The following is a 57,671-nucleotide window of genomic DNA, read 5'->3' on the forward strand; positions in this document are numbered from 1 at the left end:
AAAGCGCAAAATAATATTGAAAATTTACCTTTTGCAAAGTTTATTCAGTTAAAAAAAGCAGATGCCAATAAACTCACTGCTGTAGCAAAACAACCTGGGGTGGTGCTATCTAACTTACCGTATGGTGAGCGTTTAGGTGAAAAAGCAGAACTTGTTAACTTATATCGTCACTTAGGCGATGCGTTTAAAAAACATTTTAAATTTTGGCATTTGGCGCTATTTGCAACCGACGTTAGTTTGTTAGCCCTCTTAAAACTTGCTAAGAAAAAGCAGTACAAACTGAAAAATGGTCCGTTAGATTGTGTGCTTAATCTTTATGATTTAGACGAGAAAAACACTGAGCAATCAAGCCAAACTAAACTTAACTACGATGGCTCGATGGCGTTTGCTAATCGCCTTAAGAAAAACCGTCAAGGCCTTAAATCATGGCTTAAAAAAGAAGGCGTTAGCTGTTACCGTTTATACGATGCGGATATTCCAGAGTACAACGTTGCCGTTGATGTTTATAACGAGTACTTGGTGATTTATGAATATGCGCCACCAAAAACCATTGATGAAGCCACCGCAGAAAAGCGCTTACAAGATATTATTTATTTATCCGCGCAAACCCTCGATATCGCACCAAGCAACATTGTTGTAAAACAGCGTAAGCAGCAAAAGGGCACATCGCAGTATCAAAAAGCTCAGCGTACCGACAAGTCAAAAAATAATATGACGGTAGAAGAATACGGTGTGAAGTTTAAAGTTAATCTACACGACTATTTAGACACAGGACTATTTTTAGACCATCGTTTAGCACGTCGTTATATGCAGCAAAATTGCAAAGATTTACGTGTTCTTAACTTGTTTGCGTATACCTGTAGCGCATCAACGCACGCAGCGGTAGGTGGTGCAAAATCGGTGACCAGTGTTGATATGAGTAACACGTACTTAAAATGGGGCCGTGAAAACTTTGCGTTAAATAACCTTAACAGCCCACGCTATCACTTCGAGCAAGCCGATTGCCTTGCATGGTTAGAGCAAGCAACAGGTCAGTTTGATTTTATCTTTTTAGATCCGCCGACATTTTCAAACTCAAAGCGCATGAAAAAAGAGTTTGATGTTCAGCGTGACCACATTAAGTTGTTTACCTGGGTAAAACGTATTTTGGCACCAAACGGTACCTTGTTGTTTTCAAATAACAAGCGCGGTTTTACGATGAACGAAGAAGGCTTACTTGACCTTGGCTTGATAGCAGAAAATATCAGCGATAAAACACTTTCGCCTGATTTTAAACGCAACAAGCAAATTCACAACGCGTGGCTTATCCGTAATGCCTAAGATAACGCTGTATCACACAGAGGGTTGTCACTTATGTGAGCAAGCGCATGCATTATTTGTGCAAGCCGGCTTAGCTGCAGAGCTAGATTTAGTCGACATTGTTGACGATGAAACGTTAATGGCTGAGTACCAGACGACGATTCCGGTAGCTGAGTTTAGCACTGGCACAAAACTATTTTGGCCATTTGATCTTGAAGACATTTTAAAAAATAAATAATCATGGATTTAATTAGAATTACAGGAGCGCAGTTAGCGTTCGGCACACACCCATTGCTTGATAATGCAGAAATGCTGATTGAAAATGGCGAGCGGGTATGTATTGTAGGTCGTAACGGCGCTGGTAAATCAAGCTTGCTTAAAGTGCTTGATAGTCAAATTCAGCTGGATGATGGTGAAATTAACCGTCTGAGTGGATTAAAAGTCGCGCGCCTTGAGCAAGACCCACCAAAAGGTGCAAATGGCACCGTATTTGACTATGTTGCCAATGGCTTACCGCACATTGCGACACTGTTGATTGAATATCACGAAGTGAGCGCGAGATTAAGTCAAGATAACAGTGAAAAAACACTTAAACAGTTCGAGCGCTTATCGTCTCAGTTAGAGGCAAGCGACGGTTGGCGTTTCGAAACGCAAATAAACCAAGTGTTAAGTCAGTTAGAACTCGATCCAAACAGTGATTTAACCTCACTTTCGGGCGGTTGGCTTAGAAAAGTAGCGCTAGCGAAAGCATTGGTAGGTGAGCCAGATCTGTTATTACTGGATGAACCAACTAACCACTTGGACGTTGCCAGCATTGAGTGGTTGGAAAAATTCTTAAAAGAATTTAATGGTGCGATCGTATTTATTTCTCACGACCGTGCATTTATTCGTTCAATGGCAACACGTATTCTTGATTTAGACCGAGGTAAGCTGGTCTCTTACCCTGGTAATTATGAAAAATACCTAGAGCAAAAAGAGCACGCATTAAAAGTTGAAGAAAGCCAAAATGCCTTGTTTGATAAAAAACTCGCGGAAGAAGAAGCATGGATCCGTCAGGGCATTAAAGCGCGCCGTACGCGCAACGAAGGTCGTGTTCGTGCACTTAAACAATTGCGTGTGGAACGAAAAGCCCGTGTTGAAAAACAAGGTAAGGCCGATTTCAACATAGAAAGTGCTCAGCGTTCTGGCAAGTTAGTATTTGAAGCTAAAGGCATTAGCCAAGGCTTTACAAATAAGCCAATAGTGAAAGACTTCTCTACCTTAGTTATGCGTGGTGATCGTATTGGGTTAGTAGGGCCAAATGGTGTTGGTAAGACAACGTTACTGAAAATTTTATTTGGCGAATTAGCGCTGGAATCAGGCAAAGTAAAGCAAGGTGTTAATTTAGAAGTTGCTTATTTTGATCAGTATCGCTCGGTACTCGACGAAGAAGCCAGCGTGCAAGATAATGTTGCGGACGGTAAACAAGAGGTCAACATCGGTGGCCGCAGTCGTCATGTGCTTGGTTATTTACAAGACTTTTTATTCCCACCAGCACGAGCGCGTTCACCTGTTAAGTCGTTATCTGGTGGAGAGAAAAACCGCTTATTACTGGCAAAATTATTTGTTAAACCAAGTAATGTATTGGTACTCGACGAGCCAACCAATGATCTAGATGTTGAAACACTTGAATTACTTGAAGAAATTCTCGCTAATTATCAAGGTACTGTGTTGGTTGTAAGTCACGACCGTGAATTTATCGACAATACCTGTAGTATGGTATGGGGCTTTTTAGGTGATGGCAAAGTAGTGGAAGTGGTTGGTGGATACCAAGATTTCCAAAATTATGCGCAGTCACTTGCTGAAAAAACAGTAATTGAACAAAAACAAAAAGACACAGAAAAGGACAAAAAAGTCGCAGATAAGCCTTTAGCTAAAAAAGCAGGCAAGTTATCATACAAATTAAAACGAGAACTCGAAGAGCTACCCGCTTTATTAGAATCGCTTGAACAAGAAGTTGAAGAACTTCAAGAAGTTGTTAACTCCCCCGATTTTTTCAAGCAAGATAGCGAGCAAACTCAGAAAACCTTGAACCAATTACAGCAAGCAGAGTCGAAGCTTGAAACCGCTTTTATGCGCTGGGAAGAATTGGAACAATTACAGGATCAGTAGTAGGAATAAAAATGAAATATAAATTACTTGCAGCGGCAGTTTTTGCTGCAATCACGCCACAGGTTCAAGGCGCTACTCCATATGTTTTAGAAGAGCTTGGCAATCTAGATTACGCTAAACACGCGTATGTAACTGATGCAAACGAAGCGGGTCAAGCCGTTGGTATGGCGCAAGGCGTATTCAATATTGTTATTGATATTGCGGAATTAGATTTTGAAAGCTCTGCTATGACGACAGCTTATAGAAATCGTGAACGTGTTTTTGAAAATCGTGATGAAGAAATTACCTTCACATTAGACGATATCGAAAATGGCAATATTAATGGCGATGCGCAACAATTCCTACAAGATTTCTTACGTGAATATTACGCAAGCAGCTTATACCAAAAAATATCAGGTGGCAGAGTTAGCGAATTCAATATTGCCGTTGAGTATAATGATTCAACGCAAGAACGCGTTATTTATGATGTTGAACACCCTGATTATGATGGTGGTTTAACACGCTCAGTTGAGAACATTTTAACATCAATTGCAGAAGATGGTGTTAAAGCTGGTTGGGGTTCTGCGCCTTATACTAAGATTCAATTTACTGAAGACGGCGAAACTGAATCGGAAACACATTATATTCGTGATTTTACACGTCGTGGTTTTGTAATGACCAATACCGGTGAACGAGTTGATTTAATGCCAACAGAAGCAACTTATGGTGGTATTTCTGGTGCGTATAACATCGTTCAGGTAAGTGATGGTTATTTAGTAGTGGGTGAAACGTCAGTAAGTATTGCTTCTGATTCACAAGAGTCTCTAGATGAAAGTTGTGATGGCGAAAAAGTACCTGTTGAAGTATGTCATGAAAGTTATGTCACGTCTGGAAGCCGTCCTCTTTATAACCGCCATGCAACAATGTGGCGTTTAGATAATGCATTAAATGTGATTGAAACCGTTGATCTTGGGTTAGGTATTGTACCTGATGAAGATGAGCAAAAGAGAGCGTGGCGTAGTACTGCATTAGCGGTTAATGAAAACGAAATTGCGGTAGGTTATTCTGTTGTAAGATACCGTGATGGTGACAGCATTAGACAATATCCAGTGTATTACAAAGATGGAGATGTTGTAGAGTTTATTAACGAATACGACTACCTTTCTGGTGGTCGAGCAGTAGCTATCAATAACAGTAATATTATCACAGGTTATGCCTCTAAAAATATTGAGAACACTGCGCGCAATAAGTTCTTTTATCATAATGTTGCAACCGGCGAGACAACTTTCCCAACAGACTTTTTTAAAAGCAGCTCTGTGGTTGCGACAGACATAAATGATAATGGCCTGATTATTGGTCAAGGCGAAGTCGAAACAAGTTCATCAGCAAGCCGTCGTCAAGAAGCGTTTATTTACGATATTAATAAAGACACGTTCACTAATCTAAATGACTTATTACCGTGTTTTGCAAACGATGGTGAATCATCATTCCCATATGTGGTTGCGGAAGCAATCAGCATTTCAAATGATGGTACTGTATATGGCACTGCGACCAAAACAGTAGATAAGCGTGATGCTCAAGGTAATGTTGTGGTTGATGCTAACGGCAAAGTAGAGCAAGAAAGTGTGGTTGTTTCAGTGAAGCTGAAATATAACGCTGAGGGTGTAGCTGAGAAGTGTCCTGAGAAAGCGCAAGAAACATATGAACGCCAAGGTGCATCGTTTGGTGCATTAGGGCTATTATTATTGCCACTTGTAGCAATTAGACGACGCTTTTTTAAATAGTAAGTGTTTTATACCCTAATGTTTTGATGGGTTTATTAAAAGATAAGCTATAAACTCATATTCATAACATATTGATAAAATTATGATTGAAGGCCAACTGCAGAAACAGTTGGCCTTTTTTATTGCGGATCCATTGATCCTCAACACCAAAGGATTATACTGTATATAAATACAGTATAATCCTTTGGTGTATTCATGAATTCACTGATCAAGCAATTACATCATCGCAACCTGCTTTGGTATGCATCCAATCGTAATCAAACAGAGCAGATAGAAAAGCATCAAACGGGCTTTGCGGTTTTAGATGAAAAGCTCGCTGGCGGTATGCCCACTAATGGCGTGATAGAACTATTGAGTAGTCCTGGCATTGGTGAACTTCGATTGATTGCACCCAGTTTTAAAATGCGGCAAAGCCGTTTTATTGTGTTTATTTCACCGCCTGCGTTAGTTAACAGTGCAGCTTTGCATCATTTAGGGGTTGATGTTAGTCAAGTGTTAGTATTGTATCCTGAGCAACATAAAGATGCGCTTTGGGCAGTAGAACAATGTTTACAAAGTGGCAGTTGCAGCGATGTTATTTACTGGCCGCAGCAAGATTTAACGATTTCCCATATCCAGCGCTTTCAGCAAGCAAGTAAATCGGGTAAAAACCGTTTGTTTTACTTAAATAGCTATAAAACCAGTCAAGCGAGTTTGCCTGTCACTTTAAGCTTAACATTACAAGCACATCCACAAGGACTGAAAGTAAAGATAAACCGTCGAAAAGGCGGTTGGCCAAGTGATTATTTTATTGTTGATATGCAAACGACATGGCCTTATTGCACCATTGCATCTTCGCCTATCAGCAATGTTATTGCATTTCCGGTTGATAAGGCTGGTTAATGTTAAATTGGCTTTACCTTTACTTTCCACAGTTACAACTCGATACGCAATTTGCAATGTCGAGCACCGAGGTAATTGCCTTGGCCAATCACCAAGGTAATTTAGTACAACTTTCAACGGCGGCTAAAAAAAAAGGATTAACGCAAGGGCAAGGGTTAGGGCAAGCTAGTTTATTAGTTTCTGATCTTGCGGTTTACCCTTATCAAGAAGAAGTGGAAGTAGCAGAGCTTAAGCGCATAGCCAGTGTACTTTATAACTACACTGCAGATATTTGTATTATGCCGCCAAAAGGTTTACTGATAGCGTGTGATGGTATGCAGTCCTTATATAACAACAGTGATCAGTATTGGCATGTGCTTGAAACACAGTTAAAAACATTGGGGATTAAGTATTATTTCGCAAGCGGGTCTTCACCATTGTTGGCAAAAGCATTAGCACAAGCGGGTACTAATGTGATTTTTACAAACCAGCAAAATGCGCGTAATCAGCTTGCGTTATTGTCATTACAATTTGCTGATATCACTACAAAAGAAATTGCTTTGCTAACCCGCGTAGGGATTACGCACTTTAAGCAGTTGTTGAGTGTATCGCTTGATGAGTTAGCTAAACGCTACTCACGTGAATTAGTAATGTATGTAGGTAAATTAACAGGCCAATATCCGCATCGAGTAACGTTTTACATACCTGATACTCATTTTGAAAAACAACTAACCTTACATTATGAAGTATCGCTTACTAAGCACCTTGAAAAACCACTTTTTCTTGTATTAAAGCAACAACAAGCTTTTTTACTCTCTACTTGTAAGTTAGCAAAGCAAGTGACCCTTATTTTGCATTTTAGAGAAGTAGCCAATTTGGTATTTGAACTATCGTCAGCGCATGCTGAATATCGCGCTGAGCACTGGTTAACGCTTTTTTTATTACGTTTAGAAAATACCGAGTTACCAGCACCAGTTATCGCATTAACTATAAAAAGTGATTACCTTGTATCTAATTTAGGTGAAGAAGGTGATTTTTTTTCACAGCATAAATCAGGCTTAGATACTGCAATGTTAACTGCAATATTACAGGCAAAACTAGGGCAGGAGCAGGTTAAAACCTTAACTGTTTATAATGATCTAAGGCCAGAAATAGCCAGCCAAGAGAATACATTCCACACGTTATCAAATGTGCCACAAATGAAGTTAATCCGGCCAAGCTTTATGTTGCGCTCACCTGTAGAACTCACTCAGCCGATCACAATATCGCACGGCCCTGAACGTATCGTAACGGGTTGGTGGGATAATAATAATGTTGCTCGTGATTATTTCATTGCACGAGATGAGAGTGGACGGTGGCTGTGGGTTTTTCGTACGCCAAAAAAACAATGGTTTATTCATGGGTTTTTTAGCTAATGAATTATGCAGAATTAGTTTGCCAATCAAATTTTTCTTTTTTACATGGGGCATCACATCCCGAAGAGCTGGTTGCCACTGCCGATAACCTTGGTTACTCCCATATTGCGATTACAGATGAATGCTCTGTTGCTGGAGTTGTACGTGCATACCGGGAGATTAAAAATCACAAACGGGCAATTAAGTTAATTGTTGGTAGCTTATTTACGCTTGAAGATAGTTTAACAGTTGTCTTGTTATGTCCAACAAGAAAAGCTTATGCAGAGTTATGTCGAATAATCACCAATGCACGGCGACGCAGTGAAAAAGGTAACTATCTGCTGACTCGGTGGGATTTAATGTCAATCAAACACTGTCTTTTTATTTGGTTACCAAAGGGCGAAAATATCGATCATCATTGGGCTAATTGGCTTAAAAAACACCATGAAGATCGTTTATGGCTGGGGTTAACACGCTTTTTATTAGCGCACGAGTCAGAGTATATGGAGCACTGCCAACGCTTGATGGCGCAATATGATATAACGCCTGTGGCATGTGGTCATGCGCTGATGCATCAAGCCTATAGGTTACCGTTACAGCACGTATTAAGTGCCATTAAAGCACGTAAAACCGTCGCTCAATTAGGACAACAACTACTTTCCAATGAAGAATATGCATTACGTGAAAAACAAAAGTTGTCACGTTTATTCTCACCTGATGCTCTGGCACAAACGACGGCTATTGCAAACCGGTGTCATTTCAACCTTGATGAATTGAGGTATGAGTATCCAAGTGAATTAGTGCCAAAAGGCGTTAGTGCAATAGCTTATTTAAGGCAATTAGTGAAACAGGGCATTGCGCATCGTTTTCCTGAAGGGATCACTGCGGATATACAGGCGACCATTGATAAAGAACTCGCATTAATTGAAGAGTTGGATTATCCATTTTATTTTTTAACTATTCATGACATTGTGATGTTTGCTAAAAACAATGGCATTTTGTACCAAGGCCGGGGATCTGCTGCTAACTCAGTAGTATGTTATTGCCTTGAAATTACCGCAGTTGACCCGCGACAAATAGCCGTATTGTTTGAGCGTTTTATTAGTAAAGAGCGAAATGAACCGCCTGATATTGATGTCGATTTTGAACATCAAAGACGTGAGGAAGTGATCCAATATATTTATCAAAAATATGGTAGAGAACGCACCGCATTAGCCGCTACTGTGGTGAGTTTTCGTTTTAAAAGTGCCATTCGTGAGGTTGGTAAAGTTCTGGATATTGAAAGCAGCAAGCTTGAATATTTTATTAAAAATATCAATCGTCGAGATAAAACAACGCACTGGCAAACGCAGTTACAGCAGCTGGGTTTAGATCCGCAATCAAATAAAGCCCAGCACTTTGTATCGCTCACGGAGCAAATTTTAGGATTTCCAAGGCATTTATCGCAACATGTTGGGGGCTTTGTTATTTCATCAGGCCCGTTATATGAACTGGTTGCTGTTGAAAATGCCGCGATGAAAGAACGTACGGTGATCCAATGGGATAAAGATGATTTAGAAACCCTTGGTTTATTAAAAGTCGATATTTTAGCCTTGGGCATGCTCAATGCGATACGTAAATGTTTTCAAGAAATTAAAATGCGTCATCAAAGGCAGCTGTCTATCGCTGATATTACCCGGGTAAGCGATGATGCAGCGGTTTATCAGATGATCCAAAAAGCCGATACGGTTGGGGTATTTCAAATCGAATCGCGAGCGCAAATGAGCATGCTACCGAGGCTAAAACCGGCAAGCTATTACGACTTAGTAATCCAAATTGCCATAGTGCGGCCTGGGCCTATTCAAGGTGATATGGTGCATCCGTTTTTAAAGCGACGTAATGGCATTGAGGCCATTTCATATCCCTCAAATGAGGTTAAAGAAGTGTTGGCGCGTACGTTAGGCGTACCTATTTTTCAAGAGCAAGTTATCAAAATAGCCATGGTCGCCGCGGGTTTTACTGGTGGTGAAGCCGATCAGTTAAGGCGTGCGATGGCCAGTTGGAAAAAGTCAGGGGAATTACAAAAGTTTAAGCAAAAACTGATAAATGGCATGTTGTCTCGAGGTTACCAAATGCAGTTTGCAGAACGTCTTTATCAGCAAATATGTGGCTTTGGCGAGTATGGTTTTCCTGAATCGCATTCGGCGTCGTTTGCCGTGCTTGCATATGTATCGGCTTGGCTTAAACACTATTATCCTGTCGAATTTTATACGTCCTTACTAAATAGCATGCCTCTTGGTTTTTATAGTGTGTCGCAGTTACTGCAAGATGCAAAACGACACAATATTGAAATTGCTCCGGTATGTGTTAATCACTCATATTATCAACATACAATTACTAAAAAAGATGTATTACAAATCGGTTTTTGTATTATTAAAGGTGTTACTGCATCTGATATTGAACAACTTATCAGCCTGCGACCTAAAACAGGCTATGAAAGTATTGAGCAGCTTAAACAACAAGGCATTAAAGCTCGATTATTAGCACAACTTGCTAGTGCCAACGCGTTATCTGTGCTTGCAGGAAACCGCTTTGCAACACGTTGGCAGATCATGAACAGTGAAAGTGATTTACCACTTTTTAGCGGCTGTAACACTAATCAGGCAACAGAGCAAAAGCCAGTAGTGCCGTTTCATCAAGCACCCAGTGAATTAGATAATGTCGTTGAAGATTATCAATCAACCGGGTTTTCCCTTGGTTTACACCCAATTGACTTATTAGAAGCTGAGGGAGTATTACCATCGTTTTGTAAGGCAAATGAGTTAACAGAAAAAACACATAAATCATTAGTGACAGTGATTGGCGTTGTGACAGGAAAACAAGCGCCGGGCACTGCAGCTGGCGTGACGTTTATTACGCTTGAAGATGCGACAGGAAATATCAATGTGGTCGTGTGGCAGGGCACATCACACGCACAGAAAAAAGCATTTCTTGGCGCGAAAATTTTACAAGTTAAAGGAATATTAGAACGAGAAGGCGATGTTATTCATATTATTGCAGGCAAACTTATCGACCTAACTGATAAGTTAGATAAATTAGCCGCGAAATCTAGGGAGTTTCATTAGTGCTTAAATGAGAATATGCAGTTAGTGCTTATCTTATACCAAGTTAAATGGCGTTAGCCTCTGTGTTTACGTGCTTTCCATTGTTTTAGTACTGAATAACGCCATAAATAATCAATACCAAAATAACCAATAGCAGAGGCTGCTGCTGCACACACTAAACTGCCTACCATAAACGCAGGACCAATGCTTGATAAGCTGTCAACAAACCACTGCCAACTTGCTTGGAAGGTAAAATCTTGCTTTTGTTGCCCTAACACCAAATAGCCAACAAGGTAGTTAAAATAAAAAATCGGTGCCATAGTTAAAGGGTTGGTGATCCAAACCAATGCTACAGATAGCGGGAGATTTACGCGAAATGGAATCGCGATTGCTGCGCTTAGCAGCATTTGAAAAGGAACTGGAATAAATGCCCAAAATAACCCAACTGCAAATGCACCACGCGCTGAGCGTCGATTTAAATGCCATAAATTTGCATCGTGTAACATATCGCCAAAAATACTAAGCGTTTTGTTTTGCTTAATCTTATTATGATCAGGTAACAGCTTTTGGATCGTCTTTTTTGGCATGGCGGTTTACATCTTCCTTTTTGGCAAAGCATAGTGTGCTTTGTTGTTGGCTGCATATTGTCACTATTTTTCTTCAATACGCTAGTCTTTTTTTCGACAATTATACTGGTTGTACTAGTCATCGTCGCTATTACAACAAAAAACACCGCCAAATTTTACTCGATAATCACGCTACTAGTCGGTGCTAGTTACCCCATTTTATATTATCACTGTGTTTATAGTAGCAACCTAAGCTACGACGAGTTACAACAAAAACAAGTACTGCACGGGGTTATAGAACAAATAGATAACTATCAATTTAATGACCGTCTAATTGTTAAAACAACAAAAATTGCCCATACGAATTTAAAGCCTTATGCGTTAATGCGAGCACAAGTTTATATATCTCGTGCAATCAATACTCAGTATAGCCCCAAAGTAGGCGACACCATATCAATACGTGCCAAGTTCAAACCAATTAAACCCAGGTTAAATGAGGGATTGTTTGACAGGCGCTTACATAATTTTTATGTGGGATTAAAGTACAAAGGCAGCGTTTCGAAAACTGATGATTTTGCTGTGTTAACACGCGCTGCGCCGTCGCACATTACTAATCTGGGGAGTTTATCTAACTTTAGTTGGCTATATCGAGGTGTATTATTTGGTGATACAAGTGCAATGCCTGCAAATATTAAAAGCGCAGTTCGAAACTTAGGAATTGCACATTTATTTGCAGTTTCTGGCCTACATATGGCAATTGTATTTGGCTTTTCATTTTGGTTAGGGAAATTAGCGCTATTACTTGTGAGCAAATTTGCATCTCACAATACACTGAGAATTACACCTTATTTATTGCCATAGCGGCGTGCGCAACTTATCTTCACGCTGCTGATTATGCCACCTCAGCAATACGTGCATTTATTATGATTGCATTAGTGTGTTTATGCTTATTAGTAAATCGCAGCTATACCAGTAAACGGGCATTGTTGTGCGCGCTATTGCTGGTTATATTAGTTAACCCATTTGTATTGTTAAGTGCGGGTTTTTATTTTTCATTTATCGCAGTTGCCAGCATTCTGGCTGCCCTTGATTTGACAAATAAGCGGCGTATCTCCAGTCCTCTGTATCAACTCGCATTTATTCAATTGGTAATTAGCATTACGTTAGCGCCGTTGACTGTGTTGTTTTTTAACGGCACCAGTGTATTGAGTGTTTTTGTAAATCTTATAGCAATTCCGCTGTTTTCGTTCTTTGTAATGCCATTAATGCTTTGTGTGGTGTTAGTTGATTATGCGTTTTCTTTTTCAACTCCGTATCGTTGGCTGGATGCGCTATTGAAATTACTTATCAAGTATATCGAGCGTATTGGTGAACATATAACATGGCATTATGTGCCTCAAATTAGTTGGCAGTTAATAATGCTAACAATCGCTGCTGTTTTATTGCTGCTTTATTATTATCGAAGCGCGTTGCTGACATTACCTATTCTAGTATTTTATTATGCCAATGCTCTTAATAAAGAGCCGAACCTGACAATACGTATATTGGATGTAGGTCATGGCTTATCGGTGATCATAAGTAAACAAGGTGAAGCGGTGCTCTATGATTTAGGTGCGCGATATCAAAACTTCAGCTATTTTAATCATCTGGTGTTACCCACCTTAGCGATTAACCGTTTGAACTTAATCAAAACAGTGATAAGTCATGATGATAATGATCACAGTGGAGGGTTAACCGATTTACGACATGCTGGTTATTTTTCCACGATAAGTGGGTTTGAAAAAGCCTGTAATATAAATGCAAATTGGTTAGAAAATGTAAGGTTTAAGTCGTTTGCAGCACCTCATACAGCACACAGTGATAATAACAGTTCCTGTGTTCTACTTATCACAAGTGGCAAATTTAAACTGTTATTAACAGGAGATATTGAAGCTGAGCGGGAGAATATGTTGTTATCAGAGCCGAGCATTCAGAATATCGATGTGCTTATTTCACCTCACCATGGCAGTAATAGTTCATCAACCGAAGGCTTTATTAATAAAACGCAACCACGTTGGGTAGTTCATTCTGTGAATGCATATAATCGTTGGCGATTACCAAGTTTAGCGGTTGTTACGCGTTATGCCGAATATGACACCAAGCAGGTGGCAACCTCGCGCGGCGCAGTCAAAATAGTGGTTACATCAAGCGGATATACACTTAGTTATGCAAAACAGCAAAATTACTGGTTTCTCGTTGATTAACACTGCGAAATTCTTGGGTTTTGCATCATAGCGCTATACAATAGGCGCAAATAAATTCAAGTTAGCACCATGACAACCTCATCTGATTACTACAAGCGTTTATTAACCTACGTCAAACCGCATAAACTCGCAGCCACATTCGCCATTATTGGTATGTTAGGCTATGCCGCAATGGACGGATTATTTGTTTATTTAATGGATCCGTTTATTGAACAAGGTTTGACGGCGAAAAATCAAGAGGTGATGAAGTGGGCACCGGTTGTGGTGATTTTATTGGTGCTATTTCGCGGTGTGTTTAATTTCGTTTCAAGTTACTGCTTAGCCAATGTGGGCTCACACGTGGTGATGGCAATTCGCAAAGAATTGTTTGCTAAATTACTTCATTTACCGGTGTCATTTCACGATCAGCATTCAACCGGTGAGTTAATTTCAAAAATTACCTTTGATGCAGAACAAGTACAAACAGCGATAACAAAAGCCTTGATCACCATAGTGCGAGAAGGGGCGTTTGTTGTTTTCTTAGTGATCAATATGTTGATTGCCAGTTGGCAATTATCATTGTTATTTATTTTAGTCGTGCCCATTGTTGCAGGCATTGTATCAATCGTGTCTAAACGCTTTCGCGTTATTGCAAAACGTATTCAAGATGCCATGGGGGGCGTAACACGTGCCTCAGAACAAATGGTAAAAGGACATAAAGTAATTCATTCATTTGGTGGTCAAGAGATTGAACAGCAGCGTTTTGCTGATGTGAATAACCGTAATCGCCAACAACGCGTAAAAATGGATGCGACGAAAGCGCTGAGCGTTGCCAGTATTCAAATTATTGCTGCATCTGCCATCGCCATGGTGTTGGCCGCAATTGGCTTTAAACTTGTTGAGCCTATCTCTACAGGTGCATTCGTTAGCTTATTAACCGCAATGATGATGATGCTACGCCCGTTAAAACAGTTATCAAATGTGAATGTTGAACTGCAGCGTGGTATTGCCGCGGCAAAAAGTATTTTTGATATCTTAGATTTGGAAAATGAAAAAGACACCGGCTCAAAAACGCTGGAAAAATGTCAGGGCCATATCACAATCGAGAGTTTGTCGTTTGCCTACCCAAATACCGAGCGCAATATTTTAAACGAACTAACCATGGATATTAAACCTGGGCAATCAGTAGCCTTAGTTGGCCGTTCAGGCTCAGGCAAATCAACACTCTCTAACTTGTTGCCACGTTTTTACGATACCTATACTAATGGCGATATCAAACTCGACGGGCTATCGGTTAATACCTTTGATTTAACTTGGTTACGCGAACAATTTGCCATCGTGTCGCAACAAGTTGTGTTATTCAACGATACTATCGAGAACAATATCACTTACGGCTTTAAAGGTGATATCACCTCTGAAAAACTGCAAACAATTGTTGAGCAATCGCACGTTTGGGAATTTGTAAAAGACTTACCAGAAGGCTTACAAACCATTGTCGGTGAAGATGGCGTAATGCTTTCTGGTGGACAGCGTCAACGCATTGCTATCGCGCGAGCATTGCTTAAAAACGCGCCAATTTTGATTTTGGATGAAGCCACGTCAGCACTCGATACTGAGTCCGAAAAATTAATTCAACATGCGTTAAACGATTTAATGAAAGGGCGCACGTCGATCGTTATAGCGCACCGCTTATCAACGATTGAAAACTCTGATGTCATTTATGTATTGGATAAAGGGCAAATAATCGAGTCGGGTTCGCATGCTGAGCTAATTGAAAAGCAAGGTGCCTATTTAGCACTGCAAAAAATGCAGGCTAACGACTAATGAATGTGATTGAGAAAAGCTGGTATCAAAAATTTGGTATTACTTGGCTTTTATTACCGCTAAGTGCGCTGTTTTACCTAATTACGCTATATCGCTTCTATCGCAAGCGAAGATTACAATTGGCGACTGACACACCAAAAGTCATTGTTGTGGGTAATATTTCGGTAGGCGGCACAGGCAAAACACCATTTACCTTGTTTCTTGTCGATTATTTGAAGCAAAAAGGTTTATCGGTTGCGGTTATTTCACGTGGCTATGGTGGTCAAACTCAAAACCAACCTTTATTAGTGACAGATGGCATATCGCCAGAGGTCTGTGGTGATGAACCTAAGTTGATAGCCGTTCGCACAGGCGCACCTGTTGTAGTGTGCCCAAATCGAAATTTAAGTATCGATTATTTAAAGAAGCACATTAACCCTGATGTGATTATTGCTGATGATGGATTGCAACATTACCAAATGGCGCGCGCTATAGAGCTTTGCATTGTTGATGGGAAACGTCAATTTGGCAATGGCTTTGTTATGCCAGCAGGTCCTCTTCGCGAAGCGAAAAGCAGACTAAAGCATGTTGATTTAACCATTACTAATGGCACTGTAGAGGATAACGGGTACCAGCTAACGGTAGATGGTGTATATCGCATAATTGATGGGCAAAAAGTTTCCAATTTAGACAGCCCAGTTCACTTAGTGAGTGCAATAGGTAATCCCAGCCGCTTTGAGCAAAGTGTAAATGAGCAGAATATTCTGGTGCACGGACATACTATTTTTAAAGATCATCACACATACAGTGAAAGTGACTTTGCCGCACTAGACGGTGCAATCTTAATGACTGAAAAAGATGCGGTAAAATGCCAGTCATTCGCGAAAGCAAATTGGTATTATTTAAAAGTTACCGCTAAACCGACTAAACAACTGGTCGACAAACTCGACCAGTTATTAATTGAAAAAGGGATCCATAATCATGGCATTTGACACAAAACTACTCGAAATCATTGCTTGCCCTGTAACAAAAGGTCATCTTAAATTTGACCGCGAGAATTTAGAGCTTATTAGCACTCAAGCAAAACTGGCTTACCCAGTAAGAGATGATATTCCGGTATTGCTTGAAGAAGAGGCACGCGAATTATCACTTGAAGAGGTTGAAAAGTGGAATTCGTAGTCATTATTCCAGCGCGCTATGCGTCGAGCCGCTTACCGGCTAAACCACTGGCTGATATACAAGGCAAGCCAATGGTGCAGCACGTATATGAAAAATCGCTGGTATCTGGTGCAAAACGGGTAATTGTCGCGACGGATCATATTGAGATAGAAGCGGCTGTTAAACGCTTTGATGGTGAAGTTTTAATGACTCGTGAAGATCATGAGTCGGGCACAGAACGCCTTGCTGAAGTAGTAACAAAACTTAACTTACCAGATGACACAATCGTAGTGAATGTACAAGGTGATGAACCGTTAATTCCACCGCAAAACATCGCGCAAGTAGCCAGTTTGTTAGCATCTGATTCGGCGCCTATGGCAACGTTAAGCGTGGCAATCGACGATATTGAAGAAGCCCTGAACCCGAATGCGGTAAAAGTTGTGGCTGATAATCACAATAATGCATTGTATTTTTCGCGTGCAACGATTCCTTATGATCGAAACCGCTTTTTAGGCAAAGATGAAATTTCTGAAATTGGCGATTTCTATCAACGCCATATTGGTATTTATGCGTATCGTGCGAGTTTTATTAAAGAATATATTACTCTTGAGGTATCACCGCTTGAGCAAATCGAATCATTAGAGCAGCTACGTGTGTTATATCATGGCAAAAAGATAAAAGTACAAACGGCAATCGAAGCGCCGCAGCCAGGTGTTGATACGCCTGAAGATCTCGCTAAGGTGAATGCTTTTTTAAGCAAGTAAGTTGATGAGTTATCCAATAGTATTCGCATGCGATGAATTTTATGTGGTGAATAAACCCCATGACGTAAGCTTCCATAGCGAAGATGGAGAGGGGTTTTTTGTACTGTTTGAAAAGCAGGTGAATGAAAAGCTCTATCCAGTACATCGCTTAGATAAAATGACATCGGGCTTAGTTATTGTTGCGAGGACCAAACAAGCTGCTGCAGAATTTGGTGATTTGTTTAGTCAAAAGCACAAAAACACACTGGAAAAATACTATTTAGCCGTTGCGCAAGGTAAACCTACAAAAAAGCAGGGTTGGGTAAAAGGCGACTTGGTTAAGGCGCGCCGTGGGTGCTATAAACTACAAAAAACCATGGAAAACCCCTCTGTAACGCGGTTTCAATCGCAATTAATTGAGCCCAGTTTACGTCTTTATTTGCTGCAACCAATTACTGGTAAAACGCATCAGCTGCGGGTTGTGCTTAAAAGCCTATCGGTGCCTATTTTAGGCGATGAACGCTATGGCGGTGAGCATAGCGAACGTGGTCATTTGCATGCATATGCGATTAAATTCACGTTTGGTAATACACCATATTATTTTAGTGTTAAGCCATGCGGTGGCTTATTTGAGCACGGTGAAACAAAAAAGCTTATCGAACAATGGCACACGCCTTGGCACGAATTTAATTAAGGTTAAAAATTACATGACAGAGTCTTATCAAAATCGTTTTGGCGGCATTGCACGACTTTACGGAATTGAACAACAAAAACAGCTTAATAATGCCCATTTTTGTGTTGTTGGCATTGGCGGTGTGGGTAGTTGGGTCGCTGAAAGTTTAGCGCGTACGGGCCTTGGTAACATTACCTTAATTGATTTAGATGATATTTGCGTTACCAACGTTAACCGTCAAATCCACGCGTTGACATCGACTATTGGCGAGGCGAAAGTTGACGCCATGGCAAGTCGAATTAACGAGATAAACCCTGATTGTAATGTGTCAGTTATCGATGATTTTTTAACACTTGAGAATATCAGAGAACATATTGAAAAATTTGATTATGTTATTGATTGTATTGATCAAGTAAAAGTTAAAGCGGCACTTATTGCCCATTGTAAGCGCAACAAATTACCGATTATCACAATAGGCGGCGCAGGCGGGCAAATCGATCCAAGCCAAATCAGAATAGGGGATGTGGCTAAAACCAAGCAAGACCCGTTGCTTGCGAAAGTACGCTATTTACTGCGTAAGCAATACAACTTTTCAAGTAATCCAAAACGTAAATTTGGTGTGGATTGTATTTATTCAGAAGAGCAATTGGTGTACCCATCAAGTGACGGCAGTGCGTGTCATGCGAAAGCCGGTGCTGATGGCAATATGAATATGGACTGTCAAACAGGTTTTGGCTCGTTAACCATGGTGACAGGTAGTTTTGCGTTTTTTGCAGCGGCAAAAAGTGTGAAAAAATACTTAGAAAAATGTGAGCGTAACAATCAAAGTTAGTTACTTTGATTGTTACCTATGAAACTTTGTTATAAAAGCTGTATACAATATAATCTTGCAGGCTGGTTTTAATCATCACTTTGTATTGCAAATTGTGTAATCGCATCGGCAATTGCTAAAATTCCGTTACCGCGACTTGGACTCAAGTGCTGTAAAAGCCCCAATTCATTGAACTCATGTTGAATATTTATGCGCTTAACTTCATCCACAGTTAAGCCGTTAACCAGTGTAGAAATAATATAAATGAGTCCTTTCACGATGCGTGTATCAGAGTCTGCTGTCACCACGATATGCTTTTCGCTTTCGTCAAAGTCGACATAAAGCCAAACATTGCTTTCGCAGCCATTCACTTTTGCGTGGTCAACTTTGAGTTCAGCTGGTAATTTTGGTAACTGTTTACCAAGCAACATAATTTCACGGTACTTATCTTGCCATGCTTTTTTGGCGATAAAGTGCTGTTTTAATCTTTGATATTGTTCTGTCATAGTTAATCTAGTAATTCTATAGCTTGTTTTAATGCAACAATAAAGCGGTCAATATCATCAAAGCTGTTATAGCAACTTAAACTGACACGAATGGTACCCGCAACACCGAGTAGATTTATCAATGGCTGAGTACAGTGGTTACCTGAACGTACAATAATGCCGGCTTGGTCGAGTAGGGTTGCAACGTCTAGGTTATGCTCATCTTTGTAGTTAAAACTAATTGTGCCGATATTATTGTTTAAATCGCCGTAAATTTTTATTCCATCAATCTGTTTAAGTGCGTTTAGCGTGTATTGATAGAGTTCTTTTTCAACAGCTAGTTGCGTTGCCATCTCGCTTGAGCCCATAAAATCAAGTGCAGCGGCAAAACCAATCACGCCACCGATATTCGGCGTGCCTGCTTCGAAACGGGCGTTACCGTGGCGAAAGCTTGTTTCATTAAAGCTAACGCGTTCTATCATTTCGCCGCCAGTTTGGTAAGTTGATAGTAAAGATAGGCTGTGTGGTTTAGCGATTAATGCGCCAACGCCTGTTGGTCCGAACATCTTGTGTGCAGAAAGCACATAAAAATCGCAGCTTAGCGCACTAATATTTGGCCTTAAATGTTGCATCGCTTGTGCACCATCAACCAAAGTAATGGCGTTAATGGCGTGTGCGGCATCAAGCAAGTCTTGTATTGGTAAAATATTTCCTAAGGTATTTGATGCGTGACTAATCGCCATCAGTTTCGGCTTTAGTGTGTTAATCATGGCTAAACTAACATCTAAATTTAGTACGCCATTTGCATCGACTGGTAGAATGTGAAGTTTTGCACCTGTGCGTTTACACAGCGTTTGCCAAGGCACAATATTGGCGTGGTGTTCAAGCCCCGAAATAATAATAACATCATCTTTTTCGATATGTGCATCAATCGAGCTGGCAACCAGATTTATCGCTTCGGTAGCGCCTTTGGTCCAAACAATTTGTTCCGCTGTTACCTGACAATAATGTGCTAATTTTGTGCGCGCTTGCTCATATAAAGCGGTAGTGTTTGACGCAAACTCACTGACGCCTCGATGCACATTGGCATTGTGGTATGTATAAAAATCGGTAATTGCATCAATCACGTTCTGAGGTTTTTGTGTAGTTGCACCATTATCTAAATAAACTAATTCAGTGTGTTTAAAAAATGGAAAATGAGAACGAATTTTTTGATTATCTAACATAGTGCCACCTGAGAATGCGAGCGGCGATTTTAATGAAATACACTAATTTTCGCAATTATTGACGGGATTTAGACATTAAAAAAGCCGCAAGTAGCGGCTTTTTTAAACTCAAAGAGGATTAACGAGACGTTACGTCTTTATAATCACGCTTTGTTTCACCAGTGTATAACTGACGAGGACGACCGATCTTCTGACCAGGTTGAGATAACATCTCATCCCAGTGAGAGATCCAACCAACGGTACGTGACATTGCAAAGATTACAGTGAACATGCTTGTTGGAATACCAATCGCTTTAAGAATAATACCTGAGTAGAAATCTACGTTAGGGTACAGTTTCTTCTCGATGAAGTATGGGTCTTCTAATGCGATTTGCTCTAAACGCATTGCTACGTCTAGTAGTGGATCTTCAATGTTAAGCTCTTTAAGTACTTCGTGACACGTTTCACGCATTACTGTTGCACGTGGGTCGAAGTTCTTGTAAACACGGTGACCAAAGCCCATTAGACGGAACGGGTCGTTCTTATCTTTCGCTTTCGCAACGTACTCATCGATACGGTCTACTGAACCGATTTCTTCTAGCATTGTTAAACAAGCTTCGTTTGCACCGCCGTGCGCAGGGCCCCAAAGTGATGCAATACCAGCTGAGATACATGCATACGGGTTAGCGCCTGATGAACCAGCTAAACGTACTGTCGATGTTGACGCGTTTTGTTCGTGATCCGCGTGAAGCATGAAGATGCGGTCCATTGCTTTTGCAAGAACAGGGCTTACTTCGTATTTTTCAGCAGGTACAGAGAACATCATGTGTAAGAAGTTTTCTGCATAGCTTAAATCGTTGCGTGGGTATACGAACGGCTGACCGATGTTGTACTTGTAACACATCGCCGCAATTGTTGGTAACTTAGCAATTAGACGAACAGCACTACGGTGACGTTGAGCTGGATCTGTGATGTCTAAATCTTTGTGGTAGAAAGAAGAAAGTGCACCAACAACACCACATAGCATTGCCATTGGGTGTGAATCTACACGGAAACCTTGGAAGAAAGCACCAATTTTTTCGTGAAGCATCGTGTTAGTTGTGATTTCGTTTTCAAAACCAGCTAACTGCTCGGCATTTGGTAACTCACCATTTAATAGTAAGTAACATAGTTCGATATAGTTTGATTGTTCAGCTAAATCGTCAATTGCGTAGCCACGGTGTAGTAAAACACCTTTAGCGCCGTCAATGTACGTGATAGCTGATTCACATGAACCAGTAGACATGAAACCCGGGTCGAACGTGAAGTAACCATGGCTGCCTAGGGTACGAACGTCGATAACGTCCTGACCAGCTGTGCCAGAGTAAATAGGAAGTTCGATAGGATCTAGCCCATCAATATGGACCGTGGCTTTTTTGTCTGCCATCTAATTATCTCCTTTAAATATAACAAACCAGTTTGTTATTTTTGATACGGATGTTAAGCAAATTCTATCTATTCTAACTTATAAATAGGGAAGAAAGTCAATTTAAATGCATCAATTGATGATAACTATTCTTCGATCGAATAAATATTATACCAATGGCTACTTCGCAAGCACCTCTTATTAAACAAGAATTGTAATAGGCCATATGGTCTTATATACTGTGGTAGGCATTCTAAAACGTGAATGCCTTTCGTCTGGAGCGAATGCTGTTTTTTCATACTGCGACTCGTCATCGCTGTGTGGCAAATTTCGCTTTGATGGTTCCACCAATATTTTGGTGGGTTATAACAACAATAGTTGGACTCCTTAGAGTCAATGGGCAAGTAACAGTGAAAAAGCAAAGACCTGTAAATCTAGATTTATCTACTATCTCGATGCCAGCAACTGCTAAAGCTTCAATTCTGCACCGTATTTCTGGTGTGGCGTTGTTCTTCGCTTTATCTTTTGTAATTTGGGCATGGTCTGAATCACTTTCTTCTCCTCAAGGTTTTGAATTCGTCAAGAGCCTGTTTACCGGGTTCATTGCCAAATTCATTGCATGGGGTGCGGTAATCGCGCTTCTATATCACTTAGTTGCAGGTGTACGTCACCTTCTAATGGATATGGGTCGTTTTGAAGAATTAGGTTCAGGTAACGCAAGTGCTAAGTTTGTAATGGCACTATGGGTTGTATTAGCCGTGTTAGCAGGAGTATGGATATGGTAGTTAATCAAGCATCTCTAAAACGCGACGGTGTACAAGATTTTGTATCATTACGTGCAACAGCACTTGTATTAGCGTCATATGCTCTGTTTATCTTAGGGTATTTTCTTACTACTCCAACTGTAACGTTTGAAGCGTGGCAGGGATTATTTTCTAACTTAGCAGTAAAAGTGTATACCTTAGCTGCGCTAGTTTGCATGATGGTTCATACCCGTATTGGTTTGTGGCAAGTTCTAACTGACTATGTTAAGAACGCTAAATTGCGCGCAATCCTAGGCTTTTTCCTAAACCTGATGGCTTTTGCATATGTAGCTGTTGGTTTCTTTGTTCTTTGGAGTGTGTAAGTGGCTATTTCAACAAGAGAATTTGACGCTGTAGTAATTGGTGCCGGTGGTGCGGGTATGCGTGCTGCACTGGCTATCAGTGAATCAGGTAAAACTTGTGCACTTATTTCTAAAGTATTCCCAACCCGTTCTCATACGGTGTCTGCACAAGGTGGTATCACAGTTGCTTTAGGTAATTCCCACGAGGATAACTGGGAATGGCACATGTACGATACGGTAAAAGGTTCTGATTACATCGGTGACCAAGACGCGATTGAATACATGACCAAAACAGGTCCTGAAGCAATTACAGAATTAGAAAACATGGGTTTACCATTTTCACGTTTTGAAAATGGCCGTGTTTACCAACGTCCTTTCGGTGGTCAATCGAAAAACTTTGGTGGTGAACAAGCTGCACGTACTGCAGCAGCAGCTGACCGTACTGGTCACGCGCTTCTTCATTGCCTATACCAACAAAACGTTAAAAACAAAACAAATGTGTTCTCTGAATGGTACGCATTAGACCTTGTTAAAAACGACAAGGGTGACGTTGTTGGTTGTACTGCTATCGATATCGAAAGCGGCGAAGTAGTTTACTTCAAATCTAAAGCGGTTGTTTTAGCAACAGGTGGTGCAGGTCGTATCTTCGCATCAACAACAAACGCGCACATTAACACAGGTGACGGTGTTGGTATGGCAACACGTGCTGGCATTTCAATGCAAGACATGGAAATGTGGCAGTTCCACCCAACGGGTATTGCAGGTGCAGGTACACTAGTTACTGAAGGTTGTCGTGGTGAAGGTGGTTACCTTCTAAATAAAGACGGCGAACGCTTCATGGAACGTTACGCACCAAACGCTAAAGACTTAGCGGGTCGTGACGTTGTTGCTCGTGCAATGATGACAGAAATCCGTGAAGGCCGTGGTTGTGAAGGCCCATGGGGTACGCACATCAAACTTAAGTTAGACCACTTAGGTGCTGAGATGCTAAACCTACGTCTTCCAGGTGTTTGTGACCTTTCTAAGACATTCGCACACGTTGACCCTGCAAAGGAGCCAATTCCAGTAATCCCAACATGTCACTACATGATGGGTGGTGTACCAACTAACGTTAATGGTCAAGTTATTAACGTAGATGGTGCAGGTAATGAGAAATTAGTTGAAGGTTTATTCGCAGTAGGTGAAATTGCATGTGTATCTGTACACGGTGCAAACCGCTTAGGTGGTAACTCACTACTTGACCTTGTTGTATTCGGTCGTGCAGCGGGTAACTTCCTTGGTCAATACTTAAAAGATGCTGAAATTTCAAAAGACGCCTCAGAATCTGATCTAGAAGCAGCGATGGCTCGTTTCAATCGTTGGGAAACTTCTAAACCAGGCCAAGGTGAAGACCCAGTACAGATCAAGAAAGACCTACAAAAATGCATGCAGCTTAACTTCTCGGTATTCCGTGAAGGTGATGCAATGGCAACAGGTCTTACAGAGCTTAAAGAAATTCGTGAACGTTTACAGCACGCACGTCTTGACGACAAGTCATCTGAGTTCAACACACAACGTATTGAGTGTTTAGAGCTAGATAACCTAATGGAAACTGCGTACTCAACAGCTGTTGCTGCGAATTTCCGTACAGAAAGCCGTGGTGCACATTCGCGCTTCGATTTCCCAGAGCGTGACGATGAAAACTGGTTATGTCACTCAGTTTATAGCCCAGTGACGGAAGAAATGTCTAAGCGTGAGGTGAACTTCTCACCTAAAACACGTGAAGCCTTCCCACCTAAAGCACGTACTTACTAGGAGCGAAGTCAATGGCACAATTACAATTTTCTGTCTATCGTTACAATCCAGATGTAGACAACGCACCGCGTATGCAAGACTATACCCTTGAGGTAGAAGAAGGTCGCGATATGATGGTATTGGATGCACTTTTACAATTAAAAGAGCAAGATCCAACACTTTCTTTCCGTCGTTCATGCCGTGAAGGTGTATGTGGTTCTGACGGTGTAAACATGAATGGTAAAAACGGTTTAGCGTGTATTACTCCATTATCTGCACTAGGTAAGGGTAAAATCGTTATTCGTCCATTACCAGGCTTACCAGTTGTTCGTGATTTAGTAATTGATATGTCTCAATTCTATTCACAATACGAGAAAGTTAAGCCATTCTTAATCAACGATAAGCCAACAGGCGGTGAAGAGCGTCTTCAATCAATTGAAGAACGTGACAAGCTTGATGGTTTATATGAGTGTATCTTATGTGCATGTTGTTCAACTTCATGCCCATCATTCTGGTGGAACCCTGACAAGTTCATTGGTCCTGCTGGATTGCTACACGCTTACCGTTTCTTAGCTGATAGCCGTGACACGGCGACAGAAGAACGTTTAGCAGATTTAGACGATGCATTCAGCGTATTCCGTTGTCACGGTATTATGAACTGTGTCAACGTGTGTCCTAAGGGCCTTAATCCAACTAAGGCAATTGGTCACATTAAGTCTATGTTACTAAACCGTTCGGTATAAAACGGCAGTAACACAAAACACCGCGGCGATAACTTTGTTATCGCCGTTTAACTAAAACTTAGTATTCTGCGCTAGTAAAAAGGGCTTATAAATGCACGAAGGTGTAATGAAGGCATGGCTAGAGTCTTCTCACTTTAACGGTGGTAATGTCGCATACGTAGAAGAGCTGTATGAAGCGTACTTAGATGACGCGAGTTCAGTTTCTGACGAATGGCGTGAAGTGTTTGATGCACTACCGAAAGTAGAAGGTGTAGATGTCGATGTAAAACATTCCGACATAAGAGCACAATTTGCCGAGCTTGCGAAAAACAAGCATAAAGAAGTAGTCGTTGCAGCAGGTGGCGCATCTGATGCAAAACAGGTTAGGGTTCTGCAATTAATTAATGCATACCGTTTCCGTGGTCACCAAAATGCAAACCTTGACCCATTAGGTTTGTGGCAGCGTGAAAAAGTACGTGATTTAACACTTGAACACCACGATTTAACGGATTCTGACCTAGATAAAGAATTCAATGTAGGGTCATTTGCTTGTGGCAGTGACACTATGAAACTAAAAGACTTATATGCAGCACTTAAGAAAACCTACTGTGGTTCGATTGGCGCTGAATATATGCATATCACGTCTACAGAAGAAAAACGTTGGTTACAACAGCGTTTAGAATCTAACTTTGCCCAGCCTCAATTTAGCAACGAAACTAAGTTACGCATCTTAAAAGGCCTTACGGCTGCTGATGGTCTTGAAAAATATCTAGGCGCTAAATTCCCAGGTGCAAAACGTTTCTCACTAGAAGGTGGTGATGCGTTAGTACCTATGCTTAAAGAACTTATTCACAGAGCAGGGGAAAGTGGTCAGGAAGAAGCCGTTATTGGTATGGCACACCGTGGTCGTTTAAACGTTTTAGTTAACGTACTTGGTAAAAACCCACAGGTTCTGTTCGATGAATTCGCTGGTAAATATGGCGAATTAGCAGGTTCTGGTGACGTTAAATACCACATGGGTTACTCATCTGATTTCGCAACTACGGGCGGCAACGTGCACATGGCACTTGCGTTTAACCCGTCGCATTTAGAAATCGTTAATCCAGTGGTAATGGGTTCAGTACGTGCACGTTTAGACCGTTTAGGCTGTACGAATGGCTCAAAAGCACTACCTATCACGATTCACGGTGACTCGGCAATTGCTGGCCAAGGTGTGGTTCAAGAAACATTCAACCTATCACAAACACGTGCATTCAGTGTTGGCGGTTCGATTCGTATCGTTGTAAACAACCAAGTTGGTTTCACAACGTCTAAGCAAGAAGACGTTCGCTCGACTGAATACTGTACAGATATTGCGAAAATGGTGCAGGCACCAATTTTCCACGTAAATTCAGACGACCCAGAAGCAGTTGCTTTCGTAACGCAACTTGCGCTTGATTTCCGTAACAAGTTTAAGCGTGACGTAGTAATTGACTTAGTTTGTTACCGTCGTCATGGTCACAACGAAGCGGATGAGCCAAATGCGACCCAGCCGTTAATGTATCAGAAAATCAAAAAGCACCCTGTGCCGCGTCAGATTTACGCTGATACGCTTGTGTCTCAAGGCGTATTAAGTGCTGATGAAGCAAAAGCGCTTGCTGATAACTATCGTAACGGTTTAGACAATGGTGTGTGTGTTGTTGATGAAATTCAACCAGACACAAAACACTCATCAGATTGGTCTAAGTTTGTTGGTCACGATTGGGATGTGGCATACGATCCAGCGCTGCCGCTTGATAAGCTGAAAGCATTGGGTGAATCAGTTGCTAATTACCCTGAAAACCACAAAGCACAGTCTCGCGTTAAGAAAATTTACGATGATCGTAAAGCGATGGCTGCGGGCGAAAAGCCGCTAGATTGGGGTATGGCTGAGACACTTGCTTATGCATCATTAGTAGACGAAGGTACAGATATTCGTATTACCGGTCAGGATTCTGGTCGTGGTACGTTCTTCCACCGTCACGCAGTAGTGCACAACCAAGCAGACGCATCTACCTATTTGCCGCTACAAAATATTCGCCCTGAACAAGGCGCGTTTGAAGTGTACGATTCGGTATTATCTGAAGAAGCAGTTCTTGCGTTTGAATACGGTTATGCAACAGCAGAACCAACATCACTTGTATGTTGGGAAGCGCAGTTCGGTGACTTTGCCAATGGCGCACAGGTTGTATTTGACCAATTCTTAAGTTCTGGTGAGCAAAAATGGGGCCGTTTATGTGGCTTAACTATATTGCTACCGCATGGTTATGAAGGCCAAGGTCCAGAGCACAGCTCTGCACGTTTAGAGCGCTTCTTACAGCTATGTGCTGACCACAATATGCAAGTATGTGTGCCGTCAACGCCAGCTCAGGTTTACGCAATGATCCGTCGTCAATCAGTTAGACCACTTCGTCGTCCATTGATTGTTATGACACCTAAATCATTACTGCGTCACCCACTTGCTGTTTCAAGCCTTGAAGAGCTTTCAACGGGTGTATTCAACAATATGATTGATGAAATCGATGATATTGATGCAAGCAAAGTTGAGCGTGTTGTGTTCTGTAGTGGTAAGGTTTACTACGAGCTACTGCAACAGCGTCGTGAACAAGAGCTAAACAATGTTGCTATTGTACGTGTTGAGCAATTGTACCCATTCCCACATGCGGAAATGGAAACAATTATGCAGCGCTACCAACATGTTAAAGATTTCGTATGGTGTCAAGAAGAGCCGCAAAACCAAGGTGCTTGGTATTGCTCGCAACACCATTTCTGGGAAGCAATTCCACAAGGTGCTAACCTAAGCTATGCAGGCCGTAAGGCATCAGCTTCGCCAGCATGTGGCTATATGTCTACCCATACTAAAGAACAAACTGCGTTGATCGCCGACGCTCTAACAATTAAAAAATAAGGAATAAGAGATGACAACCGAAATTAAGGTTCCTGTTCTTCCTGAATCTGTTGCAGATGCAACAGTTGCAACTTGGCACGTGAACGTTGGTGATACAGTTAGCCGCGATCAAAACCTTGTTGATATTGAAACAGATAAAGTAGTGTTAGAAGTAGTTGCACCTGAAGATGGTGTAGTTACTGAAATTTCTCAAACGGAAGGTGCAACGGTACTTGGTGAACAAGTGATTGCACTATTAGGTGCGGCAGATGCAGCAGCTGCGCCAGCAGAAACAACAGCAGCGCCAGCAGCGGCGCCAGCAGCAGAAGGTAAAGAAGTGGATATTAAAGTTCCTGTACTTCCAGAATCAGTAGCAGACGCTACGATTGCAACATGGCATGTTCAACCAGGTGAAGCGGTAAGCCGTGACCAAAACCTAGTAGACATCGAAACTGACAAAGTTGTTCTTGAAGTTGTAGCGCCAGAAGATGGTGTAATGGGTGATCACATTCACTCAGAAGGCGACACAGTACTTGGCGAACAAGTAATCGGTAAACTAGTTGCAGGTGCAGCACCTGCGGCGGCAGCGCAAGCTGCAACAGCTGAAGCACCAGCAGCATCTGACGAAAATTCAGACGTATTAACGCCTTCTGTTCGTCGTCTAATTGCAGAAAAAGGCCTTGATGCTTCACAAATAAAAGGTTCCGGTAAAGGCGGTCGTATCACTAAAGAAGACGTAGACGCGTTCTTAAAAGCACCAGCAGCTAAATCAGCAGCACCTGCGGCGGCAGCACCAGCTGTTGCACTTGGTGAGCGTACGCAAAAGCGTGTTCCTATGACACGTCTTCGTAAGACAATTGCAAACCGTCTTCTAGAAGCTAAGAATTCAACAGCAATGCTTACAACGTTTAACGAAGTAAACATGAAACCAATCATGGATCTTCGTAAGCAATACAAAGATGTATTTGAAGAGCGTCACGGCATCCGTTTAGGTTTCATGTCTTTCTATGTGAAAGCAGTTACTGAAGCGCTTAAGCGTTTCCCTGAAGTAAACGCGTCTATCGACGGTGATGACATTGTTTATCACAACTACTTCGATATCAGCATTGCAGTTTCTACGCCGCGCGGTCTAGTAACTCCAGTACTTCGTGACTGTGACAAGCTGTCAGTTGCTGAGATTGAAAAAGGTATTCGTGAACTAGCACTTAAAGGTCGTGACGGTAAACTTACTGTTGATGACATGACAGGTGGTAACTTCACGATTACTAACGGCGGTGTGTTTGGTTCACTACTTTCAACGCCAATCATCAACTTACCGCAATCATCTATTCTTGGTATGCACAAAATCCAAGATCGTCCAATGGCGGTAAATGGTAAAGTTGAAATTTTACCTATGATGTATCTAGCACTATCGTATGACCACCGTCAAATCGATGGTAAAGAATCAGTTGGTTTCTTGGTTACAATTAAGGAACTACTAGAAGATCCAACGCGTTTATTATTAGACGTATAATAGATTTGGATTAAAAAATAAGCTGTGGAGTGATTCGCAGCTTTTTTTTTGCGCCTTTGGTCGTACTGGGGTTTTCATACCTGATTGGTGCGACTATACTAGGTGCGCAATTTGGGATGGTTGAACAACGGTTCAACCCTTTACGTAATACAATTGGAAAAGCATCATGAATTTGCATGAGTATCAGGCAAAGAAATTATTTGCCGACTATGGTTTACCAGTTTCTGAGGGTTATGCATGTGACACTCCTCAGGAAGCTGCAGAAGCTGCTGATAAAATTGGCGGTGACAAGTGGGTTGTTAAATGTCAGGTTCACGCAGGTGGACGTGGTAAAGCGGGCGGTGTAAAGCTTGCTGACAGCAAAGAAGAAATCAAAGAATTTGCACAAAACTGGTTAGGTAAAAACTTAGTTACTTACCAAACTGACGAAAATGGTCAGCCAGTAGCTAAAATCCTTGTTGAAAGCTGCACAGATATCGCTAACGAATTATACCTTGGCGCTGTAGTAGACCGTGCTTCTCGTAAAGTTGTTTTCATGGCATCTACTGAAGGTGGCGTTGAAATCGAACAAGTTGCTGAAGAAACACCAGAACTAATTCACAAAGCTGAGATTGATCCATTAGTAGGTCCTCAAGCTTACCAGGCACGTGAACTAGGCTTCAAACTAGGTTTAAACCCTACGCAAATGAAGCAGTTTGTTAAGATCTTCATGGGTCTTGCTAACATGTTCAACGACCACGATTTCGCACTATTAGAAATCAACCCATTAGTAATCACTGACGAAGGTAACCTTCACTGTCTAGACGGTAAAATCGGTGTAGATGGTAACGCTTTATACCGTCAGCCTAAAATCCGTGAAATGCACGATCCGTCACAAGAAGACGAGCGTGAAGCACACGCAGCTCAGTGGGAACTGAACTACGTAGCACTAGACGGTAACGTTGGTTGTATGGTTAACGGTGCAGGCCTTGCAATGGGTACGATGGACATCGTAAACCTACACGGCGGCAAGCCAGCTAACTTCCTAGACGTAGGTGGCGGCGCGACTAAAGAGCGTGTAGCTGAAGCATTCAAGATCATCTTATCTGATGACAATGTTAAAGCAGTACTAGTTAACATCTTCGGTGGTATCGTACGTTGTGACATGATCGCAGAAGGTATCATTGGTGCAGTTAAAGAAGTTGGTGTAAATGTACCTGTAGTTGTACGTTTAGAAGGTACTAACGCTGATCTTGGTCGTGACGTTCTTGCTAACTCTGGCCTAGACATCATCGCAGCTGAGTCACTAACTGACGCTGCTGAGAAAGTTGTTGCTGCTGCGGAGGGCAAATAATGTCTGTATTAATTAACAAAGATACTAAAGTAATCTGTCAGGGTTTCACTGGCGGCCAAGGTACTTTCCACTCAGAGCAAGCGCTTGAGTACGGTACACAAATGGTTGGTGGTGTTTCTCCAGGTAAAGGTGGTCAAACTCACCTAGGTCTTCCTGTATTTAACACAGTACGTGAAGCAGTAGAATCTACTGGTGCAACTGCATCTGTAATCTACGTTCCAGCACCTTTCTGTAAAGATGCAATCCTTGAAGCTATCGATGCAGGTATCGAGCTAATCGTTTGTATCACTGAAGGTATTCCAACGCTAGACATGGTTGACGTTAAAGTTAAGCTTGACGAAACTGGCGTTCGCATGATTGGTCCAAACTGCCCAGGTGTTATCACTCCGGGTGAAACTAAAATTGGTATCATGCCTGGTCACATCCACAAGCCAGGTAAAGTAGGTATCGTATCACGTTCTGGTACACTTACTTACGAAGCTGTTAAGCAAACAACTGATGCTGGTTTCGGTCAATCAACATGTGTTGGTATCGGTGGTGACCCAATCCCAGGTACTAACTTCATCGACGTTCTAGAAATGTTCGAAAAAGATCCACAAACTGAAGCGATCGTAATGATTGGTGAGATCGGTGGTACAGCTGAAGAAGAAGCTGCTGAATACATTAAAGCTAATGTAACTAAGCCGGTAGTTTCTTACATCGCTGGTGTTACTGCTCCTCCAGGTAAGCGTATGGGTCACGCTGGTGCGATTATCGCTGGCGGTAAAGGTACAGCTGACGAGAAATTCGCAGCGCTAGAAGCAGCAGGCGTTAAAACTGTTCGTTCACTAGCTGATATCGGTAAAGCACTAGCTGAAAAAACTGGCTGGTAATCTACCTATCAATTGAAAAAGGCTGCATCTGCAGCCTTTTTTATCGTCTCAATTTCACATCTTGAAATTAATGATCATCACCCCAAGTTATATCAACTCATAAAAAATGCGTTGAAAGTATATTTATTACTCGCATATGGAATTAGTCTTTAACGGGTTAGTTATTGGATTCAATGCGCTAAATTAGCGTGTTATTTGGTTACATACTTAACAGATTCGAAATAAGTTTTTTATTTCACATTTTTTTAGTCCTTGGTTAGTTTGCACCTAGGCGATACGGTTTTTATTTGTAATAATTAGGCCGTTAATTTATTTAATGAATATAGGAAAATTTCGCAATGGCGGAAGCAGAAAATCGAGCAACAAACTTTATCACTAATTTAATTGATAAAGATTTAGCATCAGGAAAACATGAAGCAACACATACACGTTTTCCACCAGAGCCGAATGGTTTTTTACATATTGGTCACGCAAAGTCTATCTGCCTAAACTTTGGTATTGCACAAGACTATAAAGGCCTATGTAACTTACGTTTTGATGATACAAACCCAGAAAAAGAAGACATCGATTACGTAAACTCAATTCAACAAGATGTTAAATGGCTTGGTTTTAACTGGGATGGCGATATTTGTTATTCGTCAAACTACTTTGACGAGTTATACGGATACGCGGTAGAGCTAATTGAAAAAGGCTTAGCGTACGTATGTTTCTTATCACCAGATGAAGCGCGCGAATACCGTGGTACTTTAACAGAAGCAGGTAAAAACAGCCCTTACCGTGATACCAGTGTGGAAGAAAACTTAGCGCTTTTCGAAAAAATGAAGAATGGTGAGTTTAAAGAAGGCGAATGTGTTCTTCGTGCAAAAATTGATATGGCGAGCTCATTTATGGTGCTACGCGATCCAATTATTTATCGTATTCGCTTTGCACATCACCACCAAACAGGTGATAAGTGGTGCATCTACCCAATGTACGATTTCACACACTGTATTTCAGATGCGTTAGAAGGTATTACGCACTCGCTTTGTACGCTTGAGTTCCAAGATAACCGTCGTCTATACGATTGGGTGTTAGATAACATTTCACTTGAATGTCATCCACAACAAATTGAGTTTTCGCGTTTAAATCTTGAATACACACTAATGAGTAAGCGTAAGTTAAATGCATTAGTTGAAGAAAAGCACGTAGAAGGTTGGGATGACCCGCGTATGCCAACAATTGCGGGTTTAAAGCGTCGTGGTTATACACCAGCTTCTGTACGCGAATTCTGTAAGCGTATTGGCGTTACAAAACAAGATAATATGGTAGAAATGGGCATGTTAGAAGCGTGTATCCGTGATGACCTAAACGAAAATGCACCGCGTGCAATGGCAGTACTTGATCCGATTAAAGTAGTTATCGAGAATTTCCCAGAAGATAAAGTGGAAGAGCTGACTGTTCAAAATCATCCAAACATCGAAGAAATGGGCACACGTATCGTTCCTTTCACGCGTGAAGTATTTATTGAGCGTGAAGATTTCCGCCTTGAGGCGAACAAGAAATATAAGCGTTTAGTACTTGGTAAAGAAGTGCGTTTACGTGGTGCGTATGTTATTAAAGCAGAACGTGTTGACCAAGACGATGCAGGTAACATTACTACTATTTACTGTAGTTACGACGATGAAACACTGGGTAAAAATCCAAGTGATGGTCGTAAAGTAAAAGGCGTTATACACTGGGTAAGTGCAAGCCACGGTGTTCCAGCAGAAGTACGTTTATACGACCGTTTATTTACTGTGCCTAACCCGGCAGCAGAAGAAGACTTTGCAACAGTATTAAATCCAGAATCGTTAGTACGTTTAACTTCTGCGGTTGTTGAGCCAGCACTTGCCAATGCAGAAGCTGAAGTAGGTTACCAGTTTGAACGTACAGGCTATTTCTGTCGAGATAGTAAAGCAGAAGGGTTAGTATTTAACCGTACTGTTGGCTTACGTGATTCTTGGGCGAAAGAAGAAAACAAAGCCTAATTTCAAAAAAGGATAGGGGCTATGCCTATCCTTTTTAAAAGACACAAAAAAAGCGCTGTGATAACACAGCGCTTTTTTATTATCTTACAATTATGATTTAACTAGGTTAATAATTGCTTCAATCGCGTTATCTAGGTCAATAAGTTCTTTTTCACCTGTAATACGATTTTTATATTCGATTTGATTGTTGTCTAGATTACGCTCACCGATCACTAACGTATGCGGTACGCCAACTAGTTCCATATCGTTAAACATTACGCCTGGGCGCTCTTTACGATCATCAAATAATACATCAATACCAGCAGCTTGAAGATCTGCGTATAACTTGTCAGCAATTTCTGGAATACGATGCGACTTGTGCATATTCATTGGTACGATTGCCAGCTCGAACGGAGCAAGGGCAGTCGGCCATTTAATACCGTATTGGTCGTGGTTTTGTTCGATTGCAGCAGCAACGATGCGCGAAACACCGATACCATAACAACCCATGGTCATAATTTGGTTTTTACCGCTTTCAGCAAGTACGCCTGCTTTCATTGCCTCAGAGTACTTTGTGCCAAGCTGGAAAATATGACCAACTTCAATACCACGTTTGATATTTAATACGCCTTTACCACATGGGCTAGGATCGCCTTCCACAACATTACGAATATCTTCAACTGTGTAGTCGGTAACGTCACGGTCAAAGTTAATGCCACTATAGTGAACACCATCTTCGTTCGCACCCGCAACAAAATCCGCCATTACAGCCGCTGTACGGTCAACAATAATTGGCATATTTAAACCAACCGGACCAAGGGAACCTGGCTTTGCACCCGTTGCTTTAACAATGTCTTCTTCCGTTGCAAACTCAAGTGGTGAATCAACAAGTGTTAGCTTTTCAGCTTTAAGCTCATTAAGTTCATGATCGCCACGTACAACGAGTGCAACTAAACCGCGCTCCTCGTTCTCATTTGGCGCGCCGTACGCAATTAATGTCTTAACGCCGCGGTGTGGTTTAACACCATGCTGTTGTTTTAGATCTTCAATTGTTTTTGCATTAGGCGTATCGAAACGGTTTAACTCTTTTGCTGGTGCAGGGCGTTCGATACTTGGTGCTACCGCTTCTGCTTTTTCAATATTCGCTGCGTAGTCTGACTCTGAGCTAAATGCGATGGCATCTTCACCAGATTCTGCAAGTACGTGGAATTCATGCGAAACTGAGCCACCGATTGAACCAGTATCTGCAATTACTGGGCGGTAATCTAACCCTAAACGCTCAAAAACATTACAGTATGCTTGGTGCATTTTCTTATACGTTTCATTTAGGCACTCTTCACTTAAATGGAAAGAATAGGCATCTTTCATGGTGAATTCGCGCGCACGCATCACACCAAAACGAGGACGCACTTCATCACGTACTTTAGTCTGGATTTGATAAAGATTTACCGGCAGTTGTTTGTAACTGCTGATTTCTTTGCGAACAAATTCAGTAATAACTTCTTCGTGTGTAGGACCTAACGCAAAAGGACGGTTGTGACGGTCATTAATACGCAGTAATTCTGGGCCAAATTGCTCCCAACGACCAGACTCTTGCCAAAGGTCGGCTGGTTGGATAATGGGCATTAACATTTCAATCGCACCGGCTTTGTTCATTTCTTCACGAACAATGTTTTCTACTTTACGTAGTACTTTTAAACCACTTGGTAACCAAGTGTATAAACCCGATGCTAGTTTGCGGATCATTCCCGCGCGTAACATAAGCTGATGGCTGATAATTTCAGCATCAGATGGCGTTTCTTTTAACGTCGCTAAAATATATTGACTAGTACGCATTTGCTTTCCGAAATGTTAAATCTATTTTTATAAGGTAAGGCGCTAAGTTTATCAGTGTATGTAAAAATTCAAAAGCCTTACTATGCTGGCTTTTCGCTATTTTTACTAATTTCTAATACGGTAACGTCGCTTTCAATCACTTGCCATTTAATATTTAAATCAAACAAGCTCATGCCGTATTCTTGTAACCCGGCTTTCGTTTTTTTATAGGCCGGTCGTGGATCTTGTTTTAATACTTTTTCAATAAAGCTTTGTAGCTCAGGGTAAAGTGCCGAGTTATTCTCACAAAACGCTATGGCTTTATCTGCAAACTCAATGACTAATGGCGTTTCTGGGCGCGTATCTGCAAACCCTGCAGTCGCATTTGGTAGGCTATCGGAATAGGGCAAGTAGGGCTTGATATCAAGAATCGGTGTACCATCTAGTAAGTCTATACCTGACAGCTCAAGCCAAAGTTGACCATGTTCATAGTGCACACCTTCGAGTTTAACTGCACTCATACCAATGCCATTTGGTCTAAAGGTGGCGCGGGTTGCAAACACTCCTTTTTTATCGTTGCCGCCTAAACGAGGTGGGCGAACTAATGGCGACCAGCCTTTATCGGCCGTTTCATGAAAACGAAAAATAAGCCAAACATGGCTAAAGTCTTCAATACCACGGACAAACTCTTCACGGTTAAACTCACCAACAAATTTGCACTTGGCTTTTGCTTCTGGAATAAGCCGAGGCTGGCGAGGTATCGCAAATTTTTGTTTATAGGGAGATTCGATAAAGGCAATTGGACTTAATTGATAGTCATTCATAACACTAACAAACTTAAATAGGCACTGTAAAAGTGCCTATTTTGCCATAAAACGTGTTGAATAAAATTATTCTTCTTTCATTTCTTGTTCGAACACTTTTTCCGCTTGCAGTGACATGTCTTTCATCTTCTGCGCGTATTTTTGAATACGCTTTTCATTTGCGGTTTTTGCTTCAAAGGCAGGAACCGGTACAGGGTAACCAGCTTGATCCGTTGCGACAAAATTGATGATGCAATTATTCGATTCTACCATCTGCCCAGATTTCGGATCGCCACAGCGAACAGCGATAAATATTTGCATACTGGTTTTACCGGTATTAGCTATTTTGGCTTCAACTTCAACAAGTTGCCCAACAAGAATAGGGCGATGGAATTTTATTGCCGCAACTGATACGGTAACACAGTAATGACCACTCCACAGCGCTGCACAAGCATAACCCGCTTGGTCAATCCACTTCATAACAATGCCACCGTGTACTTTACCGCCAAAGTTAACGTCGGTAGGTTCTGCCAAAAATCTAAATGTAACGCTGTCTTTATCCATAATTACTTGATAATCAGTGTGTTGTTTATTGAGTATTAGCGATAACTAAGGTTTTAACAAGTAATAAAAAAGGCATGCTCACGTGGGAGAGCATGCCTTTGACAAATACAATTGGAAATTACATATTCGGGTAATTTGGTCCGCCAGCACCTTCAGGTGTGACCCAAGTAATGTTCTGGCTCGGATCTTTAATATCGCAGGTTTTACAGTGGATGCAGTTTTGCGAATTAATAATGAACGTCGGTTGACCTTCAACTTCGTTAATTTCATACACGCCTGCTGGGCAATAGCGCTGTGCAGGCTCATTGTATTCAGATAAGTTTTTACCAAGCGGTATTGTATTATCTGCCAGTTTCAAGTGACATGGCTGATCTTCTTCATGGTTAGTGCTTGATAAAAAAACCGAACTCAGTTTATCAAAACTGAGCGTGCCATCAGGTTTTGCATAGTTAATTTCCGAATGGCGACTCGCTGGTTCAAGGCAGGCATGATCAGGTGTGTCATCTTTAAAGTTAAATGGTAAACCGCCATTAAATAAGTTTTGGTCAATGGTGTTATACATACCGCCAAAAAACTTACCTAGCTTATGCATTGCTGGGCCAAAGTTTTTGCTGCTGTTTAATTCTTGATAAAGCCATGAATTCTCAAAACGCGATGCAAAGTCATCGAGCTCTGTATTAGCTTTATTTTCCTGTATCGCAGTGAAGATACTTTCCGCGGCCAGCATGCCTGACTTCATTGCGGTGTGATTACCTTTAATCTTGGCAAAATTAAGCGTACCAGCATTACAGCCAACTAACACACCACCTGGAAACGTCATTTTAGGTAATGAGTTCAAACCACCTTTTGCGATGGCCCGTGCGCCATAAGCTATGCGTTTACCGTGTTTCAGTGTATCTGCAAACACCGGGTGATGTTTCATGCGCTGAAATTCATCAAACGGTGACAGGTGCGGATTGTTGTAGTTTAAATCAATGATTAGACCAACAACCACTTGATTGTCATCGCCATGATACATATAAGAGCCGCCGCCGGTATCTTTATCAAGTGGCCAGCCTGCACCATGTACAACAAGCCCGGGTTTATGGTGTTCGCTCGGAATTTCCCAGATTTCTTTAAACCCTAAACCATAATGTTGTGGTGACTTACCTTCATCTAATTTAAATGTACTGATCAGCTCTTTGCCTAAATGGCCGCGGCACCCTTCAGCAAAAATAGTGTATTTAGCGCGAAGTTCCATACCTGGCATAAAGCCATCTTTTTCTTCGCCAGATTCACTTACGCCCATATCACCTGTGATTATGCCTTTTACCGCATCATCTTCAATAATCAGTGAATGTGCACTAAACCCTGGAAAAATTTCTACCCCAAGGTTTTCTGCTTGTTGTGCTAAAAAACGACATACATTACCCATGGAAACGATGTAGTTGTCGTCATTATGGAACGTTTTTGGTGTGGCAAAAGCAGGTAGCTTTTTCGCACTGCGTTCATCATTGAACCAATAAATGTCATCTTGACTCACTTTAGTATTAAGTGGGGCGCCAAGTTCTTGCCAATTTGGTAGTAATTCATTAAGTGCACGGGGTTCAAATACCGCGCCTGATAAGATATGAGCTCCGACCTCTGAACCTTTCTCAACAACACAAATCATTAATTCTTGTTCATTTTCTTGTGCTAGTTGTGCCAGTTTTATAGCGCTTGATAAGCCTGCAGGCCCAGCGCCTACAATAACTACATCAAACTCCATGGTTTCACGTTGTACCATGATATTGCCCCTGTTGAATTAAGCTGGTCTTTGTTAACCAAATAACCTGTTATTGGCTTTAGCATATTTTAGGTTGACGTTTACGTCAACAGGAAGTAGCCTTAAAACCAAATAACGGTTAAATAAGTTTACCTAGGTTTACGTACGCGTAAACATTAAAGGAGAGGTTATGAAAATCCTAGTTCCGGTCAAACGAGTGATCGACTATAACGTAAAAGCGCGTGTAAAAGCCGACAATAGTGATGTTGATCTTAATAATGTAAAAATGGCCCTTAACCCATTTTGTGAAATCGCGGTGGAAGAAGCTATCCGCATTAAAGAAGCAGGCAACGCAACTGAAGTTGTCGTTGTATCAATTGGCGATAAGGCTTGCCAAGAACAGCTTCGTACAGCACTTGCACTCGGTGCAGACAAAGCAATCCAAATTGACACCAGCGAACGTTTGGAGTCGCTGCATGTAGCTAAGCTACTTGCCAAAGTTGTAGAGCAAGAAAACCCAGAGTTAGTCATTTTAGGCAAACAAGCGATTGATTCTGATAACAACCAAACAGGTCAGATGCTTGCCGCACTAACAAACCGTTCACAAGCAACATTTGCCTCAGAAGTTGTAGTTGATGGCGATAAGCTTAACGTGACACGTGAAGTTGATGGTGGTTTACAAACAATTGCAGTTAACTTACCAGCGGTTGTGACTACGGATCTTCGCTTGAATGAACCTCGTTATGCAACGCTTCCTAATATTATGAAGGCTAAGCGCAAGCCGCTTGATGTATTAACCGCAGCGGATCTTGGTGTTGATCTTACGCCGCGTATTACAACCTTAAAAGTAGAAGAGCCAAGCAAGCGTGAAGCAGGCGAAATTGTCGCAGACGTAGCAACGCTAGTTGAAAAACTAAAAAATGAAGCGAAGGTGATCTAATGTCAGTACTTATTATTGCAGAGCACGAACATGGCGTGCTTAAAAACGATACAGCTAAAGTAGTTTCAGCCACGCAAAAGCTTGGTAAGTCGATCACGGTTTTAGTTGCAGGTTTTAACGTAGCCGCAGTAGCAGAAGCTGCAAGCAAAATAGACGGTGTTTCAAATGTGATTGTCGCCGATAATGCAGCATTAGAGCATCAACTTGCAGAAAATATGGCAGCTCTTGTTGTCGATTTAGCAGGTGATTATTCACATATTTTCGCAGCTGCAACCACAACAGGCAAAAACTTTATGCCGCGAGTGGCTGCACTGTTAGACAAAGTGCAAATTTCTGACATTATCGAAGTGATTGACGAAAATACTTTTAAGCGTCCAATTTATGCTGGTAATGCAATTGCTACGGTACAAAGTAGTGAAGATAAACACATTGTTACGGTACGTTCGAGTGCGTTTGATGTAGCAGGTGAGCAAGCGCCAGTAGCTGTTTCATCGTTTGATGCAGTTAAAGAGAACGCCCTAAGCAGTTTTGTTTCACAACAAGAAACAGAAAGTGAACGCCCAGAACTTACCGCAGCAGATGTGATCATCTCAGGCGGCCGTGGAATGCAAAATGGCGAAAACTTTGCATTGTTAAACGGTATCGCAGACAAACTTGGTGCAGCGATTGGTGCATCGCGTGCCGCTGTTGACGCGGGCTTTGTACCAAACGATATGCAAGTAGGGCAGACAGGTAAAATTGTTGCGCCGCAACTTTATATCGCGGTAGGTATTAGCGGTGCAATTCAGCATCTCGCAGGTATGAAAGACTCTAAAGTGATTGTTGCAATCAACAAAGATCCCGACGCGCCAATCTTCCAAGTTGCCGATTATGGTCTAGTTGCAGATTTATTTGATGTACTTCCAGAATTAGAAGCATCTTTGTAACAACACAACCTTATTCCAATTGTAAAAGCCTTGCTTCTTTAGCAAGGCTTTTTTTATGGTTCTTTTTAGTTTAATTTTCTAAACCAAAGCTGGTTCGTCACAAAACACTACACGTGTAAAAAATTGCTTGAGCAGATTATTGATTATCATGTGCTTTATAAGCCTGTTGATGTAGTAGATTACTAGGGTCTGTTGACCTTTCAAGTTCGTTTTTGCAGCAGTTTGATTGGGTTTTATACAAGGCAGAGGCTGCGTGGCATAGTTATTCTATGTGAGCCAGCCGATAACACAGTAGAAAACCCAATCAAGCGCTGCCGAACGGTTCTTTTGAGCGCACTTTTCTCATTGTTGCCTACATGGATGTAGGTAAGGGGCGAGAGCAGGACGCGTAAGCTTTGCTCGATATTCGCTTAGATTACTAGGCCACACATCGAGCGCCGCGATAAAAGCACGCTCAAACAGAACAAAAATAGAACAGCAAAGATCAACAGACCCTAGGCTAAAATGACAAAAACAAAAAAACCGGCATTTGCCGGTTTTTAATTACGTGTACTTAATTAAACGATAAGCGTTTAGTAAGTAGCTGAACCTTTTGTACGCGGGAAGGCGATAACGTCACGTACGTTACCCATACCTGTTACGTAAGCTACAAGGCGTTCAAAACCTAGGCCGAAACCTGAGTGAGGAACGGTACCGTACTTACGTAAATCGCGATACCAAGAGTAATCTTCTTTGTCTAAGCCCATTTCTTCTAAACGCGCATCAAGTACGTCTAAACGTTCTTCACGTTGTGAGCCGCCAATGATTTCACCGATACCAGGTGCAACAACGTCCATTGCTGCAACTGTTTTGCCGTCTTCGTTTTGACGCATGTAGAAGGCTTTAATGTCTTTCGGGTAGTTTTTAATAACTACTGGTGCATTAAAGTGCTCTTCTGCAAGATAGCGCTCGTGCTCTGATTGTAAATCTACACCCCATTCAACTGGGAATTCGAATTTCTTACCACAGCCTTTAAGAATTTCAACAGCGTCTGTGTAGTCAACTTGTGCGAAATCTTTTTCAACAAAGTCTTCTAAACGTGAAATAGCGGTTTTCTCAACACGTTGCGCAAAGAATTCCATATCATCACGGCGCTCTTCAAGTACTGCTTTAAATACGTATTTCAGCATATCTTCTGCAAGCGCTGCAATATCGTTAAGATCCGCAAATGCAACTTCAGGCTCAACCATCCAGAATTCAGCTAAGTGACGAGAGGTATTTGAGTTTTCAGCACGGAATGTTGGGCCAAAAGTGTAGATTTTTGACATTGCTGAACAGTAAGTTTCGCCGTTTAGCTGGCCAGATACTGTTAAGAATGCTTCTTTACCAAAGAAGTCTTCGCTGTAATCTACATCGCCTTTATCAGTGCGTGGTAAGTTTTGCATATCGAGTGTTGATACGCGGAACATTTCACCTGCACCTTCACAGTCACTTGCTGTGATAATAGGTGTAGAAATCCAAACGTAACCACGCTCGTGGTAAAAACGGTGAATTGCTTGTGATAAGCAGTTACGAACACGCGTTACTGCACCGATAATATTAGTGCGAGGACGTAAATGTGCGTGTTCACGTAAATATTCAATACTGTGACGCTTTGCAGCCATAGGGTATGTATCTGGGTTTTCTACCCAACCTACAACTTCTACAGATTCAGCTTGAATCTCAAACGATTGGCCTTGGCCTTGTGATTCTACGATTGTACCAACAACCGTTACTGAACAGCCTGCGGTTAGCTTGGTCACTTCTTCATAATTATTGAGTGAATTCGGTACCACAGCTTGAATAGGATCGAAACAACTACCGTCATGAACGGCTAAAAAAGAGATTCCTGCTTTTGAATCGCGACGTGTGCGGATCCAACCTTTAATAGTAACGGTTGCACCTACTTCTACACGGCCTTTCAAAAGGTCTGTGATAGCTATATGGCTCATTTTCACTCCAATGATTAAAATGCCTAAATAAATTCTTGTTGTTCTTACTTAGCATGCGCTAAGAAAGTTTGTTATCTTACCTGTGAAAGAAAAATAAAAAAACAGCAAATTTCCCGATAATGTGTAATATGCTTAAAAATAGTGAAATTTCATTGAATAACTGACGCGTATGATAAAAGAAAGGCGCAGCAAATCACCTGTAAGGCAAAACGTATTACATGCGTTATCAATTATCGCGTGGTTTTTCTTTTTGCTTGCGCTGATTATGTTTCACTACGCAAGACCAGAGCTTGAATATGGCATTATCCGTTATTTTGGTTTATCGCATCGTGATCATTGGTTGATGACGCCACGTAACCTGCTGATTCTTTTTTTAATCTTAACTGGTATTATATCGAGTATTTCAATCATCATGCGTCAGCGTTACAACCGCCGCAGTGATGATAGGATCGCGGTTAATCAGATCAGTTTATTAGTTATTTGTATTATTTGTTTATTGGTAATTTTGTTTAGATGAAACAAGTGTTTATTTTAAGGGGTCTGCCAGGCTCAGGGAAAAGTCATTACGCTCAGAGTTTGTGTGATGAAATGGTAAATGGCGATGAAGGCCAATTTGTAATTTGTTCAACCGACGATTTTTTTATCAGCGATGGTCAATATCGTTTTGATAAAGCCAAGCTAAGTGAATACCACAACCTTAATTTAGCGCGTTTTATACGTGCGTTGAGCCAGCAAATTCCGTTGGTGATTTTGGATAACACCAACATTAAAAAGTGGGAATTTATTGCGTATGCTGAAGCAGCGCACGCGCTTGGTTATCAAGTAAAAGAAGTGGTGGTGGGTGAAATTAAAGATAAGGCGATGCAGCACCTTTATTATCAGCGCAACATTCATAAAGTACCGCTAAAAACCATCAACAAAATGGCTTACCTATTTGAATGGTAAGCCATTAGGCCCCCAAAATCCTACAAAATCGATTTAATCGCATTACACATTTTGATGATTGACTCATCTTGCATTATATAAGGCGGCATCATATAAATCAGTTTGCCAAACGGCCTTAACCACACGCCTTGTTCAATTAGCTGTTTTTGCACTTTGGCAACGTCAACCGCTTGCTTCATTTCAACAACACCAATTGCCCCAAGAATACGAACATTGGCTACAGAATTTACTTTTTCAAGCTTTTGTAAGTGTGTTTTAAAACAATGTTCAATGCGCGTAATATTTCTTTGCCAGTCTGTTTTAAGCAGTAATTCAATGCTTTTATTGGCAACGGCACACGCGAGCGGGTTGGCCATAAATGTAGGTCCATGCATCATCACACCTGCATCGCCTTCACTAATACCAATTGAAACTTTATCCGTTGTTAAGGTTGCCGATAGCGTCATATAACCACCGGTCATTGCTTTACCAATACACATAATATCAGGCTCAATATTGGCATGTTCAACGGCAAACATTTTTCCTGTACGGCCAAAGCCCGTAGCGATTTCATCACAAATTAGCAGTATGTCGTACTCATCACATAATTCGCGCACCGCTTTTAAATAGTCGCTGTTATAAAAGTTCATACCGCCAGCATTTTGTACAATCGGCTCTAATATAAAGGCGGCAACATCCAAGTGATGCTCGTCAAAGTATTGCGCTAATATATCGCGCTCTGCACGGTCGAATGCTTCACCAAACTTACTTTTTGGTGCGGGAACAAAATAGTGCTCTGGTAAAAAACCTTTGTACAACGAATGCATGCTATTAACCGGATCGCATACACTCATCGCCGCAAATGTATCGCCGTGATAACCTTTACTTAGTGCCATAAGTTTGTTTTTACGCGTATTACCTTTACTGCGCCAATATTGCATTGCCATTTTAATGGCAACTTCTACAGCAACGGAGCCTGAATCGGCAAAAAAGATACGCGTAAGCGAGTGTGGTGTAATGTCGAGTAGTTTTTTGCCAAGGTCAACCGCAGGTTGGTGGGTTAAACCGCCAAACATCACATGACTCATTTTATCAACTTGTTGCTTTATTGCGTTGTTAAGTTCAACGTTATTGTAGCCATGCAAAACGCTCCACCATGAGGCCATTCCATCAATTAATTTTTCACCCGTTTCCAAATGAATATGCACCCATCAGCTTGTGTAACTGGGTACACCGGCAGGGGATTTATCATTGACGTGTAGGGGTGCCATAAATGATTTTTATCAAAATCCAAATCAATTGTTTCTTTAGTATTCAAATGTAAACCCTTAAAGCTTGCGTTTGGTTGACAATGAGGTGTTGCTGCGTAGACTAGCGAAATTAAGTTCGAGAAACAAATAAAAACGAGAATTCCATGGAACAAGCTCAGGTGCGTAATAACTGGACACTCAGTGAAGTAAAGGCATTATTTAATATGCCGTTTAACGATTTACTGTTTCAAGCTGCCAGTGTTCATCGTCAACACTTTAATCCAAACAAAGTACAAATTTCTACGCTGTTATCTATTAAAACGGGCGCATGTCCTGAAGATTGTAAGTACTGTCCTCAATCAGGCCACTATAAAACGGATCTAGAACGCGAGCGTTTGATGGAAGTTGAGAAAGTAGTCGAACAAGCGCGTATTGCTAAAAATAAGGGTGCTACACGTTTTTGTATGGGGGCTGCTTGGTCTGATCCGAAAGATCGCGATATGCCGTACATTGCAAAAATGGTGAAAGAGGTGAAAGAACTGGGTCTTGAAACCTGTATGACGCTGGGCATGCTTGATAACGATAAAGCACATGCACTGCGTGATGCGGGACTGGATTATTACAATCATAACTTAGATACCTCACCTGAATATTACCAACAAATCATCACTACACGAACCTACCAAGATAGACTTGATACCCTTGATCACGTGCGTGACGCGGGTATGAAAGTATGCTCGGGTGGCATTGTTGGTATGGGTGAACAAGCGAAAGACCGTTACGGTTTACTAATGCAGCTTGCAAATTTACCAAAGCAGCCAGAAAGTGTGCCAATTAACATGCTAGTAAAAGTAAAAGGCACGCCACTTGAAGATGTGGACGATTTAGACCATTTTGAGTTTATTCGTACGATTGCGGTTGCGCGCATTATGATGCCAAAGAGTTACGTGCGCTTAAGTGCAGGGCGCACGGCGATGAATGAACAGATGCAATCAATGTGTTTCTTTGCTGGCGCTAATTCAATTTTTTATGGTGATAAATTACTTACTACGGATAATCCAGAAGCAGACAGCGATATGATGCTAATTAAAAAGCTGGGTATGTCACCTGAAAGTGCTGAAGATTATTCCGACGAGGCATATCAAGCGTCGTTAGAATCAGCAATCGCTGATAAAGAAACATCAGAACTATTTTATCCAGCATAAATGGCGTTCGAATATTTAAATAAGACGCGTGCCGCGCGGCAGCAAGCGTCTTTATACCGTCAGCGCATTGCCTTTGAGCGTGTTGGTCCGCGTTTTTTGCTTAGAAATAATACACAGTATTTAAATTTCGCATCAAATGACTACCTTGGTTTAGGTGACGAGCCAATTACGGGTGTAGAAAATACCTTAGGTGCAAGTAGTTCATCGTTAGTCACCGGCTACCAAAATGCACATATTGCACTTGAAAATTACCTCAAGTCTAAGCTCAATTATCAAGCGTGTTTATTGTTTAATTCGGGCTTTAGCGCTAACGCTAGTGTGCTTAAAAGTTTGATGAATGAAGCCAATAGTGAAATATTTCAAGATAAACTAAATCATGCCAGCTTGATTGACGGCGGCCTCGCAGCAAACGCAACGAATACTCGCTTTAATCATAACGATTTAAAACATTTAACACGTCGCTTAGAAAAATCAAAAGCGCAGCATAAGTTGATTGTGAGTGAAGGGGTGTTTTCAATGGATGGTGATAGCGCGCCGGTAGCTGAGCTTGCGCACATCGCGAAACAACATAATGCTTGGTTAATGATTGATGATGCACATGGATTTGGTGTAATGGGTAATCATGGTTTAGGCAGCTGTGATGACATTAAACCAGAAATACTGATTATCACTTTTGGCAAAGCTTGCGCAAGCAGCGGGGCAGCTGTGTTATGTAGCCAAAATGTGGCCGACTATTTATTGCAATTTAACCGCGATTATACTTATTCAACAGCAATGTCGCCTTGGCTTGCATCGGCAACGCTTTCGCGATTAGAACGGCTTTATAGTGCCGATGAAAAACGCGCACGCCTTAAAGACAATATTGCGTATTTTAAAACCCTTGCAAGCAATCATAACCTAGCACTCATGCCGTCAAATAGCGCCATTCAACCGCTGGTGCTTGGTGATAGTGAAAGCTGTTTAGCGCTGAGTGAGTATTTAAAATCAAATGGTATTTGGCTTACGGCAATTAGACCACCAACGGTCCCTCATAATACAGCACGGCTAAGAATAACGCTTACCGCTGCACACCAAGCAGCAGATATAGAACAGTTGATAAATCAGCTTGTTGGTGGGTTAAAGTAGTTATGATGTTGTCAGCGTTAACCAAGAAGCAAGCCACTGCGTCTCATTTTTCTAAAGCGGCAGAGCGCTACCAAAGTCATGCCCATGTGCAAAAGCAAGCAGCCGATATACTGTTAAAATCATTGGGTGCAAGGTATAAGGTCGCGCTAGATTTAGGCTGTGGCCCCTTTGTTAATTCGTTTGAACTGAAAAAACGCTGCGATTATCTTGTAAGCATGGATTTAAGTGAAAGCATGTTACAACAAGGTGTTACACCTAGTATCTGTGCTGATATGGATACCTTACCGTTTCAGGGCGACTGTTTTGACCTGATATTTAGTAATTTTGCAATGCAATGGAGTAGTGATTTAGCGGCACTTTTAACCCATTTTTACCGTGTTTTAAAACCAGGTGGTCGCGCACACTTCAGCATTGTGGCCGATGGCACGTTGCAAGAAATTAAACATGCTTTCTCAGTGCTCGACAATGAACCTCACATAAATCGCTTTGTAACACAAAACGATATCGCCAATGCAGTTGCACATACGCCGTTTAAATTAATCAGTAGTAGCTTTTGTCATCATAAAATATTTTACGATAGCCCTAAGCTTGCCTTAAACTCTATTAAAGAAATTGGTGCAAATCATAAAGTTAATAGTAGCGAGCAGCGCAGTGGATTGATGGGTAAACGTAAATACCGTGCATTGTTAGCTAATTATCCAAAAGAGCAGGGGCAATTTCCGGTAAGTTACCAAGTTGCTTATATAGTGATAGAGAAATGAATCAAGTTTTTATAACTGGCACAGATACAGAAGTAGGTAAAACCTATGTATCGAGCCTTTTAATTAAATATATTAAACAACATAAACGATCCGTTACTGGTTTTAAGCCGATTGCCGCAGGGGCTGAGCAGGCGTTTGGTGAGCTCGTCAATGAAGACGCGTTAACATTGTTGGAGTCTGGCAATGTAGCACTGCCGTACAAATTGATTAACCCGTTTTGCTTCGAGCCACCCATTGCGCCACATATTGCAGCAAAAAAAGCCGGAGTAGAGATAACTAAACCGGCACTATCAAACCATTTAGATGTGCTTAAGCAACAAGAGCTTGACCATTTGATAATCGAAGGTGCTGGCGGTTGGGCATTGCCAATTAATGATAATGACTTATTGTCAGATTGGGTTAGCGAACAAAATTTACCGGTGATTTTAGTCGTTGGTCTAAAATTAGGCTGTTTAAATCATGCATTATTAACGTTAAGTCATATCAAACAAAGCGGCGTGAAATGTGTTGGTTGGATTGCCAATTATGTTGACAATGGCATGTTAGAACAAGACGAAAATCTGCAAACCCTAAAAGCACGTTTAGATTGCCCATTATTGGCCATTGCACCTAACTGTAAAAACGACAAACCTAAGCTTCAAGTGTATCAAGCTCTTAACACTGCGCTTAATTTAGCTAATTGAAACGAGAGCGTGTTGTCGCTTGTTGATTTAGCCCACGAGATCTACAAAGCGACGCCGCGATCAAAATGGTTTGGATTTGAACAAAATTTAGACCATAAAGATCAACGCGCGCTAAATAAATTTATGTAAATTTCATGGTGTGTTTAGTTTTAAATAATATGTGTGTCATTTTGTAAATTTATCTTGAAACGTAATCAAAAGACACTATATAAAGCGGTAGAAAACACATTTTGAGGTAACAATGAAAAGAGTCGTATTGTTTTTAATTACTAACCTAGCGGTGATGCTGGTGTTAGGTATTGTGCTGTCGGTTATTATGTCAGTACTAGGCATAGAACACCGAAGCTTAGGTGGCATTTTATTAATTGCCACGTTGTTTGGTTTTGGTGGCTCGTTTATTTCGCTGTTTATGTCGAAATGGATGGCGAAAAAATCAACCGGTGCCCATGTTATCGAGCAACCGCGTTCTGACGTAGAAAAGTGGTTAGTTGAGCGTGTTGCAGAGCAAGCTAAAAAAGCCAACATTGCAATGCCAGAGGTAGCTATTTACGACAGTCCTGAAATGAACGCGTTCGCAACAGGGCCAAGTAAAAATAATTCACTGGTTGCAGTAAGTACAGGTTTGTTACACAACATGAGTCAAGACGAAGCTGAAGCCGTTCTCGCCCATGAAGTATCACATATTGCCAATGGCGACATGGTTACACTTACGCTTATTCAAGGCGTTGTAAACACATTTGTAATTGCCATCTCAAAGGTACTTGCAGGTATCGTCGATAACTTCTTAAATAGCGATGAAGAAGAGTCGGGTGGTTCTTGGACATACTTTATCTTTGATATGATCTTCCAAGTATTATTCGGTATTTTAGCAAGCTTTGTAGTGGCGTATTTTAGTCGTCAACGAGAGTTTGCTGCTGACAAAGGCGCTGCAGACCTTGTTGGTGCAAACAAAATGCGTGCGGCACTTGAGCGCCTTAAAGTTAATCATCCGTCACAACTTGAAGGGTCGATGATGGCATTTGGTATTGCATCTGGTAAAGGTTTAATGGACTTAATGAGTTCACACCCTCCACTTGATGCGCGTATTAATGCATTAAAATAAGTACTGATTTAATACCTACGAAAAAGGCGCCATTAGGCGCCTTTTTGTTGTTCTCGTTTTAGTTGATTAGGTAATAAGGTTTCAACAATTTCTTTTGCTGGAATGGTATATCGCGTTCCGTCAAACATTACCGAAGCATTTTCGTCAATGCCAGTAATGCCTGTGAGCGTCCAGCCTTCACCACGCTTTTCACAATACACAGTTGTCGTTGGTGGTATCACTTTAAATTCAGGCATTGGTTTTTCTAACTAGTGAAACAATTCGCTTAATTTACCTTACAGAATAGAGAATTCACAGTTTTTAATTGAGAAAACGAAGGGATTATTGGATAATTCGCAACTCGCAATCCCACATCGCGAAAACAATTTTTAACATTCACAATGCGCTTGTTAATAATCTAAAAGTGCAATTAATGTGAATTGAGTGCCTAACTATGAGGAGTGACTATGACTGTTGGCATTATTATGGGTTCAAAATCAGATTGGCCTACCATGCAACACGCTGCAGATATGCTTGATAAATTCGGTGTTGAATATGAAACAAAGGTTGTTTCTGCACACCGTACGCCACAGTTATTAGCCGATTATGCCAGCACAGCAGCTGAGCGCGGTATTAAAGTAATTATTGCAGGTGCAGGCGGTGCAGCACACTTACCGGGTATGGCAGCTGCATTTACCAGCTTACCGGTACTGGGCGTTCCGGTTAAATCTAAAGCACTTAATGGTGTTGATTCACTTCTATCAATTTGCCAAATGCCAAAAGGTGTTGCGGTAGGTACGCTTGCGATTGGTGATCCGGGCGCTGCAAACGCTGGATTATTAGCGGCGCAAATTCTGGGTTGTCAGCAGCCTGAATTGCTAGCGAAAATCGACGAATTTAGAAAAAACCAAACTGACACTGTTTTAGCACATCCAAACCCAGCAGAATAATATGAATATTTTAGTTCTCGGCGCAGGCCAACTTGCCCGTATGATGAGTTTGGCAGGTGCGCCTCTTGATATAAATATCAAAGCCTATGATGTTGGTTCTAAGCACGTTGTTCACCCGCTAACACTTGCCGTGTATGAGCAAGACTTAGCTGCTGCTATCGCAGAATGTGATGCGATCACCGCAGAGTTTGAACATATTCCTGATGATGTATTAGCGTTATGTTGTCAAAGTGGCAAATTTTACCCAGGTAAAGATGCCATTAAGGCTGGCGGCGATCGTAGCATCGAAAAAGCGTTATTAGATCAAGCGAATGTACCTTGTGCGCCGTATTTACTTATTACCGAGCGTGAACACTTAGACCGTGCCATTATCGATTTAGGACTGCCACTTGTGATCAAAACCTGTCAAGCAGGTTATGATGGTAAAGGGCAGTGGCGTATTAAAGCGGATTCTAATGTAGATCACATTTGGTCAGAAATGGCTGAGTTTATTGCTGCAGGTAGTGAAGATTTCCCACACACCATTATTGCTGAAAAAATGATCCCGTTTAAACGTGAAGTTTCAGTGATTGGTGCACGTGATAAGCAGGGTAATACTGCGGTTTATCCTGTGACTGAAAACGAACATACCAACGGTGTACTTACGTTATCAGTTGCCACTGATATTGATGATCAAATTCAAAGCCAGGCGTTAGCGGCATTTAATAAACTATCAGCAGCGATGGATTATGTTGGTGTACTGGCAATTGAGTTCTTCGATGTTGATGGCCAATTAATGGTGAATGAAATCGCACCTCGCGTTCATAACTCAGGCCATTGGACACAGCAAGGCACACTGTGTAGTCAGTTTGAAAACCACTTACGCGCAGTAGCTGGGTTGCCATTAGGTGATACTGCTATGATTGGGCCAAGTGCGATGATCAATGTGCTTGGTGAGCCGAGCATTCCTGCTGATGTGTTATCCGTTGCTGGAGTAACCAGTCATTGGTACGGCAAAGCAGTTCGCGCAGGTCGTAAAATGGGTCATATTAATGTCGTAGCGAGCAGCAATGTTGAGCTAGGTAAAAAACTTGCAGTGCTTGCAAACTATTTATCAGAAGATGCTTATCCAGGCGTTGCAGCACGTGCAGTTGAACTGTCTAAATAAGCTGTTTAGTTAACAATACAGCATGTGCATTAAAAAAACGGTTGTACGCGTTAGTGTGTATAACCGTTTTTTATGCGTTTAATTATACCTAAAAGATAAAACCATTTAATTTAATTCTGATTGAATATCTACTTCAACATAAAATGGCACTGCGTTGTTGGTAATGTATTTACCTTGCAATAACCGTTCGTGTCCTTCTAAGTATTGCTCATGGTGACTTTGTTTATTGTTTATCATGGTTTGCCAAAAACTTCCGATATCAAGCGAAATAATTGACTCGTTTCCATCGCAGTAAAAGTGTTGATAGCGTGACCAGTTTTCAAGTTCATCTTGTTTAAGCCATTTAGCTAAACTTGTTTTATCAGGTCCGCGATAAATACGTAATCTAAACTTGCTCATAACAGGCTATTCAAATTGGATATAGTTAAAGGGTAGTCAATGACTATCGAATTTGAGAAATTAAAATAAATTTTTTGAATAAATTTTGAACTAAATGATGAATCGCACGGTCTATTACTTTGAAACGAGAAATTACTTTTTCGTTTCGACCTAAATTGCTAGCGCAGAGTATTCGGCCAACACCTTGTTGGCCTTTTTTTGTTACAAATGTAATCGCTAAAATCACATAATAAAACGATAAGCGCAGTTTTATTATTGCCAATTGTTTGGTTAAATTAGTGTAATTTTAATTACAAAAAAACACACAATGTATAATAAATCTATTATTGCTCTTGCTGTAACTGCGTGTATTAGTTTGGCTGGTTGTAAAACGACTGAACAATCTACCATCGCAGCTGCTAACGAATTTTCACCAGTAGTTGAAACAACGACTCACCAAGGCCCAGAAACGATTACGTTAAAACAAGCTATGGCACACCCAGATTGGTTAGGTCGTCAACCTGAGCGTGCATTTTGGTCGTTTGATTCTAAGTCGGTAAATTATGCGCGCAAACAAGCGGGTAACGAATTACGCGATACCTACACTCGTATGTTGGAAAAGCAAGGCAATGGTGATTTAGTATCGCTTGATAAATTGCACACACTCGGTGCGAAACAATTAACCTTTAGTCAAGATAACAAGTGGGTAGCATACACCTTTAAAGGCAATATTTTTGCTGTTGAGCAAGCAACAGGTAAATTAAAGCAGCTGACCTTGAGTGATGATAATGCATCACAGCTGTTGTTTTTAACTAGCGGTGAACTTGCATATCGAGTTAACAATAATTTTTACAAAATTAATGTAGAAACGGGCCTACGCTCACAAATAGCAGCACTTAAAGTTGCTGATAAACCAGAAGGCGTAAAAGAGCCAACAAGTTATATTGCTAAAGAGCAACATAAACTCATTGACTATGTAGCACTAACCCACAAGAACAAACAAGATAAACACGCCTACAACGAGTCATTAAAAACGCAAAACGAAAGCGTTATGAATGATACATATTACCTTGGTAAAGGTAATCGTATTGTTAGTGCAGTCGTATCACCAGCAGGCGATAAACTCATTACTGTTATTACTAAAAGTTCACCATGGCGTGATGATGGCGATATTATGCCAAACTACATTGGTCAAAACGGTGAAATTGTTGCTGAAAAAGTAAGGCGTCGTGTTGCCGATACTATGCCGTCTGGCTCTGAGTTGGTAATGATTGACCTCACTGAAAATACCCAAACAACCCTACCATTCGATACATTACCAGGGTTTGATGAAGACGTATTAGCAAGTGTAAAAGCCGAGAACGCAAAAGCACAAGGTGAAACGTACAAATCAGAAAAAGCACCTCGTCATATTAATTTAATGATGGACTGGGGCTGGTCACAAAATGCAATTCAGTGGAATAGCGATGGTTCACAGGTGGCTGTGATGCTTGAAGCGTTTGATAATAAAGACCGTTGGATTGCAACTGTAGACTTTGCAAGCAATAAACTGGTTTCGCAACATCGCTTACATGATAAAGCCTGGGTTAACTATACGTACAATAATTTTGGTTGGTTAAATCAACAACCAGATACGCTGTATTATTTGTCTGAGGAATCTGGTTATAGCCATATTTATACAAAAGCGCTTACGGGTAAAGCACAGCAGCTAACAAGCGGTCAGTTTGTGGTATCAGAACTAACACAAGCTCGTAATAGTCAGTCAATTTTTTATAAAGCAAACAAAAAACACCCTGGCATTTACGAAATCTACAAATTAGATCTAACAACGGGTGAAAGCGTTGCCCAAACCGATTTAAACGGCATGACCGATTACCAGCTTAGCCCAGATGAATCAAAACTATTGTTAACGCACTCAAAATTAGCATTACCGCCAGAGCTGTACGTAACTAACGTTGATGGCGATACGGTAACGCGTTTAACCAATACCGTATCGGATAAGTTCCTAAATACTCAACTTGTTGCGCCAAAAATTGTAGCCGTTCCGTCAAGCCATACTGAGCAGCCTATTTATGCAAAAGTGTATTATCCACGTGATTACAAAGAAGGTGAAACAGGTAAAGCACGCAAAGCGGTTATCTTTAACCACGGTGCAGGTTATCTACAAAATTCACATTTAGGTTGGTCAGGTTATTTCCGTGAATTTATGTTTCACTCATTCCTAGCAGAGCAAGGTTATGTGGTGATGGACATGGATTACCGTGCATCTAAAGGCTATGGTCGCGATTGGCGTACTGCAATTTACCGCCATATGGGTAAGCCTGAAATTGAAGATTTAGCCGATGGTGTAAAATGGATGACTGAGAACGCGAATGTTAACGACCAGCGCGTCGGTACATATGGTGGCTCTTACGGTGGTTTTATGACCTTTATGGCATTGTTAACCCGTCCAGAATTATTCCAAGCGGGTGCCGCACTTCGTCCTGTATCGGACTGGGCATATTACAATAATCCGTATACATCGAATATTTTGAACCACCCAGATGTAGATCCAATTGCCTATAAGCGCAGCTCACCGATTTATTTCGCTGAAGGGTTAGAAAAACCATTGTTAATTAATGCGCCAATGATTGATGACAATGTATTTTTCCAAGACGTAGTGCGCTTAGTACAGCGTTTTATTGAACTTGAAAAAGAAAACTACGAAACGGCAATTTACCCGGTTGAGCCACATGGCTTTAAGCAGCCTTCTTCGTGGTTAGATGAGTACCGTCGTATTTATAAGTTGTTTGAACAAAACTTATAATTTAAAAAGGCCGCATAGCGGCCTTTTTATTGGGTGATATTTTCGCGTAGTGCATGACGATTTAATTTCGCATAAACAAAAATACCGGATATTGCACCAATCAAGTGTGCTTCGGTAGCCACCCGTGCATTAATTAGTTGCCCTAATTCAGCACTTGGTCCAGCATATTGCTCCCATGCAATTTTTAACCAAACACCAATAAACAAAAGATAACCCGTTTTCATACCTTTTTGGCAGTCAATTAACGCGCCAACAACGATTAAACCATGTAAAACACCACTTAACCCATTGTAAAGTGTATTTTCTGGATAAAAAATATAAAGCCCACCGCCGGTGTAGAGCGCCAGTAAAAGAAGTGCTAATGCGTATTTTCTCGCATCATAATATTCGCCGTGTAACGCCCAGATGAGCGCAACGCCAGCTAGGTTTAACATTAAATGGTAGCTATTTGAGTGACTAAAATGAGCAGTAATAAGTCGCCAGTATTCACCATGAGAAAATAAGCTTCGGTTATATTCAAATAACTCACTAAGCGGCGTTGCAAAAATAATTATCGCGGCAAAAATAAGAACAAGCGGGGCAGTGATATAACGTTTATCGGTTGGAAGATTTAACATTCGCTATCTGTGTTAATCAATATCAAATGTCTGTAAGATTATCACAAATAATAGATTTGCTTAATTATGAAAACATTAAAACAGACTCTCTCACAAATACTTATCGCATCGAGCTTATTCTCATTCAATGTTAGCGCCACAATCGTTGGTGAACCAGAAGCAAATACCGGCTTTACTAAAAAACAACAAGTCATTGCTGATAAGTTTATGGTTGCGGCTGCTAACCCTTATGCGGTAAAAGCAGGTCACGCAATTTTGGCTAAAGGTGGCAGCGCCGTTGATGCCGCAATTGCAGTGCAATTAGTACTAACATTAGTAGAACCTCAATCGTCTGGTATTGGCGGCGGGTTGTTTCTGATGCATTACGATAAAGCTAATAGTCATTTAACTAGCTTTGACGGACGTGAAACTGCGCCAGCGAATGCGAGTGAATCTTTGTTTTTAGATGAAAATGGTAAACCAATTCGCTGGATTAATGCGGTAGTAGGTGGACGTTCAGTGGGAGTGCCTGGCGCGCTAGCTGCGCTAGAAAAAGCGCACAGTCGTTATGGTAAATTGCCATGGCATACATTATTTACTGACGCGATAAAATTGGCGCAAGAAGGCTTTGTGGTATCACCGCGACTTGAAAAACTGGTCAGTCTGCAAATAAACCCTGGGGTTGCATTAATTGACGGCACCAAAGATTACTTTATGCCAAATGGCGCGGCGCTAAAGGCAGGCACAGTTAAAACTAATGTAAAACTAGCTAACTTATATAAAGCGATTGCTAAAAACGGCATCGGCGCGTTTTATCAAGGCGAAAATGCAAAGCAACTTGTTGAAACCGTGACAAATTCATCCATTGCGCCAGGCAAAATCAGCCTTCAAGATTTAGCCAATTATAAAAGTGTTGAGCGAAAGCCCGTATGCGCACCGTATAGAACATATAAAGTGTGCTCTATGGCGCCGCCGAGTTCAGGTGGTATTACGGTACTGCAAATTATGGCATTACTTGAAAACAGTAAAGCGCCACTTAATACATCGTGGGAACTTGAATCAATTCATGCGTTTACTCAGGCATCACGCCTAGCGTTTGCGGATCGTGACCACTATATTGCTGATCCAGACTTTATCGACGTACCTGTCGCGCAAATGTTGGATAAAAACTATCTACAAGAGCGTAGTAAACTAATTACTGACAAAGACATGGGCATGGCGTTACCTGGCGAATTTTCACAAGATTGGTCTGTCGCGCAGGTTAATTACGAGCAACCATCAACGTCTCATGTGTCAATTGTAGATAGCGCGGGTAATGCGCTTTCAATGACAACATCAATTGAAATGGGTTTTGGCTCAGCGTTAATGGTGAATGGTTACCTGCTTAATAACCAACTTACTGATTTTACCTTTAATCCTAAGATTGACGGTAAACCTGTGGCAAATCGTGTTGAGCCAAATAAGCGTCCGCGTTCTTCTATGTCGCCGGTTATGGTGTTTAATCATGACGGTAGTTTAAAAATGGTTATCGGTTCGCCGGGTGGTTCACGCATTATCAATTATGTAGCCAAAGCACTTGTTGGCGTACTTGATTTTGGTTTAACGCCACAACAGGCGATAGAGCTTGCCAACATTACTAACCGTAACCGCGTAACGACACTTGAAAAAGGCAGTGACGTAACACGTTATAAAACGGCGCTTGAAGCACGCGGCCACAAAGTCGTTATTCGCGATTTAAATTCGGGCATTCATGCGGTAATGATCGAGGGTAATAAACTTATCGGTGCTGCCGATCCGCGCCGTGAAGGCATAGCACTCGGACAATAACCTGAGGCAAAGTAAATAGATTGATAGCAATACGTTAAACTTGGTTAATTTGAGGCAAGAATCATTGCTTTAACGTGTTGCTACTTAGATAATGTTTTCAATTATTCGTTATTTATCTTATAGTTTTGCATTTTTAAACTTTAGTCTAATAATTAAAGCTATTACAACACACCACCAAGAATACAATGACAGAACACACACATAAAAATTACTTGTACATTCCTTATGCTGGGCCGACGCTAATTGAAACACCGCTATTAAATAAAGGCAGTGCTTTTAGCCAGCGCGAACGCGAACAGTTTAACTTAGCGGGTTTATTGCCGCCAATTTTTGAATCAATCGAAGA

At 41.3% G+C, this 57,671-nt stretch carries 48 protein-coding genes and 2 pseudogenes (2 of these 50 only partly in view); 37 read left to right on the forward strand and 13 right to left on the reverse strand.

What is annotated here, in order from left to right:
• The 7 genes from rlmKL to C2M30_RS08535 all read left to right on the forward strand — a co-directional run.
• A protein-coding gene (gene rlmKL / locus C2M30_RS08505; RefSeq protein ID WP_105171331.1) for a bifunctional 23S rRNA (guanine(2069)-N(7))-methyltransferase RlmK/23S rRNA (guanine(2445)-N(2))-methyltransferase RlmL crosses the window boundary here: on the forward strand, nt 1-1,320 show its 3' portion. The gene continues 813 nt to the left of window position 1, outside the view; 1,320 of the gene's 2,133 nt are visible here — the last part of the coding sequence; the start codon falls outside the window, past its left edge; its stop codon occupies nt 1,318-1,320.
• Nucleotides 1,313-1,537 (forward strand): glutaredoxin family protein, encoded by a 225-nt coding sequence (locus tag C2M30_RS08510; protein WP_105171332.1) that lies wholly within the window; start codon nt 1,313-1,315, stop codon nt 1,535-1,537. Before rlmKL ends, C2M30_RS08510 begins: the two co-directional genes overlap by 8 nt.
• Before the next feature lie 2 nt (nt 1,538-1,539).
• Complete coding sequence (gene uup, locus C2M30_RS08515) at nt 1,540-3,450, forward strand: ATP-binding cassette ATPase Uup (RefSeq protein WP_105171333.1); 1,911 nt, start codon at nt 1,540-1,542, stop codon at nt 3,448-3,450.
• 11 nt (nt 3,451-3,461) lie between these two features.
• A complete protein-coding gene (locus C2M30_RS08520) occupies nt 3,462-5,213 on the forward strand; it encodes a DUF3466 family protein (protein WP_105171334.1) in 1,752 nt (583 codons plus the stop codon).
• A gap of 195 nt (nt 5,214-5,408) precedes the next feature.
• Nucleotides 5,409-6,095 carry a translesion DNA synthesis-associated protein ImuA gene (imuA, locus tag C2M30_RS08525; RefSeq protein ID WP_105171335.1) on the forward strand — a complete coding sequence of 229 codons (687 nt, stop codon included), beginning with the start codon at nt 5,409-5,411 and terminating at the stop codon, nt 6,093-6,095.
• Nucleotides 6,095-7,489 (forward strand): Y-family DNA polymerase, encoded by a 1,395-nt coding sequence (locus C2M30_RS08530; RefSeq protein WP_105171336.1) that lies wholly within the window; start codon nt 6,095-6,097, stop codon nt 7,487-7,489. The genes imuA and C2M30_RS08530 overlap by 1 nt, the downstream gene beginning before the upstream one ends.
• Complete coding sequence (locus tag C2M30_RS08535) at nt 7,489-10,572, forward strand: error-prone DNA polymerase (RefSeq protein ID WP_105171337.1); 3,084 nt, start codon at nt 7,489-7,491, stop codon at nt 10,570-10,572. The genes C2M30_RS08530 and C2M30_RS08535 overlap by 1 nt, the downstream gene beginning before the upstream one ends.
• Nucleotides 10,573-10,625: 53 nt before the next feature.
• Here the strand turns inward: C2M30_RS08535 and C2M30_RS08540 are convergent, their stop codons facing one another.
• Nucleotides 10,626-11,138 (reverse strand): DUF2062 domain-containing protein, encoded by a 513-nt coding sequence (locus C2M30_RS08540; protein ID WP_010560030.1) that lies wholly within the window; start codon nt 11,136-11,138, stop codon nt 10,626-10,628.
• Between C2M30_RS08540 and C2M30_RS08550 the strand changes: the two are divergent.
• From C2M30_RS08550 to tcdA, 7 genes and pseudogenes are all read left to right on the forward strand, one after another.
• A pseudogene (locus C2M30_RS08550) lies at nt 11,118-13,360 on the forward strand (DNA internalization-related competence protein ComEC/Rec2). The gene C2M30_RS08540 and the pseudogene C2M30_RS08550 sit on opposite strands and share 21 nt — an antisense overlap.
• A gap of 69 nt (nt 13,361-13,429) precedes the next feature.
• The gene (msbA, locus tag C2M30_RS08555) at nt 13,430-15,163 is read left to right on the forward strand and encodes a lipid A export permease/ATP-binding protein MsbA (protein ID WP_105171340.1); all 1,734 of its coding nucleotides are present in this window, start codon (nt 13,430-13,432) and stop codon (nt 15,161-15,163) included.
• Nucleotides 15,163-16,134: a tetraacyldisaccharide 4'-kinase gene (lpxK, locus tag C2M30_RS08560; RefSeq protein ID WP_105171341.1), complete on the forward strand. Its 972-nt coding sequence runs from the start codon at nt 15,163-15,165 to the stop codon at nt 16,132-16,134. Before msbA ends, lpxK begins: the two co-directional genes overlap by 1 nt.
• A complete protein-coding gene (locus C2M30_RS08565; RefSeq protein WP_010560034.1) occupies nt 16,124-16,321 on the forward strand; it encodes a Trm112 family protein in 198 nt (65 codons plus the stop codon). The genes lpxK and C2M30_RS08565 overlap by 11 nt, the downstream gene beginning before the upstream one ends.
• Nucleotides 16,309-17,064 (forward strand): 3-deoxy-manno-octulosonate cytidylyltransferase, encoded by a 756-nt coding sequence (kdsB, locus tag C2M30_RS08570; RefSeq protein WP_105171342.1) that lies wholly within the window; start codon nt 16,309-16,311, stop codon nt 17,062-17,064. The genes C2M30_RS08565 and kdsB overlap by 13 nt, the downstream gene beginning before the upstream one ends.
• A gap of 4 nt (nt 17,065-17,068) precedes the next feature.
• Nucleotides 17,069-17,737, forward strand: a complete 669-nt coding sequence (locus tag C2M30_RS08575; protein WP_105171343.1) for a pseudouridine synthase — start codon at nt 17,069-17,071, stop codon at nt 17,735-17,737.
• 13 nt (nt 17,738-17,750) lie between these two features.
• Nucleotides 17,751-18,548 carry a tRNA cyclic N6-threonylcarbamoyladenosine(37) synthase TcdA gene (tcdA, locus tag C2M30_RS08580; protein ID WP_105171344.1) on the forward strand — a complete coding sequence of 266 codons (798 nt, stop codon included), beginning with the start codon at nt 17,751-17,753 and terminating at the stop codon, nt 18,546-18,548.
• Nucleotides 18,549-18,616: 68 nt separating this feature from the next.
• Here the strand turns inward: tcdA and C2M30_RS08585 are convergent, their stop codons facing one another.
• The 3 genes from C2M30_RS08585 to C2M30_RS08595 all read right to left on the reverse strand — a co-directional run bounded on the left by C2M30_RS08585 (nt 18,617) and on the right by C2M30_RS08595 (nt 21,643).
• Entirely contained in the window at nt 18,617-19,033 is a 417-nt protein-coding gene (locus C2M30_RS08585) for a SufE family protein (RefSeq protein WP_105171345.1), read from the reverse strand.
• A 2-nt stretch (nt 19,034-19,035) separates the two neighbouring features.
• A complete protein-coding gene (locus tag C2M30_RS08590) occupies nt 19,036-20,238 on the reverse strand; it encodes an aminotransferase class V-fold PLP-dependent enzyme (RefSeq protein WP_105171346.1) in 1,203 nt (400 codons plus the stop codon).
• 118 nt (nt 20,239-20,356) lie between these two features.
• Entirely contained in the window at nt 20,357-21,643 is a 1,287-nt protein-coding gene (locus tag C2M30_RS08595) for a citrate synthase (RefSeq protein WP_010560040.1), read from the reverse strand.
• 389 nt (nt 21,644-22,032) lie between these two features.
• On the opposite strand from C2M30_RS08595, the gene sdhC reads away from it, so the two are divergent.
• The 9 genes from sdhC (at nt 22,033) to glnS (ending at nt 33,851) form a co-directional block, all read left to right on the forward strand.
• Entirely contained in the window at nt 22,033-22,407 is a 375-nt protein-coding gene (gene sdhC / locus C2M30_RS08600; RefSeq protein WP_138632531.1) for a succinate dehydrogenase, cytochrome b556 subunit, read from the forward strand.
• Nucleotides 22,401-22,748, forward strand: coding sequence for a succinate dehydrogenase, hydrophobic membrane anchor protein (gene sdhD, locus C2M30_RS08605; protein WP_010560042.1), 348 nt, complete (start codon nt 22,401-22,403; stop codon nt 22,746-22,748). The genes sdhC and sdhD overlap by 7 nt, the downstream gene beginning before the upstream one ends.
• The gene (sdhA, locus tag C2M30_RS08610; protein WP_010560043.1) at nt 22,749-24,521 is read left to right on the forward strand and encodes a succinate dehydrogenase flavoprotein subunit; all 1,773 of its coding nucleotides are present in this window, start codon (nt 22,749-22,751) and stop codon (nt 24,519-24,521) included.
• An 11-nt stretch (nt 24,522-24,532) separates the two neighbouring features.
• On the forward strand, nt 24,533-25,243 hold the full coding sequence (locus C2M30_RS08615; RefSeq protein ID WP_010560044.1) for a succinate dehydrogenase iron-sulfur subunit: 711 nt from the start codon (nt 24,533-24,535) through the stop codon (nt 25,241-25,243).
• 91 nt (nt 25,244-25,334) lie between these two features.
• Entirely contained in the window at nt 25,335-28,148 is a 2,814-nt protein-coding gene (locus C2M30_RS08620; RefSeq protein WP_105171347.1) for a 2-oxoglutarate dehydrogenase E1 component, read from the forward strand.
• A 10-nt stretch (nt 28,149-28,158) separates the two neighbouring features.
• On the forward strand, nt 28,159-29,640 hold the full coding sequence (odhB, locus tag C2M30_RS08625; protein WP_105171348.1) for a 2-oxoglutarate dehydrogenase complex dihydrolipoyllysine-residue succinyltransferase: 1,482 nt from the start codon (nt 28,159-28,161) through the stop codon (nt 29,638-29,640).
• Between the two features lie 166 nt (nt 29,641-29,806).
• Complete coding sequence (sucC, locus tag C2M30_RS08630; protein WP_010560047.1) at nt 29,807-30,973, forward strand: ADP-forming succinate--CoA ligase subunit beta; 1,167 nt, start codon at nt 29,807-29,809, stop codon at nt 30,971-30,973.
• A complete protein-coding gene (gene sucD, locus C2M30_RS08635) occupies nt 30,973-31,845 on the forward strand; it encodes a succinate--CoA ligase subunit alpha (protein ID WP_010560048.1) in 873 nt (290 codons plus the stop codon). Before sucC ends, sucD begins: the two co-directional genes overlap by 1 nt.
• Nucleotides 31,846-32,183: 338 nt before the next feature.
• On the forward strand, nt 32,184-33,851 hold the full coding sequence (gene glnS / locus C2M30_RS08640) for a glutamine--tRNA ligase (protein ID WP_105171349.1): 1,668 nt from the start codon (nt 32,184-32,186) through the stop codon (nt 33,849-33,851).
• Between the two features lie 90 nt (nt 33,852-33,941).
• Here glnS and C2M30_RS08645 read toward each other — a convergent pair whose 3' ends face one another.
• The 4 genes from C2M30_RS08645 to C2M30_RS08660 all read right to left on the reverse strand — a co-directional run bounded on the left by C2M30_RS08645 (nt 33,942) and on the right by C2M30_RS08660 (nt 38,777).
• On the reverse strand, nt 33,942-35,666 hold the full coding sequence (locus tag C2M30_RS08645; RefSeq protein WP_105171350.1) for a proline--tRNA ligase: 1,725 nt from the start codon (nt 35,664-35,666) through the stop codon (nt 33,942-33,944).
• Between the two features lie 80 nt (nt 35,667-35,746).
• On the reverse strand, nt 35,747-36,469 hold the full coding sequence (gene tsaA / locus C2M30_RS08650; protein WP_010560052.1) for a tRNA (N6-threonylcarbamoyladenosine(37)-N6)-methyltransferase TrmO: 723 nt from the start codon (nt 36,467-36,469) through the stop codon (nt 35,747-35,749).
• Between the two features lie 66 nt (nt 36,470-36,535).
• Nucleotides 36,536-37,012 carry an acyl-CoA thioesterase gene (locus C2M30_RS08655; RefSeq protein WP_010560053.1) on the reverse strand — a complete coding sequence of 159 codons (477 nt, stop codon included), beginning with the start codon at nt 37,010-37,012 and terminating at the stop codon, nt 36,536-36,538.
• A gap of 118 nt (nt 37,013-37,130) precedes the next feature.
• A complete protein-coding gene (locus tag C2M30_RS08660) occupies nt 37,131-38,777 on the reverse strand; it encodes an electron transfer flavoprotein-ubiquinone oxidoreductase (RefSeq protein ID WP_105171351.1) in 1,647 nt (548 codons plus the stop codon).
• A gap of 169 nt (nt 38,778-38,946) precedes the next feature.
• Between C2M30_RS08660 and C2M30_RS08665 the strand changes: the two genes are divergently transcribed.
• Nucleotides 38,947-39,696 (forward strand): electron transfer flavoprotein subunit beta/FixA family protein, encoded by a 750-nt coding sequence (locus tag C2M30_RS08665; RefSeq protein ID WP_105171352.1) that lies wholly within the window; start codon nt 38,947-38,949, stop codon nt 39,694-39,696.
• Nucleotides 39,696-40,622 carry an electron transfer flavoprotein subunit alpha/FixB family protein gene (locus C2M30_RS08670; RefSeq protein WP_105171353.1) on the forward strand — a complete coding sequence of 309 codons (927 nt, stop codon included), beginning with the start codon at nt 39,696-39,698 and terminating at the stop codon, nt 40,620-40,622. The genes C2M30_RS08665 and C2M30_RS08670 overlap by 1 nt, the downstream gene beginning before the upstream one ends.
• A 572-nt stretch (nt 40,623-41,194) precedes the next feature.
• Here C2M30_RS08670 and asnS read toward each other — a convergent pair.
• Nucleotides 41,195-42,592, reverse strand: coding sequence for an asparagine--tRNA ligase (asnS, locus tag C2M30_RS08680; protein WP_010560057.1), 1,398 nt, complete (start codon nt 42,590-42,592; stop codon nt 41,195-41,197).
• Between the two features lie 169 nt (nt 42,593-42,761).
• Between asnS and C2M30_RS08685 the strand changes: the two genes are divergently transcribed.
• Both C2M30_RS08685 and C2M30_RS08690 read left to right on the forward strand, forming a co-directional pair.
• Nucleotides 42,762-43,109: a hypothetical protein gene (locus tag C2M30_RS08685; protein WP_105171354.1), complete on the forward strand. Its 348-nt coding sequence runs from the start codon at nt 42,762-42,764 to the stop codon at nt 43,107-43,109.
• Complete coding sequence (locus tag C2M30_RS08690; protein ID WP_100913411.1) at nt 43,106-43,537, forward strand: ATP-binding protein; 432 nt, start codon at nt 43,106-43,108, stop codon at nt 43,535-43,537. Before C2M30_RS08685 ends, C2M30_RS08690 begins: the two co-directional genes overlap by 4 nt.
• Before the next feature lie 20 nt (nt 43,538-43,557).
• Here the strand turns inward: C2M30_RS08690 and bioA are convergent.
• A pseudogene (bioA, locus tag C2M30_RS08695) lies at nt 43,558-44,834 on the reverse strand (adenosylmethionine--8-amino-7-oxononanoate transaminase).
• 96 nt (nt 44,835-44,930) lie between these two features.
• On the opposite strand from bioA, the gene bioB reads away from it, so the two are divergent.
• The 5 genes from bioB to htpX all read left to right on the forward strand — a co-directional run bounded on the left by bioB (nt 44,931) and on the right by htpX (nt 49,642).
• On the forward strand, nt 44,931-45,971 hold the full coding sequence (gene bioB / locus C2M30_RS08700; RefSeq protein ID WP_105171355.1) for a biotin synthase BioB: 1,041 nt from the start codon (nt 44,931-44,933) through the stop codon (nt 45,969-45,971).
• On the forward strand, nt 45,972-47,096 hold the full coding sequence (locus tag C2M30_RS08705; RefSeq protein WP_105171356.1) for an aminotransferase class I/II-fold pyridoxal phosphate-dependent enzyme: 1,125 nt from the start codon (nt 45,972-45,974) through the stop codon (nt 47,094-47,096). It begins immediately after the preceding gene.
• A gap of 2 nt (nt 47,097-47,098) precedes the next feature.
• Nucleotides 47,099-47,857 (forward strand): malonyl-ACP O-methyltransferase BioC, encoded by a 759-nt coding sequence (gene bioC, locus C2M30_RS08710; protein WP_105171357.1) that lies wholly within the window; start codon nt 47,099-47,101, stop codon nt 47,855-47,857.
• The gene (bioD, locus tag C2M30_RS08715; RefSeq protein WP_105171358.1) at nt 47,854-48,540 is read left to right on the forward strand and encodes a dethiobiotin synthase; all 687 of its coding nucleotides are present in this window, start codon (nt 47,854-47,856) and stop codon (nt 48,538-48,540) included. Before bioC ends, bioD begins: the two co-directional genes overlap by 4 nt.
• Nucleotides 48,541-48,781: 241 nt before the next feature.
• Complete coding sequence (gene htpX, locus C2M30_RS08720) at nt 48,782-49,642, forward strand: protease HtpX (protein WP_054980708.1); 861 nt, start codon at nt 48,782-48,784, stop codon at nt 49,640-49,642.
• A gap of 32 nt (nt 49,643-49,674) precedes the next feature.
• On the opposite strand, the gene C2M30_RS08725 is transcribed toward htpX, so the two are convergent.
• On the reverse strand, nt 49,675-49,878 hold the full coding sequence (locus C2M30_RS08725) for a hypothetical protein (protein WP_010560066.1): 204 nt from the start codon (nt 49,876-49,878) through the stop codon (nt 49,675-49,677).
• A gap of 210 nt (nt 49,879-50,088) precedes the next feature.
• On the opposite strand from C2M30_RS08725, the gene purE reads away from it, so the two are divergent.
• Both purE and C2M30_RS08735 read left to right on the forward strand, forming a co-directional pair.
• Entirely contained in the window at nt 50,089-50,571 is a 483-nt protein-coding gene (gene purE, locus C2M30_RS08730; protein ID WP_010560067.1) for a 5-(carboxyamino)imidazole ribonucleotide mutase, read from the forward strand.
• A 1-nt stretch (nt 50,572) separates the two neighbouring features.
• Entirely contained in the window at nt 50,573-51,718 is a 1,146-nt protein-coding gene (locus tag C2M30_RS08735; protein ID WP_105171359.1) for a 5-(carboxyamino)imidazole ribonucleotide synthase, read from the forward strand.
• A 105-nt stretch (nt 51,719-51,823) separates the two neighbouring features.
• On the opposite strand, the gene C2M30_RS08740 is transcribed toward C2M30_RS08735, so the two are convergent.
• A complete protein-coding gene (locus C2M30_RS08740; RefSeq protein WP_010560069.1) occupies nt 51,824-52,117 on the reverse strand; it encodes a hypothetical protein in 294 nt (97 codons plus the stop codon).
• A gap of 307 nt (nt 52,118-52,424) precedes the next feature.
• Between C2M30_RS08740 and C2M30_RS08750 the strand changes: the two genes are divergently transcribed.
• Entirely contained in the window at nt 52,425-54,902 is a 2,478-nt protein-coding gene (locus C2M30_RS08750) for a S9 family peptidase (protein WP_105171361.1), read from the forward strand.
• A gap of 26 nt (nt 54,903-54,928) precedes the next feature.
• On the opposite strand, the gene rrtA is transcribed toward C2M30_RS08750, so the two are convergent.
• Entirely contained in the window at nt 54,929-55,519 is a 591-nt protein-coding gene (gene rrtA, locus C2M30_RS08755; RefSeq protein WP_105171362.1) for a rhombosortase, read from the reverse strand.
• 66 nt (nt 55,520-55,585) lie between these two features.
• Here rrtA and ggt point away from each other — a divergent pair, with 66 nt between their 5' ends.
• Both ggt and C2M30_RS08765 read left to right on the forward strand, forming a co-directional pair.
• The gene (gene ggt, locus C2M30_RS08760; RefSeq protein ID WP_105171363.1) at nt 55,586-57,325 is read left to right on the forward strand and encodes a gamma-glutamyltransferase; all 1,740 of its coding nucleotides are present in this window, start codon (nt 55,586-55,588) and stop codon (nt 57,323-57,325) included.
• Between the two features lie 185 nt (nt 57,326-57,510).
• Nucleotides 57,511-57,671 carry the beginning of an NAD-dependent malic enzyme gene (locus C2M30_RS08765; protein ID WP_105171364.1) on the forward strand. The gene runs 1,534 nt beyond the window's last position, so the window shows 161 of its 1,695 coding nt (coding positions 1-161); it begins with the start codon at nt 57,511-57,513; the stop codon falls past the right edge of the window.

Source organism: Pseudoalteromonas sp. T1lg24 (assembly GCF_002964745.1).
Taxonomy (GTDB): Bacteria; Pseudomonadota; Gammaproteobacteria; order Enterobacterales; family Alteromonadaceae; genus Pseudoalteromonas; species Pseudoalteromonas spongiae.

Excerpts from the sequence above, each read along its gene's own strand:
- C2M30_RS08620 (WP_105171347.1), top strand. The coding sequence starts at position 25,335 with ATGCACGAAGGTGTAATGAAGGCATGGCTAGAGTCTTCTCACTTTAAC.
- C2M30_RS08705 (WP_105171356.1), top strand. The coding sequence starts at position 45,972 with ATGGCGTTCGAATATTTAAATAAGACGCGTGCCGCGCGGCAGCAAGCG.
- C2M30_RS08725 (WP_010560066.1), bottom strand. The coding sequence starts at position 49,878 with ATGCCTGAATTTAAAGTGATACCACCAACGACAACTGTGTATTGTGAA.
- C2M30_RS08540 (WP_010560030.1), bottom strand. The coding sequence starts at position 11,138 with ATGCCAAAAAAGACGATCCAAAAGCTGTTACCTGATCATAATAAGATT.
- C2M30_RS08735 (WP_105171359.1), top strand. The coding sequence starts at position 50,573 with ATGAATATTTTAGTTCTCGGCGCAGGCCAACTTGCCCGTATGATGAGT.
- C2M30_RS08575 (WP_105171343.1), top strand. The coding sequence starts at position 17,069 with ATGAGTTATCCAATAGTATTCGCATGCGATGAATTTTATGTGGTGAAT.
- purE (WP_010560067.1), top strand. The coding sequence starts at position 50,089 with ATGACTGTTGGCATTATTATGGGTTCAAAATCAGATTGGCCTACCATG.
- C2M30_RS08655 (WP_010560053.1), bottom strand. The coding sequence starts at position 37,012 with ATGGATAAAGACAGCGTTACATTTAGATTTTTGGCAGAACCTACCGAC.
- rrtA (WP_105171362.1), bottom strand. The coding sequence starts at position 55,519 with ATGTTAAATCTTCCAACCGATAAACGTTATATCACTGCCCCGCTTGTT.
- bioD (WP_105171358.1), top strand. The coding sequence starts at position 47,854 with ATGAATCAAGTTTTTATAACTGGCACAGATACAGAAGTAGGTAAAACC.
- C2M30_RS08535 (WP_105171337.1), top strand. The coding sequence starts at position 7,489 with ATGAATTATGCAGAATTAGTTTGCCAATCAAATTTTTCTTTTTTACAT.
- ggt (WP_105171363.1), top strand. The coding sequence starts at position 55,586 with ATGAAAACATTAAAACAGACTCTCTCACAAATACTTATCGCATCGAGC.
- C2M30_RS08665 (WP_105171352.1), top strand. The coding sequence starts at position 38,947 with ATGAAAATCCTAGTTCCGGTCAAACGAGTGATCGACTATAACGTAAAA.
- tsaA (WP_010560052.1), bottom strand. The coding sequence starts at position 36,469 with ATGAATGACTATCAATTAAGTCCAATTGCCTTTATCGAATCTCCCTAT.
- C2M30_RS08615 (WP_010560044.1), top strand. The coding sequence starts at position 24,533 with ATGGCACAATTACAATTTTCTGTCTATCGTTACAATCCAGATGTAGAC.
- asnS (WP_010560057.1), bottom strand. The coding sequence starts at position 42,592 with ATGAGCCATATAGCTATCACAGACCTTTTGAAAGGCCGTGTAGAAGTA.
- sucD (WP_010560048.1), top strand. The coding sequence starts at position 30,973 with ATGTCTGTATTAATTAACAAAGATACTAAAGTAATCTGTCAGGGTTTC.
- bioC (WP_105171357.1), top strand. The coding sequence starts at position 47,099 with ATGATGTTGTCAGCGTTAACCAAGAAGCAAGCCACTGCGTCTCATTTT.
- C2M30_RS08670 (WP_105171353.1), top strand. The coding sequence starts at position 39,696 with ATGTCAGTACTTATTATTGCAGAGCACGAACATGGCGTGCTTAAAAAC.
- C2M30_RS08645 (WP_105171350.1), bottom strand. The coding sequence starts at position 35,666 with ATGCGTACTAGTCAATATATTTTAGCGACGTTAAAAGAAACGCCATCT.
- sdhD (WP_010560042.1), top strand. The coding sequence starts at position 22,401 with ATGGTAGTTAATCAAGCATCTCTAAAACGCGACGGTGTACAAGATTTT.
- C2M30_RS08750 (WP_105171361.1), top strand. The coding sequence starts at position 52,425 with ATGTATAATAAATCTATTATTGCTCTTGCTGTAACTGCGTGTATTAGT.
- uup (WP_105171333.1), top strand. The coding sequence starts at position 1,540 with ATGGATTTAATTAGAATTACAGGAGCGCAGTTAGCGTTCGGCACACAC.
- C2M30_RS08660 (WP_105171351.1), bottom strand. The coding sequence starts at position 38,777 with ATGGTACAACGTGAAACCATGGAGTTTGATGTAGTTATTGTAGGCGCT.
- msbA (WP_105171340.1), top strand. The coding sequence starts at position 13,430 with ATGACAACCTCATCTGATTACTACAAGCGTTTATTAACCTACGTCAAA.
- C2M30_RS08595 (WP_010560040.1), bottom strand. The coding sequence starts at position 21,643 with ATGGCAGACAAAAAAGCCACGGTCCATATTGATGGGCTAGATCCTATC.
- C2M30_RS08510 (WP_105171332.1), top strand. The coding sequence starts at position 1,313 with ATGCCTAAGATAACGCTGTATCACACAGAGGGTTGTCACTTATGTGAG.
- C2M30_RS08565 (WP_010560034.1), top strand. The coding sequence starts at position 16,124 with ATGGCATTTGACACAAAACTACTCGAAATCATTGCTTGCCCTGTAACA.
- odhB (WP_105171348.1), top strand. The coding sequence starts at position 28,159 with ATGACAACCGAAATTAAGGTTCCTGTTCTTCCTGAATCTGTTGCAGAT.
- tcdA (WP_105171344.1), top strand. The coding sequence starts at position 17,751 with ATGACAGAGTCTTATCAAAATCGTTTTGGCGGCATTGCACGACTTTAC.
- C2M30_RS08590 (WP_105171346.1), bottom strand. The coding sequence starts at position 20,238 with ATGTTAGATAATCAAAAAATTCGTTCTCATTTTCCATTTTTTAAACAC.
- lpxK (WP_105171341.1), top strand. The coding sequence starts at position 15,163 with ATGAATGTGATTGAGAAAAGCTGGTATCAAAAATTTGGTATTACTTGG.
- C2M30_RS08530 (WP_105171336.1), top strand. The coding sequence starts at position 6,095 with ATGTTAAATTGGCTTTACCTTTACTTTCCACAGTTACAACTCGATACG.
- C2M30_RS08520 (WP_105171334.1), top strand. The coding sequence starts at position 3,462 with ATGAAATATAAATTACTTGCAGCGGCAGTTTTTGCTGCAATCACGCCA.
- htpX (WP_054980708.1), top strand. The coding sequence starts at position 48,782 with ATGAAAAGAGTCGTATTGTTTTTAATTACTAACCTAGCGGTGATGCTG.
- sucC (WP_010560047.1), top strand. The coding sequence starts at position 29,807 with ATGAATTTGCATGAGTATCAGGCAAAGAAATTATTTGCCGACTATGGT.
- bioB (WP_105171355.1), top strand. The coding sequence starts at position 44,931 with ATGGAACAAGCTCAGGTGCGTAATAACTGGACACTCAGTGAAGTAAAG.
- C2M30_RS08690 (WP_100913411.1), top strand. The coding sequence starts at position 43,106 with ATGAAACAAGTGTTTATTTTAAGGGGTCTGCCAGGCTCAGGGAAAAGT.
- C2M30_RS08740 (WP_010560069.1), bottom strand. The coding sequence starts at position 52,117 with ATGAGCAAGTTTAGATTACGTATTTATCGCGGACCTGATAAAACAAGT.
- C2M30_RS08585 (WP_105171345.1), bottom strand. The coding sequence starts at position 19,033 with ATGACAGAACAATATCAAAGATTAAAACAGCACTTTATCGCCAAAAAA.
- glnS (WP_105171349.1), top strand. The coding sequence starts at position 32,184 with ATGGCGGAAGCAGAAAATCGAGCAACAAACTTTATCACTAATTTAATT.
- C2M30_RS08685 (WP_105171354.1), top strand. The coding sequence starts at position 42,762 with ATGATAAAAGAAAGGCGCAGCAAATCACCTGTAAGGCAAAACGTATTA.
- imuA (WP_105171335.1), top strand. The coding sequence starts at position 5,409 with ATGAATTCACTGATCAAGCAATTACATCATCGCAACCTGCTTTGGTAT.